Here is a 57,671-nt window from a genome sequence, read left to right on the forward strand (position 1 = left end):
GCGTGAGAGACGTGCGGTGATCCTGTGTGCCCGGTGTGCCGGGAGCGGCCGGAAGCAGGCTCTCCTCGTCGCTGTTACCCTGGTAGCCCGTGGACGGTGGTCGTCAGCGAGAGCAGACGAGGCCCCCGAACCGCAGCGACGGCACCTCCGGATTCTCCGGAAGGGAATGCCGGCACGCACCTCACGATCGCGACCACGGGAGCCCCCTTTGGCTATGCAGCCCACATCCACGACGACCAAGCACATCTTCGTCACCGGGGGTGTCGCCTCTTCCCTCGGCAAGGGTCTGACTGCCTCCAGCCTCGGTGCCCTGCTCAAGGCGCGCGGCCTTCGGGTCACCATGCAGAAGCTCGACCCCTACCTGAACGTCGACCCGGGCACGATGAACCCGTTCCAGCACGGTGAGGTCTTCGTCACCAACGACGGCGCCGAGACCGACCTGGACATCGGCCACTACGAGCGCTTCCTCGACGTCGACCTCGACGGTTCCGCCAACGTCACCACCGGCCAGGTCTACTCGACGGTCATCGCCAAGGAGCGGCGCGGCGAGTACCTCGGTGACACCGTGCAGGTCATCCCGCACATCACCAACGAGATCAAGCACCGCATCCGCCGCATGGCCACCGACGACGTAGACGTCGTCATCACCGAGGTCGGCGGCACGGTCGGCGACATCGAGTCGCTGCCGTTCCTGGAGACCGTCCGCCAGGTCCGCCACGAGGTGGGCCGGGACAACGTCTTCGTCGTGCACATCTCGCTGCTGCCCTACATCGGCCCGTCCGGCGAGCTCAAGACCAAGCCCACCCAGCACTCGGTCGCGGCCCTGCGCAACATCGGTATCCAGCCGGACGCCATCGTGCTCCGCGCCGACCGTGACGTCCCGACCGCCATCAAGCGCAAGATCTCGCTGATGTGCGACGTCGACGAGGCCGCCGTGGTGGCCTGCCCCGACGCCAAGTCGATCTACGACATCCCGAAGGTGCTGCACTCCGAGGGCCTGGACGCCTACGTCGTGCGCAAGCTCGACCTGCCGTTCCGTGACGTCGACTGGACCACCTGGGGCGATCTGCTGGACCGCGTCCACAACCCCGACCACGAGGTCACCGTCGCCCTGGTCGGCAAGTACATCGACCTGCCCGACGCCTATCTCTCGGTCACCGAGGCCATCCGGGCCGGCGGCTTCGCCAACAAGGCCCGCGTCAAGGTCAAGTGGGTCGCCTCCGACGACTGCAAGACCCCGGCCGGCGCCAAGAAGCAGCTCGGCGACGTCGACGCCATCTGCATCCCCGGCGGCTTCGGTGAGCGCGGCGTCATCGGCAAGGTCGGCGCCATCCAGTACGCCCGCGAGAACAAGGTGCCCCTCCTCGGCCTCTGCCTGGGTCTGCAGTGCATCGTGATCGAGGCGGCGCGCAACCTCGCCGAGATCCCCGACGCCAACTCCACCGAGTTCGACGCCGCCACCGCCCACCCCGTCATCTCGACGATGGAGGAGCAGCTGGCGTACGTCGAGGGCGCGGGGGACCTGGGCGGCACGATGCGCCTCGGCCTGTACCCGGCGAAGCTCGCCGAGGGCTCGCTGGTCCGTGAGGCCTACGACGACCAGCCGTACGTGGACGAGCGCCACCGTCACCGCTACGAGGTCAACAACTCCTACCGCGCCGAGCTGGAGAAGAAGGCCGGTCTGGTCTTCTCCGGCACCTCCCCGGACAACAAGCTCGTCGAGTACGTCGAGTACCCGCGCGAGGTCCACCCCTACCTGGTGGCCACGCAGGCGCACCCGGAGCTGCGCTCCCGCCCGACCCGCCCGCACCCGCTCTTCGCGGGCCTGGTGAAGGCGGCCGTGGCACGCAAGACGGGCGCCGAGCCGCGCAAGTAGCCTCATCCCCGCAGGCATTACGGTTGACCGGGGTACGCATCCTTCGAGGACGCGTACCCCGGTCACTGTTTTTCGTGGGAGGACGTAGATGGGTTTCCAGGACACGCCCGAGGAATGGCCGGTCACCGCGACCGAAACTCCGTTCCGGGGCAACAAGACCAGCGTCCGCACCGACGACGTGGAGATGCCCGACGGCACCGTCGCACGCCGCGACTACCAGGTCCACCCCGGTTCGGTCGCCGTGCTGGCGCTCGACGACGAGGACCGCGTCCTCGTGCTGCGCCAGTACCGCCACCCGGTGCGCCAGAAGCTGTGGGAGATTCCGGCGGGGCTCCTCGACGTCCCCGGCGAGAACCCGCTGCACGCCGCGCAGCGCGAGCTCTACGAGGAGGCGTACGTCAAGGCCGAGGACTGGCGGGTGCTGACCGACGTCTACACGTCGCCCGGCGGTTGTGACGAAGCCGTACGGATCTTCCTCGCCCGGGGCATCTCCGAAGCGGACGGGGAGCGCTTCGAGGTCTCCGAGGAGGAGGCCGACATGGAGCTGGCCCGGGTGCCGCTCCAGGAACTCGTGCGGGGTGTCCTCGCGGGCGACCTGCACAACAACTGCCTGGCGGTGGCGGTTCTCTCACTCGCTGCCGTGCTCGCCGGCGACGGGACCGACTCGCTGCGGCCGGCGGAAGCACCCTGGCCCGCCCGGCCGTTCGAGGCCTGACCGCCCGTCGGACGTTCTGGGACGTCGTCCGTACGGGCCCCGTCCGGACACTCCCTTGCATCCCCCGGTCGGAAAAGATGCTGATCCGATCGGGGGACCTCTCCGCCGCGCTCCACCCGGTTCGCCCACCCGCCTGAACTACGCTCTGAATGCCCTGACCGGAGTTCCGGCGGGCGACGCGTGCAGCGAAGTGGAGCGTGGCCCGTGACGGATCAGGCGGTGGACACCAGCGACCCGGCCGAGGCAGCGGGGACCGAGGCGCCGGCCGTCGTCGAACCACCCCGATTCTTCGGGCGCGAGCGCGAGTTGAAGGAACTGCGGGCCGATATCGAGCGGGCCGGACTGGACACCATGGCTGGCCGTAAGAGCGGCCGGGCCCGGGTCCTGCTGATCGCCGGACGCCCCGGCTCCGGCCGTACCGCACTCGCCGCCGAACTCACCCGCCGGCTGCTCGCCACCGGCGACTACCCCGACGGACTGATCCGCGTCCGGCTCACCGAACCCGGCGGCACCCCCGTGCCTGCCGAACGTGCCGCGCGCGAGCTCCTGCGCGGGCTGGACGTGACCGGACCGCCCGGCGCGGACGAGGACGAACTGTCCGAGATGGTCCGCGAGGCGCTCGCCGTACGCCGTGTCCTGCTCCTGCTCGACGACGCGTCGGACGCCGAGCAGGTCGATCCGCTGCTGCCGGACAACCCGGACTGCCTCGTGGTCGCCACCGCGCAGGGCCCGCTGACCGGCATCCCCGGTGTCCGGCCCTGCACCATCGGCGGCCTCGACGCGGCCTCCGCCGTCGAGCTGCTCTCCCGTGCGATCGGCGAGGTCAGGATCACCGTCGACCCGCTGACGGCCGAGACCCTGGCGGAGGTGTGCGGTGGTCTGCCCGCCGCCCTGATCATGATCGGGGGCTGGCTGGCCACCCGCCCGACGGCCTCGGTCGCCGATGTCACCAAGCAACTGCGGGAACTGCCGGACGACACCGAGCAGCCCACCGGCGCCCGTCCGCTGGCCCGCGCCTTCCGGCTGGTCCACGACTCCCTGCCGTCGACCGCCGCCCGGATACTGCGTCTGCTCTCCCTCGCCCCGGCCGGGCTCGCCGACGCCCACACCGCGTCGGCGCTCGCCGGCTGCTCCGTCTCGGCCGCCCGGACCACCCTCGACGACTTCGTGCGGCTTGGCCTGCTGCGCAGCGACGGGGCCGAGGACCCGCAGTACGAGGTGCCCGGGTGCCTCGCGGCGCTGCTGCGGGCGCTGCTGGAGGACCGGGACCGGCCGGCCGAGATCCAGCTCGCCCGGGCCCGGATGCTGGAACGCACCGTGCGCCTGCTCCAGTCCTGCCGCGCGGTCACCGAACCGGAGGGCTCGCCGGCCAGGCGCAAGCTGGCCGGACTGCCACGGTCCTTGCGCTTCCCCGGACCCGATGCGGCCGCCGCCTGGCTGCGGATCCGCAGGCCCGCACTGGTCGCCTCCGCCCGGATCGCCGTCGAGGACGGCGAACTCGACACCCTGGCACGCCGGTTGGTGGCAGCTCTGGTGCGGGCTCTGGCCGTGCACGAGGGCACCGAGGCGGCCGCCCCCGAGCTCTACGGACTGCATGGTCTGGTGCTGGCCGTCGCGGAGCGGCGCGATCTGCCCCGGGAGCGGGCCGCCGCCCTGCTCAATCTCGCCGACCTGGACGCCGGGACGGGCCGCACCCGGGAGGCGCTGGCCCGCTACCGGGCCGCGCTGGACGCCGGACGTGCTGCGAAGGATCCGTACGCCACCGGCCGCGCCATGGAATCCGTGGGCGGCGCCTATGCGGAGCTCGGCGACTTCAATCGGGCCTCCGACTGGTACGGACGGGCGCTGGCCCAGCGGCTCACCCAGGGCGAGCGGGCCGACGAGGCGCGCCTCTACGGGCGGCTCGGCACCGTCCACACCTACGCCGGCCGGTACGGCGAGGCGCTGCGGAACTGGCGGGCGGCGGCGGCCGGCTACCGCAGGCTCGGCGATGTGCCCGCCCAGGCGCGGGCGCTCAGCGAGGTCGCCCGGGTCCAGGAGTACGCGGGCCGTCCGCAGGAGTCGCTGCAGACGTGCCGGGAGGCCGTGGAGTGGGCGCGCCAGGCCAAGGATCTGCGGTTGCAGGCCGCGCTGGAGCTCCGGCTGGCCGACACCCTCGACCGCCTCGGCGACCCCGCGGCTGCGGGCCTGCACAGGGGTACGGCCGAGAGATTGCTGGGCGAGGAGAGCGCAGCCTACGAAATCCGTAGTGCGACGACAGAAAATTAATGCTTTGTAAGGCTGGACAGCGGGAAGCCCTTCATTAGACTGGCTCTGCCGCGGGTGTTCGCGGTGTCTCCATTTACGCTGTGTCTATCCGGGTATGTATAGCTATGTCCGGGTAACCCTCTGAGCCAAGGACCGTGATCGACGTGAAGGTCGGCATCCCCCGCGAAGTCAAGAACAACGAGTTCCGCGTGGCGATCACGCCTGCCGGTGTGCACGAGCTCGTCCGCCACGGCCACCAGGTCGTCGTCGAGGAGAACGCCGGGGCCGGCTCGTCCATCACGGACGAGGAGTACGTGGCCGCCGGGGCGCAGATCCTGCCCTCCGCCGACGAGGTCTGGGCCACCGCGGACCTGCTGCTGAAGGTCAAGGAGCCGGTTGCCGAGGAGTACCACCGCCTCCGCAAGGACCAGACCCTCTTCACGTACCTGCACCTCGCCGCCTCCCGTGCCTGCACGGACGCGCTCCTGGAGTCCGGCACCACCGCCATCGCCTACGAGACCGTCGAGACCGCGAACCGCGCGCTGCCGCTGCTCGCTCCGATGTCCGAGGTCGCGGGGCGCCTGGCTCCGCAGGTCGGCGCCTACCACCTGATGCGTTCTGTCGGCGGCCGCGGTGTGCTGCCCGGCGGTGTCCCCGGCACGGCGGCAGGCAAGGCCGTCGTCATCGGCGGTGGCGTCTCCGGCTGGAACGCCACGCAGATCGCCGTCGGTCTCGGTTTCCACGTCACGCTGCTCGACAGGGACATCAACAAGCTCCGCGAAGCCGACAAGATCTTCGGCACCAAGGTGCAGACCGTCGTCTCCAACGCCTTCGAGCTGGAGAAGGCCGTCGTCGAGGCCGACCTCGTCGTGGGCGCCGTGCTGATCCCCGGCGCGAAGGCCCCGAAGCTGGTCACCAACGAGCTCGTCGCCAAGATGAAGCCCGGAAGTGTACTTGTCGACATTGCAATTGATCAGGGTGGTTGCTTCGAGGACTCGCACCCCACGACGCACGCCGAGCCGACCTTCATGGTTCACGACTCGGTCTTCTACTGTGTCGCGAACATGCCGGGTGCGGTCCCGAACACCTCCACCTACGCCCTCACCAACGCGACGCTGCCCTACATCGTGGAGCTGGCGAACCGTGGCTGGGCGGAGGCGCTGCGCCGGGACGCCGCGCTTGCCAAGGGGCTCAACACCCATGACGGGCAGGTTGTTTACCGCGAGGTGGCCGAGGCGCACGGCCTCGATCACGTCGAACTGAGCACGCTCCTCGGCTGACGGGTCAGCGCCTCCCGTCAACCTCGTGCGTCCGGCCGGACCTTGCCGAGCAAGGTCCGGCCGGACGTGTGCCGGGCCTCCCGGAGGCCCCGCGCAACTCGCCTCGAACGTAACCCTTTAACCGATTCGTGCACCCGCGAAAAGTGCGCCCGGAGGACTGTGTGCCCTTGACAGAGGGGTGTTCGATTGCCGACACATCGGGCCGGGTCCGGCGGATTGTGTTGCTGCGGACCGGTGACACGCCATAGAGTCGCCAATCGTCGGCATGGTGCCACGCTGACCTATCGATAAGTTTCCTGGTCACGTCCAAGGAGGTAAGACGACTTGTGAATGAGTCGACATTTACTCCCGGGGGTGTTCATCCAGGGATGCCTGCACGGGGCCAGAGCCCGAACGGGCTGGAGGCTGTCGGCTCCGTCGCTGTCCGCACCTTCGCCACCCACCAGCACATGACGACAGCCCCCCAGATGATGGACGGCCTACACGTGAACGCCACGGCCGGCAACGAGAGTGGCCGGGACACCGCCCACTTCGCCGACTTCGAGGAAGCGCCCCAGGGGCACTTCTACGACCCAGATGCCGAGTACGAGCCCGATCCGGAGTACGCGGCCACCCTCGCGCCCGACGCCGCCCGGCAGCGCCGTGAGCGGATCGGCCCGACCGGACGGCCCCTGCCCTACTTCCCGATTCCGGGCCCGCTGACCGATCACGGTCCCGCGAAGATCATCGCGATGTGCAACCAGAAGGGCGGCGTCGGCAAGACCACGTCGACCATCAACCTGGGTGCCGCGCTCGCGGAGTACGGCCGGCGCGTCCTGCTCGTCGACTTCGACCCGCAGGGAGCCCTGTCGGTCGGCCTCGGCGTCAATCCGATGGAGCTCGACCTCACCGTTTACAACTTGCTCATGGAGCGGGGCATGGCGGCCGACGAGGTCCTCCTGAAGACCGCCGTACCCAACATGGACCTGCTGCCGAGCAACATCGACCTGTCGGCCGCCGAGGTCCAGCTGGTCAGCGAGGTGGCCCGCGAGTCCACGCTGCAGCGCGCCCTGAAGCCGTTGATGGCCGACTACGACTACATCGTGATCGACTGTCAGCCTTCGCTCGGCCTGCTCACGGTGAACGCGCTGACCGCCGCGCACAAGGTGATAGTGCCGCTCGAGTGCGAGTTCTTCGCGCTGCGCGGTGTGGCGCTGCTCACCGAGACCATCGAGAAGGTCCAGGAGCGGCTCAACCCGGAGCTGGAGCTCGACGGCATCCTCGCCACCATGTACGACTCCCGTACGGTGCACAGCCGCGAGGTCCTCGCGCGCGTCGTCGAGGCCTTCGACGACCACGTCTACCACACGGTCATCGGGCGCACGGTCCGCTTCCCGGAGACCACGGTCGCCGGTGAGCCCATCACCACGTACGCCTCCAACTCGGTCGGTGCCGCCGCCTATCGCCAGCTCGCCAGGGAGGTGCTCGCCCGGTGTCACGCCGAGTGAGTCTGCCCGGGGCCGACGAACTGTTCCGTACCACCGGGGGGATGGGGCTGCAGTCCTCATCACCTGCGGAGCGGCGGCGCAAGGCGAACGGCGAGACCCGGGTACCGGCTCCGGCCGGCGAGGCGGATTCCGGGGACGGCACGCGGGCAGAGGACTCCGAGGCCTCCGCGGCCCCGTCCTCGCAGGAGGAGCACTCCGCTGCGGACGCCGACGCGAACACCGGTGGCTCGCGCACCCGCGCCGGTGAGAGCGATCGCGTCGCGGTGGCCGCACAGGCCGGACGTAGGCCCCAGCCGCCGTCCTCGCAGGAACCCGTTCCCGCCCCCGTCGTCCAGCAGCAGCGCAGACGGGGCGGCGGACGCGGGGCGAACCGGCGGCCCAGCGGCCGGGAGCGTCACGACGAGAAGATCACGGTCTACGTCTCCGCCGAGGAGCTGATGGACCTCGAACACGCACGGCTCGTGCTGCGCGGTGAGCACGGCCTGGCCGTCGACCGCGGGCGGATCGTCCGTGAAGCCGTCGCCGTGGTCCTCGCGGACCTGGAGTCGCGGGGCGACGCGAGCATCCTCGTACGGCGTCTGCGCGGCCGCTGAGGGGTGCGGCGCCGGTAGCCTGCCCGGAGGGCGGCCGTCCGTCGAGCGGCGCGGCCCGTCCGTACGGGCCGCCGCCCGCCGCCCGTGTCCCGTCCCACCCTGGATCTCCATGCCGACACCCGACCAGCCCGCCCGCACCTCCCGCCGTCCCCTGGGCCGCGGGCCGGGCGGCGGACCCCTCCCCGGGGAGCGGCCGGACGCGGAGGGGGCGCCGGCTCAGGTGGCGGACGTGGCCCCCGTGGACGAGGTCCCCGCGGCCGGTGGTGTCCTCGCGGTGCACACGGCCCCGGCGGACGAGGTCCCCGCAGTGCACATGGCCCCCGTGGACGAAGCCCCCGCGGACCGGGTTCCCAGGGGGGAGGCGCCGGCGGACGAGGTCCCCGCGGCCGGTGGTGTCCCCGCGGTGCTCACGGCCCCCGCAGTCGAAGCAGACGCCCCGGGTCCCGTCCCCGCCACGGCCCCCGGCTCCGCCGGCACCCCCGGCGACGGGCGTTTCACTGTTCGGCTGGCGAATTTCGAGGGTCCCTTCGATCTGCTGCTCCAGCTGATCTCCAAGCACAAGCTGGATGTGACCGAGGTCGCCCTGTCCAAGGTCACCGACGAGTTCATGGCGCACATCCGGGCCATGGGGCCGGACTGGGACCTCGACCAGACCACCGAGTTCCTCGTTGTCGCCGCCACCCTCCTCGACCTGAAGGCCGCCCGGCTGCTGCCCACGGCCGAGGTGGAGGACGAGGGCGACCTGGCGCTCCTGGAGGCCAGGGACCTGCTGTTCGCGCGGCTGCTGCAGTACCGCGCGTACAAGCGCATCGCCGAGATCTTCAGCGCCCGCCTCGAAGCCGAGGGCCGGCGCTTCCCCCGTACCGTCGGACTGGAACCGCACCACGCCGCGCTGCTGCCGGACGTCATCATCAGTATCGGGGCCGAGGGCTTCGCGCGGCTCGCGGTGAAGGCGATGCAGCCGAAGCCCAGACCGCAGGTCTACATCGACCACATCCACGCCCCCCTGGTCAGCGTGCGCGAGCAGGCGGGGATCGTGGTGGCGCGGGTGCGCGAAGCGGGGGAGATCAGCTTCCGGGTACTCACCGAGGACGCCCCGGACACCCTCACCGTCGTGGCACGGTTCCTGGCCCTGCTGGAGCTCTACCGGGAGAAGGCCGTCGCCCTGGACCAGGACGAGGCGCTCGGCGAACTCACGGTGCGCTGGGCCGGGGGGACGGACGCGGAGCCCACAGTGACGGACGAGTTCGACCAGGAGACACAGAGCGTGCACGACGAGCGGCAGGACGTGAAGGCATGAGCGAGCAGGACGTCACCGGCTCCGCCGTCGCGGACCTCGATCTCAAGCCGGCGCTGGAGGCCGTCCTCATGGTCGTCGACGAGCCCGCGACCGAGGAGCACCTGGCCAAGGTGCTGGAGCGCCCCCGGCGGGCCGTCGCCGCCGCGCTGCGGGAGCTGGCCGACGAGTACTCCGTCCAGCGCCGTGGTTTCGACCTCCGTCCGGTGGCGGGCGGCTGGCGCTTCTACACGCGCCCGGAGTACGCGCCGGCGGTCGAGGGCTTCGTCCTGGACGGCCAGCATGCCCGCCTGACGCAGGCGGCGCTGGAGACCCTCGCGGTCGTCGCGTACCGCCAGCCGGTGAGCCGGTCGAGGGTCTCCGCGGTGCGCGGCGTGAACTGTGACGGGGTCATGCGGACCCTGCTCCAGAGGGGTCTGGTCGAGGAAGCGGGCGCGGAACCCGAAACAGGTGCGATCCTGTACAGGACGACGAACTACTTTCTGGAGCGGATGGGCCTGCGTGGCCTGGATGAGCTCCCGGAGCTCGCGCCCTTCCTCCCCGAGGCGGACGCGATCGAGGCTGAGACGCTAGAGGGTGTGCCGTCGTTCGATCCGGACGCACCGGACACCCCGGATACTCACGCAGACGACAAGACGGACTTTTGATGCGAAGCAGTGGCAGGAACAGCGGCAGCAGCGGCGCCGGCGGCAGGAGCGGCGGCAACAGCGGCGGCGCCAGGAGCGGCGGCAGCGGCGGCAGGAGCAGCAGGAACAACGCCGGCACCGGCAGGAACACCAACCCGAACGCCCGGACGCCCGGCTCCGGGCGTGACGACAATCAGGAGCAGCGCCCCCGCCGTCCCCGTCCCGAGGAGCGGCGCTACGACGTGGGCAACGACAAGCCCGGCGGCGACGGCGGCACCCGCAAGGGCCGCGGCGCGGCGGCGCGCGGCGGAGCCAAGGGCGGCCCCAAGGCCGCGACGAGCGGTTCCAGGAGCAGCGGCCGGCGGGCCCCGTACGGCGCCCCCGCCCGTCCGCGGGAGCTCGATGCCAAGATCGAGCAGCGCAACCGTGACAGGTACGCGGACAAGCCCGAGATCAAGACGCCCAAGACCCACCCGGGCGCCGAGCAGGAGGGTGAGCGCCTGCAGAAGGTGCTCGCCAGGGCCGGCATGGGCTCGCGCCGCGCGTGCGAGGAGCTCATCGAGCAGTCCCGCGTGGAGGTGAACGGCGAGATCGTCGTCGAGCAGGGCAAGCGCGTCGACGTGAACAAGGACGAGATCAAGGTCGACGGCCTGACCGTGGCGACCCAGTCCTACCTGTTCTTCGCGCTGAACAAGCCCGCAGGCGTCGTCTCCTCCATGGAGGACCCGGACGGCCGCCAGTGCCTCGGCGACTACGTCACCAACCGTGAGACGCGTCTCTTCCACGTCGGCCGGCTGGACACCGAGACCGAGGGCATCATCATGCTCACCAACCACGGCGAGCTGGCCCACCGTCTCACCCACCCGAAGTACGGCGTGAAGAAGACCTATCTCGCGGCCATCCAGGGCCCGCTCCCGCGCGACCTGGGCAAGCGGCTCAAGGACGGCATCCAGCTGGAGGACGGGTACGCCCGCGCCGACCACTTCCGCGTCGTCGAGAACACCGGCAAGAACTACCTCGTCGAGGTGACCCTCCACGAGGGCCGCAAGCACATCGTCCGCCGGATGCTGGCCGAGGCGGGCTTCCCCGTCGAGCGGCTCGTGCGCACCTCGTTCGGACCGATCCCGCTGGGCGACCAGAAGTCGGGCTGGCTGCGCCGGCTCACCAACACCGAAGTGGGCATGCTGATGCGCGAGGTCGGCCTGTAGACCCCCCCCGCAGGGTCGGAGGACCCCGCACACCGCTCACGGCCCGCGGCCGGCTCCTGGATTTCGATTTTCGAACAGGAACCGGCCGCGGGTCTTTTGCTGCCCCCGTTCCCGCTTTATAGTCAGAGTGACTATTAAGGAGGCGGGCGTGAGTCTCGCGGATGTGCTCGATCCCCTGCAGCAACCCCTGGTGACGGTTCTGGACACCCCGGTCAGCTGGACCGAGGTGCTGGGCTTCGGCAGCGGTGCGCTGTGCGTCTGGCTCGTGGCCCGCCAGCACCTCGCCAACTGGCCGATCGGCATCGCCAACAACGTCTTCTTCATCCTGCTGTTCGCCCAGTCAGGTCTGTACGCGGACGCGGGCCTCCAGATCGTCTTCATCGCCCTTGCCGCGTACGGCTGGTGGACCTGGACCCACGGGGGTGGACCAGGGACGGCCGGCCTGCCGGTGCGGCGCACCGCCCGCGCCGAGTGGGCCGGGCTGCTCGCGGCAGGGGCGGTGGGGACCCTCGCGCTGACCGTCCTGCTCGACCGGGCCACCGATTCGACGGTTCCGTTCTGGGACGCCCTGACGACCGCCCTGTCCCTGGCGGCGACGTACGGGCAGTGCAGGAAGCTCGTCGAGTCGTGGTGGCTGTGGATCGCCGCCGACGTGGTCTACATCCCGCTGTACGCGTACAAGGAGCTCTATCTGACCTCGCTGCTGTACGTGGGCTTCCTGACGCTGTGTCTGGTCGGCCTGCGCAACTGGCGGCGGGACCTCACCGTCCGCCACCCCGAGCCCGTGGAGGCCGTGGCATGAAGCGTTTCGCACACGGGCTGGTGCTCGGGAAGTTCTATCCGCCGCACGCCGGCCACCACCACCTCGTCCGCACCGCCAGGGACCGTTGCGAGCGGCTGACGGTGCTGGTCTGCGCCGCCTCGGTGGAATCCGTGCCGCTGGCGGACCGGGTCGCGTGGATGCGTGAGGTGCACCCGGACGTGACCGTGGTGGGCGCCGTCGACGACACCAGGATGGATCTCCACGACCCGGCGATCTGGGACGCCCACATGGCCGTCTTCACCGGGGCCGTGCCCGATCCGGTGGACGCGGTCTTCACCTCGGAGTCGTACGGGGACGAACTGGCCCGCCGCTTCGGCGCCGAGTCCGTCTGCGTGGACCCCGGCCGCACGGTCTTCCCGGTCTCCGGCACCGCTGTCCGCGCGGACCCGGCCGGCTGCTGGGACTTCCTCGAACCGCCGGTCAGGGCGGCGCTCGCCCGCCGGGTCGTCGTCCTCGGCGCCGAGTCCACCGGAACCACCACCCTGGCCCGCGACCTTGCCGCGCACTACCGGCGGCGAGGCGGCATCTGGGCGCACACCGGCTACGTCGCCGAGTACGGGCGCGAGTTCAGCGAGCAGAAGCTCGCCGCGCTGCGCACCCGGTGGCCGGACGCCCAGTGGGAGGACGTCTCCTTCACCACCCACGACTTCCCCCTCATCGCCGAGACCCAGAACGCCCGTGAGGAGGCAGCCGCCCGCACCGGCTCCCCGCTGCTCGTCTGCGACACCGACTCCTTCGCCACGACCGTGTGGCACGAGCGGTACGTCGGCGGCCGCAACCCCCTGGTCGAGCGCACCGCCGACCGGGTCACCCACCACCTGTGGCTGCTCACCGACCACGAGGGCGTCGCGTTCGAGGACGACGGGCTTCGCGACGGCGAGGAGCTGCGGCCCTGGATGACCGATCGCTTCCGGGCCGAACTCACCCGCACCGGAAGGGCGTTCACCGAGGTCACCGGAAGTCGGGAGGAACGGCTGGCCGCTGCGGTGGCGGCCGTCGACGCCCTGCTCGCTGACGGCTGGGACTTCGCCGCACCCCTCCCGGAGCGCCGGTGAACGCCGCCGCACCCGAGGGCTACGACCCGCACGCCTTCGAGCCGTTCGCCGTCACCGTCGACCTCGCCGTCTTCACCGTCCGCGAGTCCCGGCTGCACGTCCTGCTCGTCGAACGCGGCGAGGACCCGTACAAGGGCCACTGGGCGCTGCCCGGCGGCTTCGTGCTGCCGCGGGAGTCCGCCGGGACCGCGGCCCGCAGGGAGCTGGCCGAGGAGACCGGGCTGACCGAGGACACCGTCTCGGCCCTCCACCTGGAGCAGTTGCGCACCTACAGCGACCCGGACCGGGACCCCAGGATGCGGGTCGTCTCCGTCGCCTACACCGCACTCGTCCCCGACCTGCCCGAACCGCGCGGCGGCGGCGACGCGGCCCGTGCCCAGTGGTGGGACGCCGGACGGCTCGGCACCCTCGCCTTCGACCATGACCGCATCCTCGGCGACGCCCGCGCCAGGATCGGCGCCAAGCTCGAGTACACCTGCCTGGCCACCGCGTTCTGCCCGCCCGAATTCACCCTGGGGGAGCTCCAGCAGGTGTACGAGACGGTGTGGGGCGTCGAGCTGGACCGGCCCAACTTCCGGCGCAAGGTCCTCGCCACACCCGGCTTCGTCCAGGCCGTGGAGGGACCACCGCGCCGCACCGGAGGGCGGGGAAAGCCCGCAGCCCTCCACCGGGCGGGCGCCGCCACCGCGCTGCACCCACCACTGCTGCGACCGGAAGGAAGAAGCACGTGATCGTGACCAGGACCCTCACCAAACAGGCCGCCACCGGCGCGCTGACCGGGCTCGCGCTCGGCGACGCACTGGGCTTCCCCACCGAGTTCAACAACGTGCCGTCGATCCTCGCCAAATGCGGGCCGTGGCGCCAGATGCGGCTGCCGAAGCCGGCGTTCGTCACCGACGACACCCAGATGACGCTGGCCCTCGGGCGCGGAATCCGCACCGCCATGGACCGCGGACTGCTCACCCCGCTGCGGCTGGTACGGCCGGTGCGCGACGAGTTCGTCGACTGGTACCACTCACCCGACAACAACCGCGCCCCCGGCCGCACCTGCATGACCGCCTGCCGACTGCTCGACAGCGACCGTCTCTGGCAGGAGGCGAGTCGCACCGGATCCAAGGGCTGCGGCGCCAACATGCGCGTCGCACCCGTCGGACTCGTTCCCGGACTGAGCGAGGAACAGCGCGCCGGCGCCGCCCAGCTCCAGGCAGCCCTCACCCACGGACACCCGACGGCACTCGCCGCGTCCGACCTGACGGCCCGTGCGGTGTACCTGCTGGCGCAGGGCGCGGAACCGATGGGCCTGATCGGGCAGCTGCGCAGCTACGCGTACGAGAACAGCAACCGCTACCTCACCCGCTGGCTCGGCGACCTCTGGCGCCACGCGGGCGACTCCTCCCCGGAGCTGTACATCCAGCGCGGCTGGGACGAGTGCCTCGCCGCGCTGGCCCGCGTCCAGGACGCCCTGCGCCGCCCCTCCCCGGAGACCGACCCCTGCGAGAGCACCGGTGACGGCTGGATCGCCGAGGAGGCCCTCGCCACGGCCCTGCACTGCTTCCTGCTCTTCCCCGACGAACCCGTCACCGCCCTGCGCCGCGCCGCCTGCACCCGGGGCGACTCGGACTCGCTCGGCTGCCTGACCGGCGCTCTGGCCGGGGCGCACCTGGGGTCGGCGGCCTGGCCCAAGGAATGGTCGGAGCGCATCGAGTACCGGAGCGACCTCCTGTCGCTGGGGGCGCTCTGGGACGCTTGAGCCATGCGTACGGACACCACACTCCTCCAGGAGGCCGGACTGCCGGTCACCGACCTCGGCCCGGTCATCGCCGGGGAGCGCCACCCGCTGCTGTTCGCCACGGTCTCCGGGGCGCATCTGTACGGGTTCCCCTCCCGGGACTCGGACGTGGACCTGCGGGGGGTCCACGTCCTGCCCGCCGAGGACCTGGTAGGACTCAGGGAGCCCGAGGGGACCCGCTCGCGGATGTGGGACAGCGACGGGGTGGAGATGGACCTGGTCACCCATGATCTGCGCAAGTTCGTCCAGCTGATGCTGAAGCCGAACGGCTACGTCCTGGAGCAGCTGCTCTCCCCGCTGGTCGTGTACACGACTGCTCTGCACGCGGAGCTGGTCGCTCTGGCCCCGGCCGTCCTCACCCGCAACCACGCCCACCACTACCGCGGATTCGCCACCACCCAGTGGCGGCTCTTCGAGAAGACCGGCGGGCTGAAACCGCTCCTCTACACCTTTCGGGCGCTCCTCACCGGCATCCACCTGATGCGCAGCGGCGAGGTGACGGCGCACCTGCCGACGCTGCTCACCCGGGTGCCGGCGCCCTCCTACGTACCGGCGCTGATCACGGCGAAGGCGGAGGCCGAACACGGGGGAGCGGAGGGAGTGGACCGGGCGACGGTGGTCCAGGACATCGAGTCGCTGCACCGGACACTCGACGGGGCGCAGGCGGACTCGGGGCTTCCGGACGCGCCGAGCGGGTTCGACGCACTGCACGAACTGGTGGTGCGGGCGCGTCTCGCCCCCGCCGACTGAACCGCGCCCCTCTGCCCGGCGTCAGCCGGCCGAACCGTCCCCGGCCGACAGCGCCGCCAGGGCCGACGCCTGCCGGGCGCGGATCAGGAAGTCCTCGACGCGCGCCCGGTCCGGCTGTTCCGGCAGCGGGGAGACGGTGGCCGCCTCGTCGCTCTCCGCAGCCAGACGCGTCATCCGCCGCTCCACCTCCGACCAGGCGACCTCACCCCGCTTGACCGCCAGCAACTCCTCCCGGGCGGCGCCCACGTCGATCGTGAGCTCTCCCGTACGCAGCAGATCCCGGCTGCTCGCGAGCAGCCGCAGCAGATGCATCGCGTGCTTCCAGCGCGGCTCCCCGTACTGCCGTACGTCCGCCTCCAGCTTCCTGCGCTGACCGAGCGCGTAACGGACGAAGGTTCCATGGGCCCGGCGGGACAGGAACGCTCCACGCAGCGAGAGGAGTTCACGCCCGGTCGCGTCGAGTCGCTCCACCAGCGGCGAGTGCAGGCACTCCAGCACATTGGGGTTGGCCCGCAGTGCCAGTTCGCAGAACCGCTCCAGCTCCCAGGAGAACTGCTCCTCGGCCGGGCCGTCGACATGGGTCGGCGGCTTGTCGAACCGCCAGAACAGCGGGGTCGGGGCGAGGAACACCCCGCGCCGGTCGGTGTCGCTGCCGTCCGTGGCGAGCCCGAAGGCACGCGAGCCCATCACGCAGGAGTAGACCGTGTGGTCGCGGACCAGGTCCTCGTCGCCGGGGGAGATCATGCGGGGGAGGCTACGCGAGGGCGGTGCACCCCGCCCGGGTGGCAGCGGATTCCGGTGCGGGCCGCGGTTACGCCCCCGCCGTGTCTCACGGACAGGGCGCCCCGGCGGGGGACGGCACCACCCCTCTAGGCTGAAACGCAAGCGCAGATGCGGCAGGCAGGCACAGGCAAGGAGCACGACGTGGCGGTACGAGCGGTCCGTGGAGCCGTCCAGCTGGAGCGGGACGAAGCCGGGCACATGGACGAGCAGGTCAGCGCCCTGCTCACCACCGTCCTGGAGCGCAACAGCCTGGTCGCGGACGATCTCATCAGCATCTGGTTCACGGCCACACCCGATCTGCACTGCGACTTCCCGGCCGCCGCGGCGCGCGGGATCGGTATCGTCGACGTACCGCTGATCTGCGCCCAGGAGCTGGACATCGAAGGGGCCATGCCCCGGGTGGTCCGGATCCTCGCCCACGTCGAGACGTATCTCGCCAAGTCCGAGATCGCCCACGTCTACCTCGGCGCCACCGCCTCCCTTCGCAAGGACATCGCCCAGTGAGAACCGCCGTCGTCATCGGAACGGGCCTCGTCGGCACCTCCGCCGCCCTCGCCCTCGCCGGGCGGGGCATCAAGGTCCACCTCGTCGACCACGACCCGGAGTCGGCCCGCACCGCGGCCGCACTCGGCGCCGGTACGGACGAGCCGGCCGAGGGCCGCGTCGACCTGGCGGTCGTCGCCGTCCCGCCCGCCCACACCGCGACCGTGCTCGCCACCGCCATGAACAGCGGCGTCGCCCGCGGCTACCTCGACGTCGCGAGCGTCAAGGGCGGTCCGCGCCGCGAACTGGAGGCGCTGGGGATCGACCTCACGCCGTACATCGGTACGCACCCCATGGCCGGCAAGGAGCGCTCCGGCCCCCTCGCCGCCACCGCCGATCTGTTCGAGGGCCGCCCCTGGGTCCTCACACCCACCCGGGACACCGACACCGAGGTCCTCAACCTCGCGCTGGAGCTGGTCGCCCTCTGCCGTGCGGTTCCGGTCGTCATGGACGCCGACGCCCACGACCGGGCCGTCGCCCTCGTCTCCCACACTCCGCAACTGATCTCGTCGATGGTCGCCGCCCGCCTGGAGGAGGCCGACGAGACCGCGGTGCGCCTGTGCGGCCAGGGCATCAGGGACGTCACCAGGATCGCCGCCTCCGACCCCCGGATGTGGGTGGAGATCCTGTCCGCCAACCCCGGCCCCGTCGCCGACGTCCTCGCCGGGGTCGCCACCGACCTGGAGGAGACCGTACGGGCGCTGCGCGGCCTGCAGTCCGCCGACGAGGACAAGCGGCGCGAGGGCACCGAAGGCATCCAGGACGTCCTGCGCCGCGGCAACGCCGGCCGGGTCAGGGTGCCCGGCAAGCACGGCGCCGCCCCCGCCTCGTACGAGGTCGTGGCCGTCCTGATCAGCGACCGCCCCGGCGAGCTGGCCGGGATCTTCGCGGACGCGGGCCGGGCCGGGGTCAACGTCGAGGACGTACGGATCGAGCACGCGACCGGTCAGCAGGCGGGCCTCGTCCAGCTGATGGTCGAACCGAGCGCCGCCCCGGCCCTGAGCGCGGCGCTGCGCGAGCGGGGCTGGTCGATCCGGCAATAGCCCTTGGGGCGCCGGGCCGGGAGGCACTTTTCCACAGGGGTGGTCGGGCCCGCCCCGGCACTCGGTAACCTTGTGTGGGGCGGGTTCGCGCGTCCCGTCCCGCCCACCCCGCGTACCAGGAAGGTGTCCACCACCGTGGAAACCGTAAGCGCCGCCGCCCGGACCGCCCCGGCCGCAGTGATCGTCGCCATCGACGGCCCCTCCGGAACCGGCAAGTCCAGCACGTCCAAGGCCGTCGCCGCCCAGCTCGGCCTGAGTTACCTGGACACCGGTGCGCAGTACCGCGCGATCACCTGGTGGATGCTGAGCAACGGCATCGACGTGCAGAACGCGGCGGAGGTGGCGACCGCGGCCGACAAGCCCGTCATCGTCTCCGGCACCGACCCCACCGGCCCGACGATCACCGTCGACGGCGAGGACGCCTCCGGCCCGATCCGTACGCAGGAGGTCACCTCCAAGGTCAGCGCCGTCAGCGCCGTCCCTGAGGTGCGCACCCGGATCACCGAGCTGCAGCGCACCATCGCGGCCGGAGCGGAGAAGGGCATCGTGGTCGAGGGCCGCGACATCGGCACCACCGTGCTGCCCGACGCCGACATCAAGATCTTCCTGACCGCGTCCCCGGAGGCCCGCGCGGCCCGCCGCAGCGGCGAGGTCAAGGGTTCCGATCTGGCCGCCACCAAGGAGGCGCTGATCAAGCGGGACGCCGCCGACTCCGGCCGCAAGACCTCGCCGCTCGCCAAGGCGGACGACGCGGTCGAGGTGGACACCACCGAGCTGACCCTCCAGCAGGTCATCGAGTGCGTCGTCACCCTCGTCGGGGAGAAGCAGGCCGCGAAGTGACACCTGCCACGGGCGCGCCCACGCTGCGCGGAGCGGCGGTCGGGCGCGGCATCGGGATCGGGCTGATGTACGGGCTCTTCAAGCCCCGTGTCCTCGGTGCGTGGCGGGTCCCCGCCGCCGGACCCGTCATACTCGCGGTGAACCACTCGCACAACATCGACGGTCCGATGCTGATGGGCACCGCGCCCCGGCCCGTCCACTTCCTGATCAAGAAAGAGGCGTTCGTCGGCCCCCTGGACCCGTTCCTGCGCGGAATCGGTCAGCTGAAGGTGGACCGCTCGATCGCCGACCGGACCGCCATCACCCACGCCCTCGGCGTGCTGGAGGACGGCGGGGTGCTCGGGATCTTCCCCGAGGGCACCAGGGGCGAAGGAGACTTCGCCTCACTGCGCGCCGGACTCGCGTATTTCGCGGTACGCAGCGGGGCGCCGATCGTGCCCGTGGCCGTACTGGGAAGCACCGAGCGCCGCGGGCGGTTGATATCAGCACTGCCGCCGTTGCGCAGCCGTGTCGATGTCGTCTTCGGCGAAGCGTTCGACGCGGGCGACGGCAGCGGGCGGCGGACGCGCACGGCGCTGGACGAGGCGACGCTGCGGATCCAGGGACGGCTGACCGGCCACCTGGAGCAGGCCGGGCGCCTCACCGGGCGCACCGGGTAAGACGTGAGTAGTGGACCGCGTGCTGCGTGGTCCATCGATGATGATGCAAAGAGGAACGGACTTCATGAACGACCAGATTCACTCCGGCGGCTCGGACCACGAGCACGGAGCGCTTGGCGATGCCGAGTACGCGGAGTTCATGGAGCTCGCCGCGCAGGAGGGGTTCGACCCCGAGGACGTCGAGGGCGCCATTGGTGAGGCCGGTCACGGACCGCTTCCCATCCTCGCCGTCGTTGGCCGTCCCAACGTCGGGAAGTCGACGCTGGTGAACCGGATCATCGGCCGTCGCGAGGCCGTCGTCCAGGACAAGCCCGGCGTCACCCGTGACCGTGTCAGCTACGAGGCCGAATGGGCGGGCCGCCGCTTCAAGGTCGTCGACACCGGCGGCTGGGAGCAGGACGTCCTCGGTCTGGACGCCTCCGTCGCCGCCCAGGCCGAGTACGCGATCGAGACGGCCGACGCGGTCGTCTTCGTGGTCGACTCCACCGTCGGTGCCACCGACACCGACGAGGCCGTCGTCAAGCTGCTGCGCCGGGCCGGCAAGCCCGTCGTGCTCTGCGCCAACAAGGTCGACGGACAGAGCGGCGAGGCGGACGCCACCGCCCTCTGGTCGCTCGGCCTCGGCCAGCCGCACCCCGTCTCCTCGCTGCACGGCCGCGGCACCGGCGACATGCTGGACGCCGTGCTGGAGGCGCTTCCAGAGGCGCCGGCCCAGTCCTTCGGCACGGCGGTCGGCGGCCCGCGCCGCATCGCTCTGATCGGCCGTCCGAACGTCGGCAAGTCCTCGCTGCTCAACAAGGTGGCCAACGAGGACCGGGTCGTCGTCAACGAGCTGGCCGGTACCACCCGAGACCCGGTCGACGAGCTGATCACCCTCGGTGGCATCACCTGGAAGTTCATCGACACGGCCGGTATCCGGCGCCGGGTCCACCTCCAGGAGGGCGCGGACTACTACGCCTCGCTGCGTACCGCGGCCGCTGTGGAGAAGGCGGAGGTCGCCGTGATCCTGATCGACTCCAGCGAGTCGATCAGCGTCCAGGACCAGCGCATCGTCACCATGGCGGTCGAGGCCGGGCGTGCGATCGTCGTCGCCTTCAACAAGTGGGACACCCTCGACGAGGAGCGCCGCTACTACCTGGAGCGCGAGATCGAGACGGAGCTCGCGCAGGTCGCGTGGGCCCCGCGGGTCAACGTCTCGGCCCTCACCGGCCGCCACATGGAGAAGCTGGTCCCGGCGATCGAGACCGCGCTGGACGGCTGGGAGACCCGTGTCCCGACGGGTCGGCTGAATGCCTTCCTCGGCGAGATCGTGGCCTCCCACCCGCACCCGATCCGGGGCGGCAAGCAGCCCCGCATCCTCTTCGGCACCCAGGCGGGTACCAAGCCGCCGCGCTTCGTGCTCTTCGCCTCCGGCTTCCTGGAGCACGGTTACCGTCGCTTCGTCGAGCGTCGGCTGCGCGAGGAGTTCGGCTTCGAGGGCACGCCGATCCACATCTCGGTGCGCGTCCGCGAGAAGCGCGGCCGCAACAAGTAGGCGACCGATGGCGCCGTCCTGTGCGGAAGGCGCCAGGACGGCGATCAACGGGCGCACCGGACGCCCTCGGGCCAACGGGCACCCAACCCCCGGAGACGCCGGAGTCCGACGGCCGTGCACAGCCCCGGACGCACCGGAGCCCCGGACCGCTCGCTCAGCGAGCGGTCCGGGGCTCCGTCGTGCAGTCAGGCTTCCCGTGAACCCGGCGGCAGCGCCGCGGGCTGCTGGACCCGTCCCGCGTGGCGTCCCACCCGCTGCCACGAGCCGAGGCCGCCGGTGTGGCTGCTCGGGCCGCTCCCGTGGCCGCCCGTCCCGCCGGCGGTGCTCCCTGCCCCACCCTGCGCGGAGTGCGCGGCATGGACACTCAGCGGGGTGCGCGAGCCGAACAGCCCGGCACCGAAGCCCGGCAGACCCAGACTCTCCTCGCCGCTCCGATCACCCGGCAGCGCCCTGAACGACCTGCGGTACTCGGAGTACAGCGCGTCGTAGATCGGGGTGTGGGACGGGCCGCCCGATGGGTCCTGCGCGGGACGCATGGCAGGGATCGGGCTCGGACGCTGGTGGGAGGGGTCGTATGAGTGCACGTATGTGCCAACGACCCCGCCGTCCGTGGGATGCGGGCCCGCGGGAGAAATCGCGCTCCGTCGCGGGCGCGCGGGGGGCCCGGACATGATCAGGTGCCGGCCAGCGGCATGGCCGCCGCGACCAGCAACCCGCGGGCCGCGGCCTTCTCCAGGGCATCGCGCAGCAGGTCCTCGCGGGGCTGCTGACCGATCGAGCCGGCCGGCGCCGCGTAGACCAGCACGGTCTGCGACTTGTTGGCCGCGGTCCGCCAGCCCTCCGTGACCTGAAGGGGCGCGTGGGCCTGCCACCAGGCCACCGGAGCGCCGCCGCCCGTGCCCGGCTGGAGCACCGCGTGCAGCTGCCCCATGGCGAGCAGGATGGACCAGCCGTGCAGCACCTCCGGGACCTGGTCCATCCGGTGCACCGGCCGGAAGCTCTGCTCCAGCAGCAACTGGAGGAACTCGTCGCCGCCGCTGCCGTCGGTGCCGGGGCGGGCGATCGCCCCGGTCGGCTCGACGACCAGGGCCGGGTGGAGTTCGTCGTCGATCAGGACGAGGCCGCTGGTGATGCCGAGCACCGCCTGCTCGGGGGCCTGTCGGCCCTGGTCCTCCTGCTCGCTTCCGGTGATGCTGCGCACGGCCCCCTGGAGCTGCTCCTCGGCCACCTGGACCACCTGTGAGGGAATGCAGGTCGCGTGGGCGAAGGCGAGGACGGCGGTCTCGTCGCCGACGAACAGCACCGTGCTGGTGCGCTCCTGCTCGGAGTCGCCGGGGGTGCGGCAGGAGGTGCAGTCGTAACTGCCGGGGGCGTTGTCGCCGACGAGCAGCCGGTCGGCTTCGGCGTCGCCGATCTCGGCGCGTACGTCCTCGCTGACGTCGAGCATGCGCGGCACGGGTGGCTCCTCGAACTCGGTACGTGCGCCGGGCGGTTCCCGGCTCATGAAGAAGACAACGGGTGAGCCGCTGTCGGGGTCACGCGGGAAGGGGAACGGAATCGAACCGCGACGGGCGCCTGCTCGGTGATACCCGGACAAATGCCGAAGGCCGAAACATGCCGTGCGCGTCCTGGGCATCCGGCCGGGGCGGTGGCGGCGGAGGGCCCTGCCGAGCCCCCGAGGCGCGGCTCCCCTCGGTGCTGTGTCGCCCGGTGGGCCGGAAATGCGCATGCTCCCGGTGTCCGCTATACGGGCAGAAGGGGGGTGGGGGTGGGGCCCGGTGGTGGGATGGTGTGGATATCGTCACCTCCGGATAAGGGTGCGATAAGTAAGGGTGAATTCCCGGTGGTGTGTTCATTTGGGCGCGGTCATTACGCAGCGAAATGGACGTCACCCGGTAGTGGCTATTCCGCTTGTTTTCCGGGTCATTCCGGCCCGCTTCTGTGATCATTTTCGGCGCTGTGTGATTACTGTGCGTCCGGTGCCGAATCATGCGTCCGAACGAATGACTTCGGGGGGAACACGTGTGGTGATCCTGTGACACAAGCGTGACCGGCGAGGTACGTGAGGATGCGGTGTGACCGGGCGGCGCCCCGGCTTCCACCGCTGCCCGGGTCCGCCTACGGTGGAGGGCATGGCACCTGTACCGAACGCCTCCGCCCAGCCGGACGACACCCCCGGCGCCTACGTCGGCCTTGCCGCCGAGACCGCCGAGCGGCGGGCCCGGGAGCGCGGCTGGGACACCGTCAGAGCCCTGCCGCCGGGCATGGTCATCACCATGGAGTTCCAGAGCGGCCGCATCAACTTCGAGGTCGATGCCGGCGTCGTCCGGCGCTGCTGGACCGGCTGACGGCTCCGTCCCGACGCGGCCGTCGCCCCCGTGCATGACTGAAGGCCCCGACTCCGGTCGGGGCCTTCAGCCATGCACGGGGGCGGACGACGCGCACAGGGCCCGCCCGTTCCGCTGGGTCAGCCGCCGGCCACCGGCCTGGCCGGCGAGGCGCCGCCGCGTGGTGCGCGGTCCGCGTGCGGCGGGCGACGGCTGCCGGCCGGGGTGACCGGGCTCCGCTCGGAGCGTGCGGGGTGGGCCGGGTGCGCGGGCGGTGCGGTGTGCGCCCGGGGACGGCCGCCGTTGGCCGCGACCACGGTGGTCTGGTGGCCCCCCACCCCGGACGTCGCCGAGGAAGCGGTCCCGGACGCCTCGCGGGCTGTGCTCCGGGCTGACTCGCCCGTGGCCTGCAGACCTGCCGGCGCGGGCCGGGGAGCACCCGCCGTGACAGGTGCCGGTACCGACGTCCTGCCGCGCGCGCTCAGCCACTCGCGGGCCGCGAAGATCCAGTTCTCGGCCCGGGTGATCAGGGGCTCGACCCAGGGCAGCCCCAGGAGGATCAGCAGCCCCGCCGCCCACCCGAGGACCACGTCGCTGAGCCAGTGCGTACCGAGGTAGACCGTGGTCAGGCCGACTCCGAGGGAGACGAGCGCGGACATGGCCGACAGGTAGCGCCTGGCGCGTGGCGTGGCAGCCAGGTAGGCAAGGATTCCCCAGGTCACCACGGCATTGGCCGTGTGCCCGGACGGAAATATATCGCCGCCGGCGAAGAGTTCCGCCGATCCGATCTGGGTCGCGTAGTGCGGGCCGAGCCGGCCGAGGCCGATCTTGACCGCGCCCACCGTCACATTGAGCAGCAGCAGCGAGGCGCCCAGCGTCAGCAGCGGCCGCAGGGTGTGCTGCCGCCAGGAGCGCCAGCCCAGCCAGCAGGCGACCATGACGGCGGTCGGCCCGCGCTGGCCGAGCACGACGTAGTAGTCGAGGAAGGCGTGGATGCCGGGCCACTGCTGGTACGGCCGGAAGAGCATGACCTTCCAGTCCAGGGCCACCAGCCAGGACGACATGAGCACGGCAATGACGATGGCCAGATAGAACGCCAACGTCCCGCCGAAGAGAGCGATGCGGTGACGGCTCATCCGCGGTGTCTCTATCTTCGGCGGCTCCGGCTCCCGGTCCAGACGGGCAAAGATGTCGGTACGCACCCAATCGACGTTACAGCGAGTGAGTGGGTGACCCGGTCGATCCGGCCGCTTTGTGATGACGATGTGATGTGGACTATGTCTCAGTGCGGCTCATTTTTCCGGGAGTCCGGTGAGTCGGGGCTCGCCCTGTTCCATTTATTCGGCAGGTATTCCGTAAGTGCATTCGGCTATTGACGGAAAAGCGCACCGGATGGCGAAGTGATTTTCTCGCGGGCACCCGCGGAGCCGAACGGACGGTGTCGGTCCGGTTACTGGACGCCTTCGGCGGGCGAGCTCGGGCGGTTGTGTGGCCACTCCCGTCCGTCGTGCGTACGGCAGGACAGCCGGTTGTCGCGGGTCGGGGTAGTGCCTCGGGGGGACCCGGTGCGGGCGGTCGCAGTGGCGTACGACACACTCGGCGGCGTCGGCAGGTATGAGATGGGCCACGTGCGGCCCCGTCGAACTCGCGTACGCTGACGGATCACTCGCCCGTCGATGCCGGGCCCGGAGGGACAGCGGACGCTGAAGCCCCGGGGGGCCTGCCGAGCGCGAGGGACCTTTTGGGAGGTAGATGCATGTCCGGGACGACCACAGCCCGAATCCGTCTGCGCGAAGCCGCCGACGGTGCCAATCGATGGGTCGTCCTGGTCGTTCTCTGCCTCAGCCTGCTGCTCGTGGCACTCGACGCGACCGTGCTGCACGTCGCCGTCCCCGCCGTCACCGAGGATCTGCGGCCCAGCGCCGTCGGTCTGCTGTGGATCGTGGACGTCTACCCGCTGGTCTGCGCGTCCCTGCTGATCCTCTTCGGCACGCTCGGTGACCGGGTCGGCCGCCGGCGCATCCTGTTGCTCGGCTACGCGCTGTTCGGGATCGCCTCCGCCGTCGCGGCCCTGGCCGACAGTGCGGGCGTGCTGATAGCGGCGCGCGCCCTGCTCGGCGTCGGCGGCGCGATGATCATGCCGGCGACCCTGTCGATCCTCCGGCAGGTCTTTCCCGACCGCCGCGAACGCGCCGTGGCCATCGGCGTGTGGTCCGCCGTCGCCGCCGTGGGCGCCGCCACCGGCCCGGTCATCGGCGGCTTCCTCGTCGAACACTTCTGGTGGGGTTCGGTCTTCCTGATCAACATCCCGCTGATGGCTCTGATCCTGCCGGTCGGCCGGCTGCTGCTTCCGGAGTCACGCGGCAGCAATGACGGGCCCTGGGACGTGTTCGGCGCCCTGATGGCGGCCGCCGGTGTCCTCGGCGTCGTCCTCGGTGTGAAGCGCGCCGGGACCGGCGAGGGGCTGCTGGTCCCCGGCACGCTCGTCCCGCTGCTGGCCGGGGCCGCGCTGCTGGTCGCGTTCGTCCGCCGTCAGAAGCGCCGGGCGCATCCGCTGATCGACATCGGGATGTTCGCCAGGCCCGCCTTCTCCACCGCGGTGGGCTGCATCGTCCTCGCCATGCTGGCCCTGGTCGGCCTGGAGCTGATCGCCGTCCAGTACCTCCAGCTGGTCCTGGACCTCAGTCCGCTGGAGACCGGTCTGCGACTGCTGCCGCTCACCTTCGCCGCCATGGCCGCGGGGGCCACCGGCTCGTACACCCTGCGCAGGGTGGGTCCGCGCCGGATGGTCGGGTGGGGCTTCGTCCTGACGGCGGCCGCGGTGCTGATGCTGACGGCGATGGGCCAGCACGACCGGCCCGGCCTGCTGACCGTGTCCTTCGTCGTGCTGGGCTTCGGCCTGCAGTCCACGCTCTTCGGCGCGTACGAGTCCATGCTCAGTGAGGCGCCCGCCGACCGGGCCGGCGGGGCGGCCGCGATAGGCGAGACCTCCTACCAGCTGGGCGCCGGCATGGGCATCGCGCTGCTCGGCAGCGTGATGAACGCCGCGTACGCCCCCGGTCTGGCCAAGCTCCCCGCGGAAGGGGTTCCCGCCTCCGCGGGCGCCGCCGCCTCGCACTCGCTCGGCGAGGCCTACCAGGTCGCCGACCAGCTGGGCGGTCCGCTCGGAGCCGTGCTGCGCGCCACCGCCCGGGACGCGTTCGTCGGCGGGCTGCACCTCACCCTGGTGGTCAGTGCCGGTCTGCTGCTGCTCGGGGCGCTCGCCGCGCTGAGGCTGCCGCGCGTGATGGAGTGCGCGCCGCTGCTCTGTGAACCCCGCACGCCCGCGGACGACCGAGAGGTGCCCGGCGCCCGGGACGGGCAGGAGCCGCTGGGTCCCGGCGAGCCCCGGGGCCCGCACGAGCTGCCGGTCCAGGACCGCCCCGAGGTGCTCCTTCGGCTGCCCGCGCGCCGCACGCCTGCCGAGGCGACGGGCTCTGGACGCGCGGCACACTGAGTCGTAACGTCGGCACGGCGCCGTAACTAACACTGCTAGTTTTCGGCGTCCCCACCGACATCGTTACCGTGCGAGCCGCCGGAGGCACCCCCTCATGTCCACCGCTCCGTCCTCGAAACTCCCGCCCTTCGACCCCCGCGACCCGATCGGCATCGACGATCTCCTGGGCGCCGAGGATCTCGCGATCCGCGACACCGTCCGGGTCTGGGCCGCCGACCGGGTCCTGCCGCACATCGCCGAGTGGTACGAGAACGGCGAGCTGCCCGGCATCCGCGAACTGGCCCGCGAACTCGGTACGCTCGGGGCGCTGGGCATGTCCCTTCAGGGGTATGGCTGCGCGGGGGCCACCGCGGTCCAGTACGGGCTGGCCTGCCTGGAGCTGGAGGCCGCCGACTCGGGGATCCGCTCGCTCGTCTCGGTGCAGGGTTCCCTCGCGATGTACGCCATCCACCGCTTCGGATCCGAGGAGCAGAAGCAGCAGTGGCTGCCCGGCATGGCGGCCGGAGAGATCATCGGCTGCTTCGGCCTCACCGAACCGGACCACGGCTCCGACCCCGCCGGCATGCGGACGTACGCCAAGCGCGACGGCGAGGACTGGGTCCTCAGCGGCCGCAAGATGTGGATCACCAACGGCTCGGTCGCCGGGGTCGCCGTGGTCTGGGCGCAGACCGACGAGGGCTCTGCGGGCAGTGGCATCCGCGGATTCGTGGTGCCCACCGATACCCCCGGCTTCTCCGCACCGGAGATCAGGCACAAGTGGTCGCTGCGCGCCTCGGTCACCAGCGAGCTGATCCTCGACGAGGTACGGCTGCCGGCCGGCGCAGTGCTGCCGGACGTCACCGGACTGCGCGGTCCGCTGAGCTGCCTCAGTCATGCCCGCTACGGCATCGTCTGGGGAGCGATGGGTGCCGCCCGGTCCAGCTTCGAGGCAGCCGTCGACTACGCGAGGACGCGTGAGCAGTTCGGGAAGCCGATCGGCGGTTTCCAGCTCACCCAGGCCAAGCTCGCCGACATGGCCGTCGAACTGCACAAGGGCATCCTGCTCGCCCACCACCTCGGCCGCCGGATGGATGTGGGCAGGCTCCGTCCGGAGCAGGTCAGTTTCGGAAAGCTCAACAATGTGCGGGAGGCCATCGAGATCTGCCGCACCTCGCGCACGATCCTCGGCGCCAACGGGATCTCGCTGGAGTATCCGGTGATGCGCCACGCGACGAATCTGGAGTCGGTGCTCACCTACGAAGGAACCGTGGAGATGCACCAGCTGGTGCTGGGCAAGGCGCTCACCGGTCTGGACGCGTTCCGGTAGAGCCGGGACGGCGGCCGGACCGATCCGGTGAGCGCCCCGCTCAGCTCTGGTTGAAGAAGCCGTCGGCCGGCCGGCCGGCGGCTTCGCCGTTGACGACCTGGGTGTCGGCGGGGGTCAGCAGGAAGACCCGGGTGGCCACGCGGTCGATCGACCCGCGCAGCCCGAAGATCAGTCCTGCGGCGAAGTCCACGACGCGCTTGGCGTCGGCGGAGTCCATGGACGTGAGATTCATGATCACCGGGACGCCGTCCCGGAAGAGCTCTCCGATGCTCCGGGCGTCCCGGAAGCTGTCCGGGGTCACGGTGGCGATCCGGCGGCCGGTCTCCTCGGCCGTCTCCGTGGCCACCCGCACCCGCGGATCGGTCACCCAGGCCTGACCGGTCCCGGTTCGCGCACCTTCGGCGTACTCGTCGTCGTCGTAGTACCGCTCGTCGTTGTCCTCTACGAGGCCCAGCCAGGCACTCGCCTTGCGCACCGATCCCATGGACGCCTCCTCTCACCGCGGTTCCTTGGCGTTCCGCATGTCTTTCGTATCCCTATGGTCGTCCATCATGCGGATCGTGCGCCAAGGGGATACGCGGCGCGCAGGGCATTCGTGACGGTACTGGTGCAGAAGATGTGGCGATTCGTCAAGGTTCCTCCTGCATAAGGGGCCTGGAGATAAGAAAATATGGTCCTCCGGTCCGTATGGGTGACATGGGGGACGTACGGGTGAACGGGTCACTCGATACGATGCACGTCGCGCAGGCGCCCGAGCGCCCCGCACAGCTGAACGACTACCGGGGGATAGCCGTGTTCGGAATCGTCAGGCCCTGCACTCACCGCTTGTCCGAGGGGCTCAAGGCCGAGTGGATGGCCCATCTCTGCGGACTCTGTCTGGCACTTCGCTCCGATCACGGGCAGTTCGCCAGAATCGTTACGAACTATGACGGTCTGATCGTCTCGGTCCTGACGGAGGCTCAGACCGCGCGCACCCCCGGGCAGCGGCGGACGGCCGGGCCCTGCCCGCTGCGCGCCATGCGCACCGCCCCGGTCGCGCGCGGTGAGGGGGCCAGGCTCGCGGCGGCCGTCTCGCTGGTGCTGGCCTCAGCCAAGGTCCGCGACCACGTGGCGGACCGGGACGGCCTGTTGGCGCGCCGTCCGGTGGCCGCGGCCGCGCGCAGGGTCGCCGCGGGCTGGGACAGGGCCGGGGCGCGCACCGGCGCACAGCTCGGCTTCGACACCGCGCTGCTCGTCGACGCCGTCGACCGGCAGACCGGCATCGAACTGCTCGCCGGGCCGGGCACCCCGCTGCTGACGGTCACCGAGCCCACCGAGACCGCCACCGCGGCTGCCTTCGCACACACCGCCGTCCTCGCGGGCAAGCCGCAGAACGCCGAGCCGCTCGCGGAGGCGGGGCGGCTCTTCGGACGCCTCGCGCATCTGCTGGATGCCGTGGAGGACCAGGAAGCTGACGCCGCGTCGGGTGCCTGGAACCCGCTCACGGCGACCGGCACCTCACGCGCCGAGGCCCGGCGGCTGTGCGACGACGCGCTGCGCGGGGTACGGCTGGCGCTGCGCGACGCGGAATTCGCCGACGACAAGCTCGCGCATGTGCTCCTGGCGCACGAACTGCGGCGCTCGGTGGACCGGGCATTCGCCACGGACGTCTGCTCCCACCGGGGCGGCGGGCTCCTGACGGAAGCCGGCCATCCGTCAGGAGGACGGCCCGCGGGGTCGTTCGGACCGCCCCCGGGCAATCCGTACGCACCCACGGGCCCCGCCGGTCCCTTCGGGCCGCCGCAGCCGCCGGAGCCCCCGCGCGACCGGCGGGGGCTCGTCATGGGGTGCCTCGTGTGGGCGGGGCTCGCCTGCACCTGTCAGATGTGCTGCGGCACCTTCGACGACCCATGGAGCCGGCAGCGTCGCGAGGGGCTGTGCAGTCAGTGCGACTGCGGGGACTGCTCTGACGCCTGTAACTGCTGCAGCAACTGTGGAGATTGCTGCGACGGCTGCGACTGCTGTGACTGCGGGTGTGACTGCAGCTGCTGACCTCGCGTCACTTGATCTCGGGCGGCGAGATCTGTGAGGTCTCGACGGCCGAGGCGGAGATTCCCCACTTCTTCAGGATGCGGCCGTAGGTGCCGTCCGCCTTGAGATGGTTGACCGCGGCCTGGAAGGCGGGCGCCAGCGGTGTGCCCTTCTTGAAGGCGAAGCCGACGTCGAGACGCTTGAACTCGTTGAGGAATCGCACCCCCTCCTGTTGCCGCACGGCGTAGCGCAGTCCGTTGATGGTCGACATCACCACGTCCGTGCGTCCCTGCTGCAGTGAGGTCCAGACCGCCGACGCGTCGGAGTACGTCTTCACGTCGTACGCCTCCTTGCCGGCCTCGGAGCACAGGTGCCGGTTCTTCTCCAGCGTCACCTCGAACGTGGTGCCCGCCGCGGTGCCGACGGTCAGGCCGCAGAGCTGGGCGAGATCGGTGACCTCGGCCAGTTCGCTGTCGTCGCGGACCGCGAAGCCCTGGCCGTCGTTGAGGTAGGTGACGAAGTCGATCGTCCGGCTGCGTTCGTCGGTCACACCGAAGTTGCCGGTGCCCACCTCGTACTTGCCGCTGCCGAGCGCGGGCAGGATCGCCTCGAACGCGGCGACTTCCCTCTCCGGCTTCAGCCCGAGGACCTTGGCCACGGCGTCCCCGAAGTCGATGTCGGCGCCGGCCAGGGTCGTACCGTCCGCCAGATAGGTCGCGCCGGGCGGGGAGCCGACGCTGGAGGCGATGCTCAGGGTGCCGGAGGAACGGACGCCCGCGGGCAGCAGGGCGGCCGCGGCCGCGTCCTTCTTCACCCCCGACACGACATCGGTGGTCGGGACGGCGTCCCTGGCGGCGGGACCGGCCGCGCCCGCCGGGGCGGTCGCCGGACCTCCGGAGCCGCACGCGGTCAGCGTCAGCGTGGCGGCGGTGATCAGCACGAAGGCAGCGGTGTGCCGGGTACGGGGCATCAGGAGTGGTTCTCCAGTTTCATCGGCCGTGGCCGGGCGCCGGGCAGCGCACAACGGCCCACGGGCGGGGCGGAGGAAAGGCGGAACACGACGGGAGGACCGGTGCGAGGGGAGGGGTGCGGCGTTGTGTACGCGAGGGCACGCAGGGAGAAGAGCTCAGACGCCGGTCACGGCGCGAGCGGGAATGCGGGGCGGAGCAGGGCGAAGGCTCAACAGGAACAGGACCACACGCGACCGAAGTCGATGTGGGAGCGCTTGACCAGCCACTGCTGCGAATGCATGGCCCAAGTGGAACAGGCATCCGGTGGTCCGTCAACTGACCTGAGACGTACGGCTCACAGTATGGACAGGGTTGACAAGCCGCCGTGTGCAGCGCTTACCTCGGGAGGCGGATCGGGCTGAGGGGCCCGCCCCGTCGTGTTCCACCGTTGTGTTCCGTGCCGAGGGCGCGCCCGTGTTCGATCGCCGCATCCACGGAGCCCTCGCATGTCCGCACAGACAGACACCCTCCCGCCGGCCTTCCCCGCCGAGCCGCTCAAGGACAACGATGCCGACCGGCTGCGGATCGTCCCCGCACGGCGGACCGGCCAGTGGACGGCTGCCGTCGCCGTAATCATCCTGCTGGCCCTCGCACTGAACTCCGTCATCCGCAACGACGCCTTCCAGTGGGACGTCGTGGGCGACTACTTCACCACCACGGCGGTGCTGCGCGGCCTCGGGCTCACGCTCTGGCTCACCGCGCTCGTGATGGTGCTCGGCTTCGCGCTGGGGACGCTCCTCGCCGTCCTCAGGCTCTCCGCCAACCGCGTTCTCCAGGCGGTCGGCTGGGGATACGTGTGGCTCTTCAGGTCGACCCCGATCCTGGTCCAGCTGCTGTTCTGGTTCAACATCGGGGCGCTCTACCCGGAGATCCTCGGTGTCCGCACGGTGAATCTCCTCGGCCCCGTCACGGTCGCCGTCATCGGACTCACGCTCCATGAGGCCGCGTACGCGGCGGAGGTGGTGCGCGGCGGCATCCTCTCCGTGGAACGCGGACAGCTGGAGGCCGCGCAGTCGCTCGGTCTCGGCCCGTGGCGGCGGCTGTACCGGATCGTGCTGCCGCAGGCGATGCGCTCCATTGTGCCGCCCGCCGGAAACATGCTGATCGGGACCCTCAAGGGCACCTCGATCGTCAGCATCATCGCCGTACAGGACCTGCTGTACTCGGTGCAACTCGTCTACCACCGCACCTACCAGGTCATCCCGCTGCTGCTGGTCGCCACTCTCTGGTACGTCGTCGTGACCTCGCTGCTCAGCATCGGCCAGCACTACGTCGAGCGGTACTACGCGCGCGGCACCGGGGACGCGCGGTGAGCGCCGTACCGACGCTGGCCGTCATCGGAGCAGGACCCCGTGGTACCGGCCTCGTCGAGCGCATCGCCGCCAACGCCCCCTCGCTGTACGGCGGCCGCCCCCTGGACATCCATCTCGTCGACCCGTACCCGCCCGGCGGCGGCCGGATCTGGCGGCACGAGCAGTCGCCGCTGCTGTGGATGAACTCCATGGCCGAGGACGTCACCATGTTCACCGACGACACCGTCCGCCTGGAGGGCCCCGTGAGACCGGGGCCCGCGCTCCACGCCTGGGCGGCCGACGTGCGCGAGGGACGGACCGAGCCCGGCCCGGATGTCGCCGCCGAACACGGACTCCGCGCCGAGATCGACGCGTTGACCGGGGAGGACTTCCCGAGCCGGCGGCTGCAGGGCGCCTACCTGCGCTGGGTGTACGAGCAGTCGGTGGCCGCGCTCCCGCCCACCGTCACCGTCCACGAACACCGCGCGCGGGCCCTGCGCGTCACCGGCTCCCGCGGCGGCCCCCAGTCCGTCCACCTGGAGGGCCGCGCCGAACCGCTCACCGCCGACCTCGTGGTCCTCACCCTCGGACACCTCGACGCCGAGCCGGACGACGAACAGCGGCGGCTGGCCCGCTTCGCGGACCGGCACGGCCTCGTCCACCTGCCGCCCGACTTCACCGCCGACAGCGACCTGAGCGCCCTCCCGGCGGGCGAACCCGCCATCGTCCGGGGCTTCGGACTCGCCTTCATCGACCTGATGGTGCTGCTCACCGAGGGCCGCGGCGGACGGTACGAGAACGGCACCTACCTGCCCTCCGGGAGGGAACCCGTCCTGTACGTGGGATCGCGGCGCGGCGTCCCGTACCACTCCAAGATCGGATACGTCAGGCCCGGTGAACGGCCACCGCTGCCGCGCTTCTTCGGTCCCGACCGGGCCGATGAGCTCCTGAGCCGAGCCGAGCCGCCCGACTTCCGCCGCGACGTATGGCCGCATGTCGACAAAGAGCTCGGCTACGCCCACTACCACCGGCTTTTCGCCGCCCACCCCGAGCGCACCGCGGCCGACTGGACCGCCTTCGAGGAGAAGTACGCGGCCGCCGACCCGGGCAGCGCCGAACTGAGGGCGGTGGTCGCCGCGGCAGTCCCCGACCCCGCGGACCGGCTCGACCTGGCGGCGCTCGACCACCCGCTGGAGGGGGTCCGCCACGCCTCGTCCGACTCCTTCCAGGAAGCGACGCGCGCCTACATCACCGCGGACCTGGCACGCCGGCACGACCCGGGCCACAGCGAGGACCTCGCCGTCTTCCTCGGGCTGCTGTCCGTATACGGCCAGTTGAGCCGGTTCCCCGACGTCGGGGACTGGTGGCACGGCTTCTTCAGCTACCTCGCCTCCGGGCCGCCCGGCCCCCGGCTGCGACAACTGCTCGCGCTCTCCCGGGCCGGTGTCGTCCGGTTCCTCGGCGCCGGAACGACGGTCGAGACCGACGAGGAGCAGGGCCTGTTCCGGGCGGCCGGCGCCACGGTGCCGGGGGAGCGGATCGAAGCCCGCGCCCTCGTCGAGGCCCGGCTGCCCGACCCCTCGCCGCGACGCACCCGCAGCACCCTGCTCCGGACGCTGTACGCCGACGGGGCCGGCGCCACCGCCGGCGGGCTGCTCGCCGTCGATCCCGACGACGGCCGGGTCCTGGACCGCGACGGCGTCCCGCACCCCCGCCGCTTCGCGCTCGGCCCGCACACCGCCGCCCGCACGAGCGGCGCCTTCACCCGGCCACGCACCGGCGGCCCGGCCTTCAGGCAGAACGACGCCACCGCACGCGCCGCCCTGACCTTCCTGCGCGAGCTCGGCCACGCCGATGGCTGACCGGCGCGCACCCCGATCCGAACGGCCCGAGGACACCACCATGAAGACGACCCGCCGTCCCCCGCACAGCGAACGGGCCGCCGCACCCCGTGAACCGGCCGCACCCATGGTCGACATCCGCGGCGTCCACAAGAGCTTCGGCTCGCTCGACGTCCTGCGCGGCATCGACCTGTCCGTACGCCCCGGCGAGGTGACCGTGATCCTCGGCCCCTCCGGGTCCGGGAAGTCCACGCTGCTGCGCACCGTCAACCACCTGGAGAAGGCCGACCGGGGCTCGATCACGGTGGACGGGGACTTCGTCGGCTACCGCAGGAAGGGCGACAAGCTCTACGAACTCCCCGAACGCGAGGTCCTGCGCCGACGCACCCGGATCGGCTTCGTCTTCCAGAACTTTCACCTCTTCCCCCACCTCACCGTCCTGGAGAACGTCACCGAGGCCCCGGTGGCCGCGCTCGGCCGTACGAAGCAGCAGGCCGCCGCCACCGCGCACCGGCTCCTGGCCCGCGTCGGACTCGACGGCAAGGCGACGGAGTACCCGCGCCGGCTCTCCGGCGGCCAGCAGCAGCGCGTCGCCATCGCCCGGGCCCTCGCCCTCGAACCGAAACTGCTGCTCTTCGACGAGCCCACCTCCGCGCTCGACCCCGAACTGGTCGGCGAGGTGCTGGACGTCATCAAGGACCTCGCGGAACAGGGCACCACGATGATCGTGGTCACGCACGAGATCGGCTTCGCCCGCGAGGTCGCCGACACCGTCGTCTTCATGGACGAGGGACGGATCGTGGAGCAGGGCCCGCCCGCCGACGTACTCGACCGGCCGCGCCACCGACGCACCCGTGCCTTCCTCTCCAAGGTGCTGTGAGACCACCGCACTGCGGCCCCGCCCCGGACCTCGCGAGCCGGGCGCTCCGACGCCACTTCCGCATCCCTTCGAAAGAGCCCGCCATGTCTCACCTCCGCCCCCTCCACCTGGCCGCCGAGATCGGCGGCCCGCCCCGGTACGACCCCGCTCACTACACCGGTCTCGCCCGTCTCGCCGAGCGCGGGGCACTCGACTTCGTCACCCTCCGCGACTCCTTCGCGCGGCCGGGGCCGGACGCGCTCGCCGTGCTCTCCCGGGTCGCGCCGGACACCCGCCGGATCGGACTCGTCCCGACCGTCACCACCACCCACACCGAGCCCTTCCACGTGTCGTCCGCCGTGGCCACGCTGGACTGGATCAGCGGCGGCCGGGCCGGCTGGGGCGTGGACGTGTCGACGACGGCCGCCGAGGCCCGGCTGTTCGGACGCCGCCCGGCCGCGCCCGCCGCCGCACTGTGGCGGGAAGCCGGCGAGGCCGCCGAGGTGGCAGCGCTTCTCTGCGACAGCTGGGAGGACGACGCCGAGATCCGGGATGCCGCCACCGGCCGCTTCCTCGACCGCGACAAGCTGCACTACGCCTCCTTCGAGGGCGCCGCCTTCAGTGTCCGCGGACCAGCCGTCGTGCCCCGCCCCCCGCAGGGCCGCCCGGTCACGGTCGTCGACGGTACGACGGACCCGGCGCGGGAGACCGCCACCCGCCACGCCGACGTGGTGCTCGTACGGGCGGGCACCCCCGAACGGGCCGCCGCCATCCGCGACGACGTCCACCGCCGTGCGGCGGCCCACGGTCGCGACCCCGGGACGCTGCGGGTGCTCGCCGCGCTCAGCGTCGACCTCGGCGACGCCGAGTCGGCCCCGGAACCCGGGCTGGAGAGCGGACCGCCGCTCGCCGGGCACGGCACGTACTACCGCGGCGGTCCGGTCGACCTCGCCGACCTGATCACCCAGTGGCACCGGGCCGGCGCCGTCGACGGCTTCCACCTCACGCCGATCAGCCCCGGGCGTGACCTCGAACGGATCGTCAACGGCACGGTGGCCCTGCTCCAGCACCGCAGCCTGTTCCGCACCTTCTGTCCCGGCGGCACCCTCCGCGAGCACCTGGGTCTGGCACGCCCGGCCAACCGGTACGCCCGCCAAGGAGAACGGGTATGACGGCCGCCCCGAAACAACTGCATCTCGCCGCGCACTTCCCGGGTGTGAACAACACGACCGTCTGGAACGACCCGCGCGCGGGAAGCCAGATCGCGTTCTCCTCCTTCGAACACCTCGCACGAACGGCCGAGCAAGGGCTGTTCGACTTCTTCTTCCTCGCCGAGGGGTTGCGGCTGCGTGAGCGCCACGGCCTCATCCACGACCTGGACGTCGCCGGCCGGCCCGAGTCCCTGACCGTGCTCGCCGCGCTGGCCGCCGTCACCGACCGGCTCGGCCTCGCCGCCACCGTCAGTGCCACCTTCAACGAGCCCTACGAGCTGGCCCGCCGGTTCGCCACCCTCGACCACCTCAGTGCCGGCCGGGCCGCCTGGCACGTCGTCACCTCGTCCGACACCCTCACCGGTGAGAACTTCCGGCGCGGCGGCGGCCTCGATGGGGCCGGCCGGTACGCGCGCGCCGCCGAGTTCGTCGCCACCGCCCGAGAGCTGTGGGACTCCTGGAGCCCCGACGGCACTCCGCGACCCTTCGCCCACCACGGCCGGCACTTCTGCGTGGAGGGCGAGTTCACCGTCCCGCGCTCCCCGCAGGGGCACCCCGTCGTCATCCAGGCGGGGGACTCCCCGGAGGGCCGCGAGTTCGCCGCGTCCGCCGCCGACGTCGTCTTCACCCGGCACGCCACCGCGGAGGCGGGCCGCGCCTTCTGCGCCGATGTCAAGGGGAGGCTCGCGAAGTACGGCAGGGAGCCCGACGACCTGAAGATCATGCTCAGCGTCGGTGTGGTGCTGGGCGACAGCGACGCGGAGGCGCGGGAGCGGGCGGCCGGAATCCGCCTCCAGCAGGTCTCGCCGCAGCACGCGATCCTGGCCCTGGAACAGGTCTGGGGCCGCGACCTCTCCGCGTACGATCCCGACGGGCCGCTGCCCGAGTGCGACCCGGATCCCGGCCCGGCGTCCAGCGGGCGCCGGGCCAGGTACGGCGACCCCCTCGCGGTTGCTGCGCACTGGCGCGAGCTGTCCCGGGAGAGGGGCCTGTCCATCCGGCAGACGGTCATCGCGACGACGGGCCGTCAGCCGTTCGTCGGCAGCCCGCGGACCGTGGCGGCGGAGATGGCCGAACGCGTCGCCACGGGAGCCGCCGACGGGTTCGTCCTCGTTCCCCACCTCACCCCCGGCGGCCTCGACGACTTCGTCGACCGGGTCGTCCCGCTCCTCCAGGAACGGGGGGTGTTCCGCACCGCGTACACCGGCTCCACGCTGCGGTCGCACCTCGGGCTCGCCGAGCCGGTATGGAAAGGTTGACCACATGAGCACGGACGCACAGCAGCAGGCAGCGCGGGACTGGAACGACTGGCACCAGGAGCGGACCGCCGCGGTCGCCGCTCCGTACGGGCCGCTCTCCCTCACCGGAACCCACTGGCTCTCCGACTACCCGGAAGGCCGAATTCCAGCCGTCCCGGGGCACTGGCGGGAGGACGGCGAGGAGGTGGTGCTCACCGCCGGTCCCGAGGACGGCCTGAGCGTCGACGGGAAGCCGTTCACCGGCCAGGTCCGGCTCGGCGCCGACCGCGGCCCGATCGACGGCTCCCGGGTGGCACACGGTGGGCGCAGGCTCGTGGTGCTGAGCCGCGAAGGACTGTGGGCCGTACGGGACTTCGATCCGGACTCCGCGGCTCGCCGAGCCTTCCGCGCCATCGAGGCCACGCCGTACGACCCGCGCTGGGCCGTTCCGGGCCGCTTCCGTCCGTACGAGACCTCGCGCACCGTCCGGGTCGAGAACGCCGACGGTGTCGAGCGCGGGCTGGGGCTGGCCGGGGAGATCGCCTTCGCGCTCGACGGTGTGGAGCACACCCTCCAGGTCGCCGTGGAGAGCGACGGCTCGCTCTGGGCGGTCTTCGCCGACGCCACCAGCGGGGACACCAGTTACCGCTTCCGCTTCCTGCGGCCCGCCGCCCCGGCGGGGGACGGCTCGGTGACCGTCGACCTCAACCGTGCGCTGCTGCCGCCCTGCGCCTTCGCGGACCACTTCATCTGCCCCTTCCCGCCGCCGGGCAACACCCTCCCCGTCGCCGTCGAGGCCGGGGAGCGCAACCGCACCGACGGCTGAATCCGCGCTTCCGCCCCACGCGTCCGGCTCCGGCAGAGCGTCACCCGCCGGGGCCGGACGCCGCACCGCGGAAGCGTGAAGTCCCGCAAGCTCAGGCCAAAAGGCGCTCTTGCGCCAGAAGTTGACGCCTTGAATACTCCCGAGCAGCGCTTGTCAGGGGCACGGCATATCCGGAATACGGACGGCCGCGCCCATGACTGCGCCTCACGGGTCCGACCACCCCACGGGCGGACCCCCGACTCCCCTCGGGAGGAAACAAGTGAGGATCAAGCGCACCACCCCCCTCGGCGGTACCGCGAGACGCACCAGGGCCGTCGCCATCGCCGCAGGTCTCATCGCGGTCGCCGCACTCGCCGTCCCCAGCGCACAGGCCAGCTCCACCGGAACGTACAGCGCGAACCAGCTCTCCGCCGCGAGTGACGCCGTCCTCGGCGCCGACGTGGCCGGTACTGCCTGGAACATCGACCCCGTGACGAAGAAGCTCGTGGTCACGGCCGACAGCACGGTCTCCGCCTCGGAGATCCAGCAGATCAAGGACTCCGCGGGCGTCAACGCGGGCGCCCTGCGCATCGAGCGCACATCGGGGAAGTTCAGCAAGCTGCTCTCCGGCGGTGACGCGATCTACGCGCCCGGCTGGCGCTGCTCCCTCGGATTCAACGTCCGCAGCGGCAGCACGTACTACTTCCTGACCGCCGGTCACTGCACCGACGGCAACCCTCCCTGGTACACCAACTCCTCGAACACCACCTACATAGGCCCGACGGTGGGGTCCAGCTTCCCGACCAATGACTACGGTCTGGTCCGGTACGACAACGCATCCGTCGCCCACGCCGGCACTGTCGGCAGCGTCGACATCACCAGCGCGGCCAACGCCACGGTCGGGATGTCCGTCACCCGCCGCGGCTCCACCACCGGCATCCACAGCGGCACCGTCTCCGCGCTCAACGCCACGGTCAACTACGGCAACGGGGACATCGTCTACGGCATGATCAAGACGAACGTGTGTGCGGAGCCCGGCGACTCCGGCGGTCCGCTCTACTCCGGCTCCAAGGCGATAGGGCTCACCTCGGGCGGCAGTGGCAACTGCAGCTCCGGTGGGACGACGTTCTTCCAGCCGGTCACCGAAGCACTCAGCGCGTACGGCGTCAGCGTCTTCTGACGCGCAGGGTGGCCGGTTCTGTCCCCCGGAACCGGCCCTTCCCTCGAAAGCGCCTGTCGAACACGTCGAGCCCTCGCCCGAATTGCGGGCGGGGGCTCCCGCTGACACCGCGGCTTTTGAGAGGATGTGGCACAGGACGGTCACGCAGGAGCAACGGGGGCGGACGCTGTGCCTCCCGGAGGGACGCCCTCCGGGGACCCCCCCCGGCAGACACCCCAGGGGGTTCCAGGTCCGTGAAACGCATCGGAGTGACCGGTCACCGCAGCATTCCGCAGGAAGCACACGACCATGTACTGGCGTCGATGCGAGCCGCGTTCCGCGGATGTGACGGCTCGGTGGAGGCACTGTCCAGCCTGGCCGTCGGGGCCGACCAGCTCTTCGCCGACCTCGCCCTCGCCCACGGCGCCCAGCTGACCGCGGTCATCCCCAGCGGCGACTACGAGGCGTGTTTCGCCGACGGAGCCGAACTGGCCCGCTACCGGGCACTCAAGGCGCGCGCCGTGCGGGAGGTCAGGCTGGACTACCCGCACTCCACCGACGAGGCGTACTACGCGGCCGGCGCCTACATCGCCGATCACTGCGACCGGTTGCTCGCCGTGTGGGACGGCCTCCCCGCCCGCGGGCTCGGCGGCACGGGGGACATCGTGACGTACGCCCGGGGGCTCGGCCGCCCGGTCACGGTGATCTGGCGCGAGGGCGTCGAGCGGAGCTGACCGCCGTCATGTCGCCGACGGGCGGCGCATGCGCGGCCCGTCCTCACCTGCCCGGCTGCGGGGCAGCGGCAGTCACATCTGGTGCCGGGCGAGCCAGTCGGTGTGCTGGGGCGAGACGATGCGCTCGGTCTCGAACACCGCCCGTGGCCACTGGCGCTCGTTCAGCGTCGTCTCCATCGCTATCTGCATCGACTCCAGATCCTTCTCCACCAGGGAGTGCGCCGAGATCAGCGGATGGTGGCGGCGCATCTCGCACCAGGCGAGACAGGCGGCGGCCGCGGCGGAGAGCACTCCGCTCAGTGCGAAGGACTGGCCGACCGAGAAAGCCCTGAAGAGGGCGAGGAGCAGAGCGAGCGCCGTCAGCGTGGCGATGGCCGTCGACCAGAACAGGGTGGCCCGCCGGGACACCTCCTGGCGCCTGCGGTACCAGCTCCGCTGCTCGATCAGCCGGTCACGCACATAGGTTTCCTTGCGCACGGTGAATGCCTTGTCCCGTAATGCGCGCATGGAATCGGTGATGATTCCGCCGGAATCGGCCGTCCGGTCCCGGGGGTCGGACCAGCCCACCTTGCGGAGCTCCTGCAGCCCCTCTTCGAGCCGGTTGGCGAACACCGCTTCGGGATGCTGTGTGCCGGTATCGAAAGGTGAGCCATGCACGGAGTAACGCCAGCACATCGATTTGATGAACTCTGCCGCGGAGCGATTGAGCTGCCAATGCGACTTGGCTTTCCGTCGCGAGGTGAGGTAGGTGGCGACCAGGACGCCGAGGTAGGCCAACGCTGCCGCGCAGTCCGTGAGTTGGAGTGTGCCCGCCACCTCCGCGTGCCAGGGCAGTGCGGCCGGAACCGTGCCCGCGACGAGCAGGACGAGCTGCCACCGTGTGGTATTCACGGCCTCCCGCTGGCGGGCGATCGCAATGGCGTCCGTGTGGTGAAAGAGCTCCGGCAGATCAGCGTTCCTGAAGACCATGCTCTGCAGTGGTCCGGGAATCGCCGTCATGTTCACTCCCGTCTGCGGTTATGTCGTCACCCCGATGGTGGAACCTATAGTTCCGCTTGATCGCGGCCGATCCCGTTCGACGCTCTTCTTCACGTGGTCTTCGAAGTGGGCGTCCTCGGTTGCATGAGAGTAGAGTCGTGCCGCCGGACACTGCAATGGTGCAGGTGCCAACGCTGGTTTCCTGTCCGGAACCATTCCATCGGAACGAATCCCCTCAAGGACGGCCGTGAAGACCACTGAATCCTCCCTCTCCTTCGCCGTCGCGAAGAAGAGCCGTGTGCCGCTTGCCGCGATCGACGCGCGTGGTGGCGAAGCAGCCAGGAAGCTCGGTCGGGTGCATGTTGCCTCCGCCGGTCGCCCCAGCCAGTCATCCACCTTCAACTCCTCCCTCTGATCCCGCATTACGGATCACTCCTCCGGGACGGCCGGTCTGCCGGATCACCCTTCCGGGCTGGCTAGACTGGTGGAATGACAGGACCCCTGGTCCCTTTCCGCGAAGTAGTCCTCAAGGTTCACAGCAGGTGTGATCTTGCCTGTGACCATTGCTATGTCTACGAACATGCCGATCAGAGCTGGCGAACCCGTCCGAAAACAATCTCTGACGACGTCATTTTCCGGACTGCTCAGCGCTTGGCTGAGCATGCCAAGACACACGCACTGCCCTCCGTGTCAGTAATCCTGCACGGAGGGGAGCCTCTGCTGGCCGGCCCCGCCCGGCTGCGGCGCATCTGCGAAGAGCTGACCTCCGCCTTCGACGGCATCGCCGCACTCGACCTCCGTATCCACACGAACGGTCTGCAGCTCAGCCCGCGCTATCTCGACCTCTTCAGCGAGTACGACGTCAAGGTGGGGATCTCCCTCGACGGCGACCGCGCGGCCAACGACCGGCACCGCCGCTTCGCCGACGGGCGCAGCAGCCACCCCCTGGTGCTCAAAGCCGTCGAGCTGCTCCAGCAGGAGCGTTACCGCCATCTCAACCTCGGCCTCCTGTGCACCATCGACATCGAGAACGACCCGGTCGCCGTACTCGACGCGCTCACGGAGCTCGAACCGCCGCTCATCGACTTCCTGCTGCCCCACGCCACCTGGGACGACCCGCCGCCGCGGCCGGACGGTTCGCCCACCGCCTACGCCGACTGGCTCCTCGCGGTCTTCGACCGCTGGCAGGAGCAGGGGCGCCCGGTGCCCGTGCGGATCTTCTCCTCGGTCGCCTCCACGCTCAACGGCGGCCCCAGCCTGACCGAGTCGCTCGGCCTCGCACCGACCGACCTCGTCGTCGTCGAGACCGACGGCCGGCTGGAGCAGGTCGATTCGCTGAAGAGTGCGTACGAGGGCGCTGCCGCCACCGGATTCGACGTCTTCGCGCACACCTTCGACGAGGTCGCGGCCCACCCCGGGGTACGGGCCAGGCAGCTCGGCCTGGAGGGCGTCAGCGAGACCTGCCGCCGTTGCCCGGTCGTACGTTCGTGCGGGGGAGGCCTGTACACGCACCGCTACGACTCCGCCTCCGCCGGCGAAGGATTCGACAACCCCTCCGTGTACTGCCACGACCTCACCGCCCTGGTGCGCGGCATCGAGGCCCGTACGCCCGCGGACACCGTGGCGCCCGAGGTGGCGGATCCGGCCGAACTGCTCGTGGCCCAGGAGGACCTCACCCGAACCCTGCTGGCACGGCTGCACGCCGACCTGGACGGCATGGGCGGCGAGCGGTGGGCGCGGGCGTGGGAGCTGGCATCCGTGCTGGAGAGCTCGGAGGAGGGGGCCCGGGGGCTGGACGGCGTACTCGCCCATCCGTACACGCGTACCTGGCTGCTCGACGCGCTGGACGCCCTGCACGAGCACCGGCCGGAGGCGGCCTCCGGCGCCGCGGACGGACTGCAGACCCTTCTTGCCGCGGCTGCCGTGCGGGCCGGCCTCGACCTGCGTGTGCCGGCGCCCTACCGGGACGGCGGGCTCGTCCTGCCCACCCTGGGCCGGCTGACGGTCGCCGGCCCGGGGGAGCGTGGCACCGTGCTGCTGCGCGCGGCGGGGGACGGGTTCCTGGCCGGGACCGCCACCGGACCGGCCGAGCGGCGGATCCGGCGAAGGTCCGAACCGGAGCCCGGCTGGCTGCCGGTGCGCGGGTTCGCCCTGCCCGGCGGCCCGTCCCCCGGCCACAGTTTCGTGATCGACGATCTCGACCCGTACCGGGACTGCTTCGGCGCACCCGCCGCGGCCACGCTCGACGCGGTGGCGGCAGGCCGGCTGGGCGCCGCACTCTCCGAGGCCTGGGCGCTGATCGAGGAGCGGGCCCCCGCCCACGGTGCGGGGTCGCTCGACGGTCCGCTCACGTTCACCCCGCTCACCGGCGTGGCACCGGGCGAGCCCTCGGTGGGGCGGCATGGATACGGAGCGCTCGGCATCGGGGCGGACGAGGACGCCGGCACGCTGGCGCCGGCGCTCCTGCGGGGAGTGCGGCGGGCAAAATTCCGGGCACTTGTGGACGTCACGGATCTTTACGCGGCGGACGGCTCCTGGGAACATCGAATGCCCTGGCGGGAAGAATTGGTTCCGTTTTCCCGTCTGCTGGCCGACGTCCATGAACGGCTGGCGCTTGCGGCATTCGATCCCCGATACCGGGACGGTGTGCCGCAGGCGCTCGACACGCTCGAAGGGGCGGCCGAACTCACCGTCGGGGGGAAACGGCTGGTGGCTCTGATGCGAAAGGAATTCTGAATCCAGAATTCCGGTTCGACGGGGAAGTCGGTTGCGGGCTCGGGACAACCGGGAGGAAGGTCGCAGACCGCATGCGCACAGGAGTGTGATCGACGGGACCCGGGAACAGATGACTGAAAAGTGGCGTTGATTGACCGAACGTCATGGGGGTGGAGCAAGGTCCGCTCCGGAATGATGAATTCGCTCGCATTCTCTTCACTCCTCGGGTGCGGGTGCTCACACAGGACGGGGGTCGTGTGCACGCGACGACGCAGCAGCGAGCGGCGGACCATCGGCCGTACTTCTTCTTGAGTTACGCCCACACACCGGGGTACGGCGGTGGAACGGACCCCGACATGTGGGTCGAACGGCTCTTCCAGGATCTCTGCGGCCATGTGATGGCCATGACCGATCTGCCCGCGGGCGCCCCCGCGGGCTTCATCGACCGGGACATACTCTCCGGCGAGGGCTGGTCGGAACGGCTCGGCGAGGTGCTTGCCACCTGCCGGGTGTTCGTACCGCTGTTCTCGCCGCGTTACTTCGCCAGTGAGATGTGCGGCAAGGAGTGGTACGCCTTCGCCCAGCGCGCCATCCATCACCGGGCCCGCTCCAACCAGCCCTCCGAGGCGATCGTCCCGGCGCTCTGGGTGCCGGTGCCGCCCAGCCAGCTGCCCGGTCCGGCCGAGCGATTACAGTTCAACCACCGTGATTTCGGAGACCGTTACGTAAGCGACGGACTGTACGGGCTGATCAAGCTCAAACTCTTCAACGAGGAGTACGAGCGTGCGGTGTACGAGCTCGCCAAACGCATCGTCAGCGTCGCCGACACCGTACGGATCGGCACCGGCCGGCCCGTCGACTACCGGCTGGCCCCCAGTGCCTTCGGCTCGACGGGCGGCGGCGCGGGCGGCCCCCGCCCCATGCAGGTGACCATCGCCGCCGCCACCCGCCACGACCTGCCGGAGGGGCGCAACGCCGACTACTACGGCGACAACCCGCAGGACTGGAACCCCTACCACCCGGACGCCGCACGGCCCCTGGCCTATGTCGCCGAGGACCTGGTGCGCTCCCTCAACTACCAGGCCACCATCGCCTCCTTCGACGAGGAGGCGGGCCTTCCGGTCGGAAAGCAGCCCACCACACCGGAGATCCTCCTCGTCGACCGATGGGCGCTCCAGGACGAGGACCGGTGCAGACGGCTCGCCGCCTTCGACGCGGAGAACCGCCCCTGGGTGACGATGGTCGTGCCGTGGAACCGCGACGACCACGAGAGCAGAGCCGCGGAGGCCGAACTGACCGCCAAGCTCGAACGGACCATGCCGACCAAGATGCGCCAGGGCCGGGCCTACTGCCGTGCCGCCGCCAAGGGCGTACCGAGCATCGAGGCCTTCGGCCAGATCCTGCCGCAGGTGGTCGAGGTGGCCGCCCAGCAGTACCTGAGACACGCGGCCGTCTATCTGCCCGCCACCGGCGGCGGAGGACCCACCGAACGGACTCGCTTGATGGGACCGATGGCGCAGACCCAGTACATCCCCGAGACACATGACGCTGCGACGGATGCGGAGGACACGGATGACGGCCAGTCGTGACGGACGCATCGTCACCTTCTACTCGTACAAGGGCGGTACCGGGCGCACCATGGCCCTGGCCAACACCGCCTGGATTCTCGCCGCCAACGGCAAGCGGGTACTGGCCGTCGACTGGGATCTGGAAGCTCCCGGACTCCACCGGTTCTTCCATCCGTTCCTCGACCCCTCGACCCTCGGCGCCACCACCGGTGTCATCGATCTGATCACCGAGTACGCCTGGGCCGCGACCAGCCCGGTGCAGCGGGCCGACGACTGGCACCGGGAGTACGCGCGGATCCAGCCGCACGCGGTCTCGCTCACCCCCGAGGCACTCGGCTGGGAGTTCCCGCACGGCGGAACGCTCGACTTCGTCTCCGCCGGACGGCAGAACCGCGAGTACTCCGCGACCGTCTCCACGTTCGACTGGGACAACTTCTACGACCGGCTCGGCGGCGGCCACTTCTTCGACGCCCTGCGCGACGACATGAAGGCCAACTACGACTACGTCCTCATCGACAGCCGTACCGGCCTCAGCGACATCGCCGACATCTGCACCGTCCACCTGCCCGACGTACTCGTCGACTGCTTCACCCTCAGCGACCAGTCCATCGACGGCGCCGCCTCGGTCGCCCGCCAGATCTCCGAGCGCTACACCGGCCGTCCCATCTCCATCTTCCCCGTCCCGATGCGGATCGACGAGGGCGAGAAGGAGAAGGCGGACGCCGGACGGGCGCTGGCCCGGCTGAAGTTCGACCGGTTGCCGCGCGACCTGTCGGGGGACGAACTCACCGCCTACTGGGGCGCGGTGGAGATTCCGTACCGCCCCTACTACGCGTACGAGGAGACACTGGCCACCTTCGGGGACGAGGCGGGGCTCACCAACTCCCTCCTCTCCGCCTTCGAACGGCTCACCTCCGTCATCACGGCCCAGCAGATCACCTCGATGCCCCCGGTCGGCGAAGAGGTGCGGCTGCGCATCCGGGACGCCTTCACCCGGCGCAGGCCCGCACTGCCGGCCGATCTCTTCCTCAGCTATGTGGCGGAGAACCGGATGTGGGCCGACTGGATCGAGTCCGTCCTGACGCGGGCCGGCTTCCGCGTCGTGCCCCGCGACGTGTCCGCCGAGCGGGGTCCCCAGGACGCGAAGACCGTCACCACGGAGAACGCGGTCCGCACCGTGGTCCTGCTCTCCAGCGCCTACCTCAAGTCGCAGCGCGCGGTGAGTCTCTGGGACCGGGCTGTCGCCGAGGACCCGGGCGGCGGGCGGCGTCATCTGCTGCCGCTCAGGGTCGGCGACGTACGGCTGTCCGCGCCCTACATCGACCGCAATCCCGTCGATCTGTTCCGGCTCGACGAAGTGCACGCCACCGCCGCCCTGTTACGCGCCCTGGACCGGCCCGTTCAGCTCACCGACGCGGTCTCGCCCGGCCCCCGCTTCCCCGGCACCGTCCCCCGGATCTGGAACGCACCGCCGCGCAACCCCGGCTTCACGGGCCGCTCCCTGGTCCTGGAGCGGATGCGCGACCAGCTCGGCGGCGGGATGGCCGTCGTGCTGCCGCAGCCGCAGACCCTGTACGGGCTCGGCGGCGTCGGGAAGACGCAGGTCGCCCTGGAGTACGTGCACCGGTTCATGGCCGACTACGACCTGGTCTGGTGGATATCGTCCGAGCAGACCGACGACGTGGTCGCCGGGCTCGCCGAACTCGCCGTACGGCTGGGCGCCCAGGGCGGCGACGACATGGCCGCCGCCTCCCAGGAGGCCGTCGATCTGCTGCGCCGCGGCGTGCCGTCGGACCGCTGGCTGCTGGTGTTCGACAACGCCGACGACCCGGAGCGGCTCCGCCGCTACTTCCCGCAGGGCGGCTCCGGCCACATCCTGGTCACCTCCCGCAACCAGGCCTGGTCCCAGCACGGCGACGCGCTGCCCGTCGACGTCTTCCTGCGCGAGGAGTCCATCGAGCACCTCCAGCGCCGGGCGCCGGGGCTGAGCGACGAGGACGCCGCCCAGGTGGCCACCGCGGTGGGCGACCTGCCGCTCGCCGTCGAACAGGCGGCGGCGTGGATCGCGGAGACCGCCACTCCGATCGACACGTACCTGGAACAGCTGGCCCAGCAGGCCCCGGAGGTCCTGGCGCTCAACCAGCCGGCCGGATACCCCGAGCCGGTGGCAGCGACCTGGAACATCTCCATCCAACGTCTCAAGGAGCGCTCGCCCGCCGCGGTGCGGCTGCTCCAGCTCTGCGCCTTCTTCGCCCCCGAGCCGATCTCGGGGAACCTGCTGTACAGCAAGGAGATGATCGAGGCGCTCAAGCCGTACGACGCCTCCCTCCAGGAGAAGCTGGTGCTCGGCCGGGTCATCCGGGAGATCGGCCGGTTCGCCCTCGCCAAGGTCGACCAGGTCTCCAACTCCATTCAGGTGCACCGGCTCGTCCAGGCCGTCATCCGGGCGCAGCTCACCGAGGAGGAGCAGCGGGATGCCCGGCACGCCGTCCACCGCATCCTGGCGGGTGCTCGCCCCGATGACGACGAGCCGATCGACAACCCGGCCAACTGGCCTCAGTTCGCCTCGATATGGCCGCACCTGGGCCCGTCCGACGCCCGCAACTGCAAGGAGCCCGAGGCCCGCAGGCTCCTGATCGACCGGGTGCGCTACCTGTGGAAGCGCGGTGACTTCAGGACGGCCACCACGCTCTGCGAGGAGCTGCGCGAGATCTGGCGCGAGACGCTGGGCGAGCGGGACATCCAGTACCTCTACCTCTGCTTCCACCTGTCCAACATCTACCGCTCGCGCGGCCGTTACGTGGAGGCGAAGGAGCTCGACGAGATCACGCTGGCGACCCAGCGGGAGGTGCTGGGCCCGGAGCATCCGCACACGTACATGAGCACCAGCAGCCTGGCCACGGACCTCGGCACCCTCGGTGAGTACACCAGGGCGATCGAGCTGGCGACCGAGGCGACGGACGGGTTCAACCAGATCTTCCACGACTCGCATCCCAGGGCTCTGGCCGCGGCCAACAACCTGGCGTTCACCCTGCGGTCCATCGGCCAGTACGCCAAGGCCCGCGAGATCGACCAGGACGTCTTCGACCGGCGCCGGGAGGTGCTCGGCGAGGAGCACCCGTACAGCCTCTCCTCGGCCATGAACCTGGCCCGCGACCTGCGGGACGTCGGCCGGTACGAGGACTCGGTCGGCATCCTCAGCCGTACGTACGACAGCTACAAGGCCACACTCGGCCGGTCCTTCCCCGGCACGCTCAGCGCGGCCAAGAGCCTGGCGGTCTCGCTCCGGCGGGCGGGCAGGCTGGAGGACGCCCGCCGGCTCACGGTGGCGACCCGGGCCCGGTACCGGGCCAAGTACACCTCCGCCAACCCGGAGTCGCTGGCCTGTGACCTCAATCTGGCGGCCGACCTGTTCGCGGCCGGCGAGGCGACCGAGGCCCGGGACGCCGCCCAGGAGGTCGTCGACCAGTACATGAAGGTGCCGGGCGAGAAGCACCCGTACACCCTGGCGGCGCTGAACAACCTGGGCGTCTACCTCTGGGGGACCGGTGCGGCCGAGGAGGCGGAAGCGGTGCTGACCCGGGTGGTCGCCTCGATGCGCGAGGTGTACGGGCGGGAGCACCCCAACACGCTGTTCAGCGTGATGAACCTGGCCAACGCCACCGCGCAGCGGGGCGATCTCGACCTGGTGCTCAAGACGGAGCGGTCGCTGACGGTGCAGTTCCGGGACGTGCTGGGCGCGCACCATCCGGAGACGCTGGCCATGAAGTCGAACATGGCGGTCACTCTCGACGCGATCGGGCGCAACGACGAGGCACTCCACGTCAGGGCGGAGACGGTCGAGGAGCTGGCCCGGCAGCTCGGTGACGACCATCCGCTCACCCGGATCGCCCGGGACGACCGCCGGTTCCAGCGTGAACTGGAGCCGCAGGCGGTGTGAGTCACGGGGCGGGGAGCTTCCGGCACCGGCCGGAGGCTCCCCGCCCCGCTGTTCAGCCCTCGGAGGTGTCCAGCAGCCAGTTGAGGATGCGGGGGAGTGCGTGCAGCGCGTCGAAGTGTGCGGCCGCCGGTTCCACCACGACGGTGGCGCCCGGGATGCGGCTCGCCAGCCAGCGAGTGTGCCCGACCGGTGAGAAGACGTCCTTCTCGCCGTGCCACAGCAGCACCGGACCGGTGATGTCGGCCGGGTCGAATCCCCACGGGTGACTGAACGCGAGCGCGTCGTCGATCCACCCGTACGCCGAGGTGCGCAGCCCCTCACGGTAGTTGCGCAGCAGCATGGTGCGCACGCCGGCGTCGTTGACCACCATCCGGTCGGAGTCGGTCAGCTCCCGGCGCAGATCGTCGATCAGCCGCACCGGATTCTTCCGGATCACCGCGGACCGCGAGATGAACGACTCCGCGAGCCCGTCGGGGTCGGACCGTGCCGTGGTGTACGCCAGGACATTGGAGGGGGCCATCCCCTCGAACCAGTCGAGGCCCTCGGCGTCCCGGGGAGCCAGCCCGACCAGCGCCGCGGTACGCGTCACCCGCTCGGGCATCAGCGCGGCGCACGCCAGGGCGTGTGACGCGCCACCGGACCGGCCCACCACGGCGAACCGGTCGAGCCCGATGTGGTCCGCGATGGCCCGTACGTCCTGGACGGCGTCGGCGACGCATCTGCCCGGTAGCCGGTCGGAGTCGCCGTATCCCGGCCTGTCGTAGGTGATCAGCTGTGTCTTGCGCTGGTACAGCACCATGCCGCGCGGCGCCGGACCGAGCCTGCTGCCGGGCATCCCGTGCAACAGGAAGACCGGTCTCCCGCGAGGATCCCCCAGACGCTCCACCACCAGTTGCCGCCCGTCGGCCGCGCGCACCCGACTGCGCACTCCGTGCCTCCTCGCGATTCCTGCGGACACGACGTGTCCGGCTTTCCCCGCACCCTCCGATGATGACCCATCAGAGGCGATCCCGGGATGGCGCGTGGGGAGAATCTGGGCGGCCGGCGAAGCACGGCTGCGGTGCGGTTGCTCCGACGTGCGCCGGGGGTCGGATCCACAGGGGCGAATACCGGACAGGACTAGTCCTCACCCGCTGCAGACATCGCGGTTGCTCGGGGTGTTCGCACCCGGAATCGACGAGCTCCGACCTCGGGTAAGTGAACGTGCCGGGAGTGAACGGGTGACGTCGTGTGTGAGTCCGGAAGTCGACCTTGTGTGCTATCTGCCCGGTCGGAATAGTGGGCGCCCCATCCTCCGTGTACGGGCGACCCCACATCATCCGTGCGCGGCCCCACAGGAGGTCGAAGTTGAAGCATCGACGCATGTCCAGGAAGCGCGCAGTGCTGGCCGGGTCGGCCGTGGTCGCCGTGGTCGCGGCAGGAGTGACGTTCCAGAGTGCGAATGCCAGTGACGATGTGCCGCAGTTCACCGCGCGGACGCTCGACGCGGTGACGGCCGGAAAGCTAGCTACCGGTCTGGGCAAGGACCTGGGTGCCGACGCTGCGGGCGCGTACTACGACGCCGGGCGCAAGAACCTCGTGATGAACGTGGTCGACGAGGCCGCCGCCGAGCAGGTGCGGCAGGCGGGCGGCAGGGCCAGAATCGTGCAGAACTCGCTCGCCGAGCTGAAGTCGGCCCGGCAGACCCTGACCGGCAAGGCCACGATCCCGGGCACCTCGTGGGCCGTCGACCCGGTCAGCAACAAGGTGGTCGTCACCGCGGACCGCACGGTCAGGGGCGATGCCTGGCAGAGGCTCAGCTCGGTGGTCGAGGGGCTGGGCGGCAAGGCCGAGCTCAAGAGGTCCGCCGGGGAGTTCACACCGTTCATCGCGGGCGGCGACGCGATCTGGGGCAACGGGGGGCGCTGCTCACTGGGCTTCAACGTGGTCAAGGACGGCGCGCCGTACTTCCTGACGGCCGGTCACTGCACCGAGGCGATCTCCAGCTGGTCGGACTCCCAGGGCGGCGCGGAGATCGGTACGAACGCGGGCTCGTCGTTCCCCGACAACGACTACGGCCTGGTGAAGTACACCTCCGACACCGCGCACCCCAGCGAGGTCGACCTCTACAACGGCTCCGCCCAGCCGATCACCAAGGCGGGCGAGGCGACCGTCGGGATGACGGTGACGCGCAGCGGCTCCACCACCCAGGTGCACGACGGCGAGGTGACCGGGCTGGACGCCACGGTCAACTACGGGAACGGCGACATCGTCAACGGCCTCATCCAGACGACGGTCTGCGCCGAGCCCGGTGACAGCGGCGGTTCGCTCTTCGCCGGCGACACGGCGATCGGCCTGACCTCGGGAGGCAGCGGCGACTGCTCCTCGGGCGGCGAGACGTTCTTCCAGCCGGTGCCGGAGGCACTGGCGGCGTTCGGGGCGGAGATCGGCTGACGCGGGCTCCTGCTCCGGCCGTGACGACAGCGGGCCCGCTCCTTCTCGTGAAGGGGCGGGCCCGCTGCCCGGACCGCTCCTGGTGAGGGAGCGGGCTCGTCCGTGGAGGGCGAGGGGGCCCGGGCCGCCGCCCCGGCGGAAACCCCGTCCCTCCCGGGGGCGGTCCGGTCAGGCGGTGGGGGACACTCTGGCGGTGCCCGCCTTCGCCGGTGCGACGCCGAAGATGTCGACCGCGTGGTAGTACGTCCAGGCCGTGGCGTTGCACGAGGTCAGCGTCGCGCCGGAGTAGGCGGTGCAGACGCGCTTGAGGTCCGCGTAGAGGGCGGAGTCGAGGCGGGCCTTGTTGGCGGAGAACGTACCCGCGGCCTTGTAGTTGCGGTAGCCGAAGTCATGGCGGGCGCAGGCGGTCTGGAACGGGAAGCCGAAGGGGTTGTCGGGCGAGGTGCTGCAGTAGTCCGTCGACCAGTCGAAGCCGTACGCGGACCATGCGCCCTTGTTGTTGCGGGCGGCGTTCCAGGAGTTGTAGCTGGAAGCACTCGTCTGGGTCCAGGAGCTGAGCACCTGGGGCTTGTCCGCGGGAGCCGCCGAGGCGGAGACGGTGGGCAACAGGGCCAGCGGGAGCGACAGGCCGACAGTGGCGAGCAGGGTGGCGACGCGGCGACGCATGAGCAACCTCCATGGGGTGGGGGGAAGTTGGGGCGGCCGTTGACCGGCCGGCCTGCCTTCGCCTCGCGGGGTGGCACGAGGTCGCTCCAGCATGCAGTCATGTACCTGCCATGCCTAGAGGGGTGATCCCCCTACTCTCCGGAAGATCGCCGTAGGGGTCAGCCGCCGCGCCGCTGCCCCAGCAGGCGGGTCTGCTCCCTCTTCAGCTCGGTGAAACCCTTGCGTGCGTACGCGGCTGTCTCCTGGCTGGGGAACGGCACGACCGAGAGGTGCTCGTCGTAGTTGCTCCGCGACCAGCGGGCGGCCGTGATCTCGTAACCCGACACATGGGCGCACAGCTCGAGCAGGAGCGGCGGCATCACCGGCTCGCTCAGGAGGTCGGCGTGGGTGAGGACGAGGTCGCGCATGGCCCGGATGTTCGGGAGGAAGACGGTCGTGACCCACAGCCGCCACTCCGCGAGTTCCTCCTCGGTGGGCGGTGTCCGGTGGGCGAAGGGGGACCTCCCGTCGGGGCGGGCGTTGCGCTCCATGAACGCGGCGAAGATACGGCTGTTGGCCTCCGTGAGGGCGAACAGGGGACCGTAGAAGTCGCTGAGCTGGCGGTTCACGCGGGCGAGGCGTTCTTGGCGCTGCGCGAGGCGCAAACCGTTGAGATAGGTGACGACGTAGCCGACGAACGCGAGCCCGATGGTGACGACCAGTGTGATCATGGGGGTCGATGCTAACGCCGTGGCCCCTGGCCGGGATGGTGCTCGCTACGCCAGGGTCGACCCGGCGCCGCCCGTCCCCGGCCGCGTGGCCGCCGCCGTCTCCGCCTGCTCCGCCTCGTCCGGCTTCCTCCGCATCGCCATCAGCAGGGTGATGACCGTGCCCACCACCGCCCAGGCGGAGAGCACCAGCAGCGGTCCGGTCACCGCGTTGCCCCTGAAGTACGCGATCGAGCGTGCCGTCCAGGTGGAGGCCCCCGGCGGCAGGGCGGGGCCGATGGCCCGCCAGAAGTCCGGGAGCATCGGGAGCGGGAAGGCGCCGCCCGCGCTCGGGTTGCCGGCGATCACCACGATCAGGACGGCCAGGCCGATGCCGACGATGCCGGTGAGCGCCTGAAGGGCGAGCGTGATCATGCCGACCGCGAAGACGGTCAGGGCGCCCAGGCCCGACATGCCCCAGAAGCTTCCGGGCAGGGCTCCGAGGATCGGGCCGATGATGATCGCGCCGCCGATTCCACCCGCGATCGAGTACAGCGCCATGACGCCGGTCCGGATCGCCGCGCGCTGACGGTTGGCGGGACGGCTGCCCGCGCTGATCGCCAGGATCGAGGCGCAGAGATAGCCGCCCACGCACCAGCCCACGGCCAGGTAGAACGAGGAGAGTCCGTCGAAGTCCTGGTTCGAGGCCGGGGCCACGTCCAAGGCTCGTGCCGTGCGGTGCTGGGTGAACTCGACCTTCTTGATGATCTTCGTCAGGGTGGTGGCCAGGACGGTACCCCCGCCGGAGGCGACCAGCACGGTGTCGGTCGTGCCCTTGGGGTTGACGAGCAGGGCGCCGTCGATCTTGCGGTCGAGGATCTGCCGGCGGGCGGTGATCGAGTCGGTGACCGCCCGGGGGTCCAGGGGCCCGCCGGGGAGGTTCTTCAGTTCGGTGACGAGCTGGGCGGACACTCGCTGAGGTGCGACGACGCCGAAGGGGACATCCGTGGGCTTCGGGTTGTGGAGTGCTCCGACATAGGACGCGATGAACAGCAGTTGCAGCGCCAGTACGCCGATGACGAGCAGCGCGGCCCGTGGAGTGACGGCGTTCTTCACCTCGTCAGCGAAAGTCATGCCCCCACGGTCCGGGGTGTCCGGCGTTCACGCAGTCGGGGCCGGGCCGAATGGTTGAAGGGCGGGGGTGGCCCGCGCCCCGGGTATCGTACGAATGTTCGAAACTTGGTCTATGGTGGAGAGCGAGGGGGGTGGCGAGTACGGATTGGTTCAGGAGGTGCAGGTGCCCGGGTTCACGCATCTGCATACCGTTTCCGGGTTCTCCCTGCGGTACGGGGCCTCGCACCCGGAGCGGCTGGCGGAGCGCGCCGCCGAGCGGGGGATGGACGCCCTCGCGCTGACCGACGTCGACACCCTGGCGGGTACGGTCCGGTTCGCCAAGGCCTGCGAGCGGGCGGGGGTGCGACCGCTCTTCGGGGTGGAACTCGCCGTGGTCCCCGCCGGGCGAGCGGAGGGGGACGGGCGTACCTGCCGGCTGCGGACCCCGGTCCGCGGGGGTGCCTTTGTCGATGAATCCGCACCCCGGGTCACCTTCCTCGCCCGCGACGGCGCGCAGGGCTGGGCCGAACTGTGCCGCCTCGTCACCGCCGCCCATGCGGCCGTGCCCGACGGCGGCCGGCCCCTGCTCGACCGGTCCGCACTGCCCGCCGAAGGGCTCACCGTGCTGCTCGGCCCCGCCTCCGAGGTGGGCAGGGCGCTGACGGCCGGCCGTCCCGACCGGGCCGCCGCCCTGCTCGCCCCCTGGCGGGAGGTGTACGGCGACGACCTGCGGCTCGAAGCCGTCCACCACGGCCGGGACGGCACCGGCCCCGGTTCGCTGCGGCTCGCCGCCCGTACCGTCGGCTTCGCTGCCGAGCAGGGGGTGCGGGCCGTGCTGACCAACGCCGTCCGGTACGCCGACCCGGGTCAGGGTCCGGTCGCCGATGTGCTCGACTCCGCCCGCAGGCTCGTCCCCGTCGACCCGCGCCGCGCCCCGCTCGACAGCGGCGAGCGCTGGCTCAAGGACTCCCGCGTGATGGCGGAGACCGCCGAGCGGATCGCCTCCGCCGCCGGACTCGGCCCCGGCGCCGGGGCGCTGCTGCTCGCGGAGACCCGGCGCACCGCCGACGCCTGCGTGGTCGATCCCCAGAGTGACATCGGCCTCGGCTCCGTCCATTTCCCCGAGCCGCACCTCGTCGGCGCGGACCGGCGCACCGCCCAGCGGGTGCTGGCCTCGCGTGCCGCGGCGGGCATGGTGCTGCGCGGCTACGACGGCAGGCGCGAGTACTGGGACCGGATGCACCACGAGCTGGACATCATCGCCCATCACGGCTTCGCCTCGTACTTCCTCACTGTCGCCCAAGTGGTCGACGACGTAAGGGAGATGAAGGTCCGGGTGGCCGCGCGCGGCTCCGGGGCGGGCTCCCTGGTCAACCACCTGCTCGGCATCGCCCACGCCGACCCGGTCGAGCACGGGCTGCTGATGGAGCGCTTTCTGTCCAAGCGCCGCTTCGTGCTGCCCGACATCGACATAGACGTCGAGTCGGCCCGCCGCCTCGACGTCTACCGCGCGATCATCGGCCGCTTCGGCGCCGAAAGGGTCGCCACCGTCTCCATGCCCGAGACCTACCGGGTGCGCCACGCCATCCGGGACGTCGGCGCCGCGCTCTCCATGAACCCGGCCGAGACCGACCGGCTCGCCAAGGCCTTCCCGCACATCCGGGCCCGTGATGCCCGCACGGCCATGGAGGAACTGCCCGAACTGCGCGAGGTGGCGCGTCAGAAGGAGAAGTACGGGCGGCTGTGGGAGCTGGTGGAAGCGCTGGACGCGCTGCCGCGCGGCATCGCCATGCACCCGTGCGGGGTCCTCCTCTCGGATGCCTCCCTGCTGCGGCGTACCCCCGTCGTACCCACCAGCGGCGAGGGCTTTCCCATGGCGCAGTTCGACAAGGAGGACGTGGAGGATCTCGGGCTGCTCAAGCTCGACGTGCTCGGTGTACGGATGCAGTCGGCGATGGCGCACGCGGTCACGGAGGTGAAGCGGGCCTCGGGGCAGGAGGTGGACCTGGACGCCGTGGAGCCGGGTGACCCGGAGACGTACCGGCTGATCAGGACCGCCGAGACGCTGGGCTGTTTCCAGATCGAGTCGCCCGGCCAGCGCGATCTGGTCGGCAGGCTTCAGCCCGCCACCTTCCACGACCTGGTGGTCGACATCTCGCTGTTCCGGCCCGGCCCGGTCGCCGCCGACATGGTCCGCCCCTTCATCGAGGCCCGGCACGGCCGGGCGCCGGTCCGCTATCCGCACCCCGACCTGGAGGGACCGCTGCGCGAGACGTACGGAGTGGTGGTCTTCCACGAACAGATCATCGAGATGGTCGACATCATGACCGGCTGCGGCCGGGACGAGGCCGACCGGGTCCGGCGCGGGCTCTCCGACCCCGAGTCGCAGGGCCGGATCAGGCTCTGGTTCGCCCAGCACGCGGCGGCGCGCAAGTACGACGCGGAGGTGATCGCCCGTGCCTGGGAGATCATCGAGGCGTTCGGCAGCTACGGCTTCTGCAAGGCGCACGCGGTGGCCTTCGCCGTACCGACGTACCAGTCGGCCTGGCTGAAGGCGCACCACCCGGCGGCCTTCTACGCCGGGCTGCTCACCCATGACCCCGGGATGTACCCGAAACGGCTGCTGCTCGCGGACGCGCGGCGGCGCGGGGTGCCGGTGCTTCCGCTGGATGTGAACCGGTCGGCGGCCACCCATCGAATCGAACTGGTGTCTGACGAAGAAGAGAGGGGAGGCACCTGGGGGCTGCGGCTGGCGCTCTCGGACGTCCACGGGATCAGTGCGGCCGAGGTCGCCCGGATCGAGGCCGGGCAGCCCTACACCTCGCTGCTGGACTTCTGGCAGCGGGCCCGGCCGGGGAAGCCGGCCGCTGAACGGCTGGCCCAGGTCGGCGCACTGGACGCGTTCGGCGCCAACCGCCGCGATCTGCTGCTGCACCTCTCCGAACTCCACCGCGCCCAGCGCGGCGCGGGCTCCGGCGGCTCCGGCGCGCAGCTCCCCCTCGGCGGCGGGCACCGCACCCGCTCCATCGGCCTGCCCGACCTCAATGAGGCGGAACGGCTCAGTGCCGAACTGGGCGTGCTGAGCATGGACGTCTCGCGCCATCTGATGGGCGATCACCACGCCTTCCTGAAGGAG

The 57,671-nt window shown here is 71.1% G+C and carries 48 protein-coding genes (1 of these 48 only partly in view); 37 read left to right on the forward strand and 11 right to left on the reverse strand.

Annotated features, from left to right (window positions below; all coding sequences use genetic code 11):
* Nucleotides 1-214: 214 nt before the first annotated feature.
* The 14 genes from OG538_RS28755 to OG538_RS28820 all read left to right on the forward strand — a co-directional run bounded on the left by OG538_RS28755 (nucleotide 215) and on the right by OG538_RS28820 (nucleotide 15,746).
* Entirely contained in the window at nucleotides 215-1,876 is a 1,662-nt protein-coding gene (locus tag OG538_RS28755) for a CTP synthase (protein ID WP_406098355.1), read from the forward strand.
* Nucleotides 1,877-1,964: 88 nt separating this feature from the next.
* The gene (locus OG538_RS28760) at nucleotides 1,965-2,591 is read left to right on the forward strand and encodes an NUDIX domain-containing protein (protein ID WP_406098356.1); all 627 of its coding nucleotides are present in this window, start codon (nucleotides 1,965-1,967) and stop codon (nucleotides 2,589-2,591) included.
* Between the two features lie 204 nt (nucleotides 2,592-2,795).
* The gene (locus OG538_RS28765; RefSeq protein ID WP_406098357.1) at nucleotides 2,796-4,859 is read left to right on the forward strand and encodes a tetratricopeptide repeat protein; all 2,064 of its coding nucleotides are present in this window, start codon (nucleotides 2,796-2,798) and stop codon (nucleotides 4,857-4,859) included.
* Nucleotides 4,860-5,002: 143 nt separating this feature from the next.
* Entirely contained in the window at nucleotides 5,003-6,118 is a 1,116-nt protein-coding gene (gene ald / locus OG538_RS28770) for an alanine dehydrogenase (RefSeq protein ID WP_406100355.1), read from the forward strand.
* 368 nt (nucleotides 6,119-6,486) lie between these two features.
* Nucleotides 6,487-7,605, forward strand: coding sequence for a ParA family protein (locus OG538_RS28775; protein ID WP_406098358.1), 1,119 nt, complete (start codon nucleotides 6,487-6,489; stop codon nucleotides 7,603-7,605).
* The gene (locus tag OG538_RS28780; RefSeq protein WP_406100356.1) at nucleotides 7,602-8,198 is read left to right on the forward strand and encodes a hypothetical protein; all 597 of its coding nucleotides are present in this window, start codon (nucleotides 7,602-7,604) and stop codon (nucleotides 8,196-8,198) included. Before OG538_RS28775 ends, OG538_RS28780 begins: the two co-directional genes overlap by 4 nt.
* Nucleotides 8,199-8,307: 109 nt before the next feature.
* Nucleotides 8,308-9,498 carry a segregation/condensation protein A gene (locus tag OG538_RS28785; protein WP_406098359.1) on the forward strand — a complete coding sequence of 397 codons (1,191 nt, stop codon included), beginning with the start codon at nucleotides 8,308-8,310 and terminating at the stop codon, nucleotides 9,496-9,498.
* On the forward strand, nucleotides 9,495-10,142 hold the full coding sequence (gene scpB / locus OG538_RS28790; RefSeq protein WP_406098360.1) for an SMC-Scp complex subunit ScpB: 648 nt from the start codon (nucleotides 9,495-9,497) through the stop codon (nucleotides 10,140-10,142). Before OG538_RS28785 ends, scpB begins: the two co-directional genes overlap by 4 nt.
* Nucleotides 10,142-11,329 (forward strand): pseudouridine synthase, encoded by a 1,188-nt coding sequence (locus tag OG538_RS28795; protein ID WP_406098361.1) that lies wholly within the window; start codon nucleotides 10,142-10,144, stop codon nucleotides 11,327-11,329. Before scpB ends, OG538_RS28795 begins: the two co-directional genes overlap by 1 nt.
* 148 nt (nucleotides 11,330-11,477) lie before the next feature.
* Nucleotides 11,478-12,131: a nicotinamide riboside transporter PnuC gene (gene pnuC, locus OG538_RS28800; RefSeq protein WP_406098362.1), complete on the forward strand. Its 654-nt coding sequence runs from the start codon at nucleotides 11,478-11,480 to the stop codon at nucleotides 12,129-12,131.
* A complete protein-coding gene (locus tag OG538_RS28805) occupies nucleotides 12,128-13,207 on the forward strand; it encodes an AAA family ATPase (RefSeq protein WP_406098363.1) in 1,080 nt (359 codons plus the stop codon). The genes pnuC and OG538_RS28805 overlap by 4 nt, the downstream gene beginning before the upstream one ends.
* On the forward strand, nucleotides 13,204-13,938 hold the full coding sequence (locus tag OG538_RS28810; protein ID WP_406098364.1) for an NUDIX hydrolase: 735 nt from the start codon (nucleotides 13,204-13,206) through the stop codon (nucleotides 13,936-13,938). Before OG538_RS28805 ends, OG538_RS28810 begins: the two co-directional genes overlap by 4 nt.
* The gene (locus OG538_RS28815) at nucleotides 13,935-14,957 is read left to right on the forward strand and encodes an ADP-ribosylglycohydrolase family protein (protein WP_406098365.1); all 1,023 of its coding nucleotides are present in this window, start codon (nucleotides 13,935-13,937) and stop codon (nucleotides 14,955-14,957) included. The genes OG538_RS28810 and OG538_RS28815 overlap by 4 nt, the downstream gene beginning before the upstream one ends.
* Before the next feature lie 3 nt (nucleotides 14,958-14,960).
* Nucleotides 14,961-15,746, forward strand: a complete 786-nt coding sequence (locus OG538_RS28820; RefSeq protein ID WP_406098366.1) for a DNA polymerase beta superfamily protein — start codon at nucleotides 14,961-14,963, stop codon at nucleotides 15,744-15,746.
* 21 nt (nucleotides 15,747-15,767) lie between these two features.
* Here the strand turns inward: OG538_RS28820 and OG538_RS28825 are convergent, their stop codons facing one another.
* Nucleotides 15,768-16,490 (reverse strand): DNA polymerase beta superfamily protein, encoded by a 723-nt coding sequence (locus OG538_RS28825; protein WP_406098367.1) that lies wholly within the window; start codon nucleotides 16,488-16,490, stop codon nucleotides 15,768-15,770.
* Between the two features lie 180 nt (nucleotides 16,491-16,670).
* On the opposite strand from OG538_RS28825, the gene aroH reads away from it, so the two are divergent.
* The 5 genes from aroH to der all read left to right on the forward strand — a co-directional run bounded on the left by aroH (nucleotide 16,671) and on the right by der (nucleotide 21,148).
* Nucleotides 16,671-17,033, forward strand: coding sequence for a chorismate mutase (gene aroH, locus OG538_RS28830; RefSeq protein ID WP_148016041.1), 363 nt, complete (start codon nucleotides 16,671-16,673; stop codon nucleotides 17,031-17,033).
* A complete protein-coding gene (locus OG538_RS28835; RefSeq protein WP_406098368.1) occupies nucleotides 17,030-18,115 on the forward strand; it encodes a prephenate dehydrogenase in 1,086 nt (361 codons plus the stop codon). The genes aroH and OG538_RS28835 overlap by 4 nt, the downstream gene beginning before the upstream one ends.
* A gap of 123 nt (nucleotides 18,116-18,238) precedes the next feature.
* The gene (cmk, locus tag OG538_RS28840) at nucleotides 18,239-18,955 is read left to right on the forward strand and encodes a (d)CMP kinase (RefSeq protein ID WP_406098369.1); all 717 of its coding nucleotides are present in this window, start codon (nucleotides 18,239-18,241) and stop codon (nucleotides 18,953-18,955) included.
* Nucleotides 18,952-19,614, forward strand: coding sequence for a lysophospholipid acyltransferase family protein (locus tag OG538_RS28845; RefSeq protein ID WP_406098370.1), 663 nt, complete (start codon nucleotides 18,952-18,954; stop codon nucleotides 19,612-19,614). The genes cmk and OG538_RS28845 overlap by 4 nt, the downstream gene beginning before the upstream one ends.
* A gap of 64 nt (nucleotides 19,615-19,678) precedes the next feature.
* The gene (der, locus tag OG538_RS28850) at nucleotides 19,679-21,148 is read left to right on the forward strand and encodes a ribosome biogenesis GTPase Der (protein ID WP_406098371.1); all 1,470 of its coding nucleotides are present in this window, start codon (nucleotides 19,679-19,681) and stop codon (nucleotides 21,146-21,148) included.
* A gap of 185 nt (nucleotides 21,149-21,333) precedes the next feature.
* Here der and OG538_RS28855 read toward each other — a convergent pair whose 3' ends face one another.
* On the reverse strand, nucleotides 21,334-21,684 hold the full coding sequence (locus tag OG538_RS28855) for a hypothetical protein (RefSeq protein ID WP_406098372.1): 351 nt from the start codon (nucleotides 21,682-21,684) through the stop codon (nucleotides 21,334-21,336).
* 137 nt (nucleotides 21,685-21,821) lie between these two features.
* Nucleotides 21,822-22,604: a hypothetical protein gene (locus tag OG538_RS28860; protein WP_406098373.1), complete on the reverse strand. Its 783-nt coding sequence runs from the start codon at nucleotides 22,602-22,604 to the stop codon at nucleotides 21,822-21,824.
* Between the two features lie 676 nt (nucleotides 22,605-23,280).
* On the opposite strand from OG538_RS28860, the gene OG538_RS28865 reads away from it, so the two are divergent.
* Nucleotides 23,281-23,496 carry an I78 family peptidase inhibitor gene (locus OG538_RS28865; RefSeq protein WP_406098374.1) on the forward strand — a complete coding sequence of 72 codons (216 nt, stop codon included), beginning with the start codon at nucleotides 23,281-23,283 and terminating at the stop codon, nucleotides 23,494-23,496.
* 119 nt (nucleotides 23,497-23,615) lie between these two features.
* Here OG538_RS28865 and OG538_RS28870 read toward each other — a convergent pair whose 3' ends face one another.
* Complete coding sequence (locus OG538_RS28870) at nucleotides 23,616-24,677, reverse strand: phosphatase PAP2 family protein (protein ID WP_406098375.1); 1,062 nt, start codon at nucleotides 24,675-24,677, stop codon at nucleotides 23,616-23,618.
* Between the two features lie 554 nt (nucleotides 24,678-25,231).
* Here OG538_RS28870 and OG538_RS28875 point away from each other — a divergent pair.
* Nucleotides 25,232-26,971: an MFS transporter gene (locus tag OG538_RS28875; RefSeq protein ID WP_406098376.1), complete on the forward strand. Its 1,740-nt coding sequence runs from the start codon at nucleotides 25,232-25,234 to the stop codon at nucleotides 26,969-26,971.
* Between the two features lie 94 nt (nucleotides 26,972-27,065).
* Complete coding sequence (locus OG538_RS28880; protein WP_406098377.1) at nucleotides 27,066-28,277, forward strand: acyl-CoA dehydrogenase family protein; 1,212 nt, start codon at nucleotides 27,066-27,068, stop codon at nucleotides 28,275-28,277.
* Between the two features lie 40 nt (nucleotides 28,278-28,317).
* Here the strand turns inward: OG538_RS28880 and OG538_RS28885 are convergent, their stop codons facing one another.
* A complete protein-coding gene (locus tag OG538_RS28885; protein WP_326735374.1) occupies nucleotides 28,318-28,761 on the reverse strand; it encodes a cell division protein SepF in 444 nt (147 codons plus the stop codon).
* A gap of 308 nt (nucleotides 28,762-29,069) precedes the next feature.
* Between OG538_RS28885 and OG538_RS28890 the strand changes: the two genes are divergently transcribed.
* Entirely contained in the window at nucleotides 29,070-30,308 is a 1,239-nt protein-coding gene (locus OG538_RS28890; protein ID WP_406100357.1) for a DUF5685 family protein, read from the forward strand.
* Nucleotides 30,309-30,315: 7 nt separating this feature from the next.
* Here OG538_RS28890 and OG538_RS28895 read toward each other — a convergent pair whose 3' ends face one another.
* Nucleotides 30,316-31,257, reverse strand: a complete 942-nt coding sequence (locus OG538_RS28895; RefSeq protein WP_406098378.1) for an ABC transporter substrate-binding protein — start codon at nucleotides 31,255-31,257, stop codon at nucleotides 30,316-30,318.
* A gap of 486 nt (nucleotides 31,258-31,743) precedes the next feature.
* Between OG538_RS28895 and OG538_RS28900 the strand changes: the two genes are divergently transcribed.
* The 8 genes from OG538_RS28900 to OG538_RS28935 all read left to right on the forward strand — a co-directional run bounded on the left by OG538_RS28900 (nucleotide 31,744) and on the right by OG538_RS28935 (nucleotide 40,436).
* The gene (locus tag OG538_RS28900; RefSeq protein WP_406098379.1) at nucleotides 31,744-32,610 is read left to right on the forward strand and encodes an amino acid ABC transporter permease; all 867 of its coding nucleotides are present in this window, start codon (nucleotides 31,744-31,746) and stop codon (nucleotides 32,608-32,610) included.
* Complete coding sequence (locus OG538_RS28905) at nucleotides 32,607-34,451, forward strand: FAD/NAD(P)-binding protein (protein WP_406098380.1); 1,845 nt, start codon at nucleotides 32,607-32,609, stop codon at nucleotides 34,449-34,451. The genes OG538_RS28900 and OG538_RS28905 overlap by 4 nt, the downstream gene beginning before the upstream one ends.
* 106 nt (nucleotides 34,452-34,557) lie before the next feature.
* A complete protein-coding gene (locus OG538_RS28910; protein WP_406100358.1) occupies nucleotides 34,558-35,310 on the forward strand; it encodes an amino acid ABC transporter ATP-binding protein in 753 nt (250 codons plus the stop codon).
* A gap of 83 nt (nucleotides 35,311-35,393) precedes the next feature.
* A complete protein-coding gene (locus OG538_RS28915) occupies nucleotides 35,394-36,461 on the forward strand; it encodes an LLM class flavin-dependent oxidoreductase (RefSeq protein WP_406098381.1) in 1,068 nt (355 codons plus the stop codon).
* Nucleotides 36,458-37,759: an NtaA/DmoA family FMN-dependent monooxygenase gene (locus OG538_RS28920; protein ID WP_406098382.1), complete on the forward strand. Its 1,302-nt coding sequence runs from the start codon at nucleotides 36,458-36,460 to the stop codon at nucleotides 37,757-37,759. Before OG538_RS28915 ends, OG538_RS28920 begins: the two co-directional genes overlap by 4 nt.
* Nucleotides 37,760-37,763: 4 nt before the next feature.
* Nucleotides 37,764-38,564, forward strand: a complete 801-nt coding sequence (locus OG538_RS28925; RefSeq protein ID WP_406098383.1) for a DUF1684 domain-containing protein — start codon at nucleotides 37,764-37,766, stop codon at nucleotides 38,562-38,564.
* Nucleotides 38,565-38,823: 259 nt separating this feature from the next.
* Complete coding sequence (locus tag OG538_RS28930; protein ID WP_406098384.1) at nucleotides 38,824-39,723, forward strand: S1 family peptidase; 900 nt, start codon at nucleotides 38,824-38,826, stop codon at nucleotides 39,721-39,723.
* 233 nt (nucleotides 39,724-39,956) lie between these two features.
* Nucleotides 39,957-40,436 carry a hypothetical protein gene (locus OG538_RS28935; RefSeq protein ID WP_406098385.1) on the forward strand — a complete coding sequence of 160 codons (480 nt, stop codon included), beginning with the start codon at nucleotides 39,957-39,959 and terminating at the stop codon, nucleotides 40,434-40,436.
* Nucleotides 40,437-40,508: 72 nt separating this feature from the next.
* Here OG538_RS28935 and OG538_RS28940 read toward each other — a convergent pair whose 3' ends face one another.
* Complete coding sequence (locus OG538_RS28940) at nucleotides 40,509-41,435, reverse strand: DUF4231 domain-containing protein (RefSeq protein WP_406098386.1); 927 nt, start codon at nucleotides 41,433-41,435, stop codon at nucleotides 40,509-40,511.
* 226 nt (nucleotides 41,436-41,661) lie between these two features.
* Between OG538_RS28940 and fxsA the strand changes: the two genes are divergently transcribed.
* The 4 genes from fxsA (at nucleotide 41,662) to fxsT (ending at nucleotide 49,637) form a co-directional block, all read left to right on the forward strand.
* Entirely contained in the window at nucleotides 41,662-41,829 is a 168-nt protein-coding gene (gene fxsA / locus OG538_RS28945; protein WP_406098387.1) for an FxSxx-COOH cyclophane-containing RiPP peptide, read from the forward strand.
* A gap of 74 nt (nucleotides 41,830-41,903) precedes the next feature.
* Nucleotides 41,904-44,150: a radical SAM/SPASM protein FxsBH, inactivated beta-hydroxylase extension form gene (gene fxsBH, locus OG538_RS28950; protein ID WP_406098388.1), complete on the forward strand. Its 2,247-nt coding sequence runs from the start codon at nucleotides 41,904-41,906 to the stop codon at nucleotides 44,148-44,150.
* Nucleotides 44,151-44,362: 212 nt separating this feature from the next.
* Complete coding sequence (gene fsxC / locus OG538_RS28955; RefSeq protein ID WP_406100360.1) at nucleotides 44,363-45,718, forward strand: FxsC protein; 1,356 nt, start codon at nucleotides 44,363-44,365, stop codon at nucleotides 45,716-45,718.
* Nucleotides 45,702-49,637 carry an FxSxx-COOH system tetratricopeptide repeat protein gene (gene fxsT / locus OG538_RS28960; protein WP_406098389.1) on the forward strand — a complete coding sequence of 1,312 codons (3,936 nt, stop codon included), beginning with the start codon at nucleotides 45,702-45,704 and terminating at the stop codon, nucleotides 49,635-49,637. The genes fsxC and fxsT overlap by 17 nt, the downstream gene beginning before the upstream one ends.
* A gap of 52 nt (nucleotides 49,638-49,689) precedes the next feature.
* Here the strand turns inward: fxsT and OG538_RS28965 are convergent, their stop codons facing one another.
* Nucleotides 49,690-50,565, reverse strand: coding sequence for an alpha/beta fold hydrolase (locus tag OG538_RS28965; protein ID WP_406098390.1), 876 nt, complete (start codon nucleotides 50,563-50,565; stop codon nucleotides 49,690-49,692).
* A 419-nt stretch (nucleotides 50,566-50,984) separates the two neighbouring features.
* On the opposite strand from OG538_RS28965, the gene OG538_RS28970 reads away from it, so the two are divergent.
* Nucleotides 50,985-52,070, forward strand: coding sequence for a S1 family peptidase (locus OG538_RS28970; protein WP_406098391.1), 1,086 nt, complete (start codon nucleotides 50,985-50,987; stop codon nucleotides 52,068-52,070).
* A gap of 168 nt (nucleotides 52,071-52,238) precedes the next feature.
* On the opposite strand, the gene OG538_RS28975 is transcribed toward OG538_RS28970, so the two are convergent.
* The 3 genes from OG538_RS28975 to OG538_RS28985 all read right to left on the reverse strand — a co-directional run bounded on the left by OG538_RS28975 (nucleotide 52,239) and on the right by OG538_RS28985 (nucleotide 54,556).
* On the reverse strand, nucleotides 52,239-52,736 hold the full coding sequence (locus OG538_RS28975) for a phospholipase (protein ID WP_406098392.1): 498 nt from the start codon (nucleotides 52,734-52,736) through the stop codon (nucleotides 52,239-52,241).
* 158 nt (nucleotides 52,737-52,894) lie between these two features.
* Nucleotides 52,895-53,446 carry a hypothetical protein gene (locus tag OG538_RS28980; protein WP_406098393.1) on the reverse strand — a complete coding sequence of 184 codons (552 nt, stop codon included), beginning with the start codon at nucleotides 53,444-53,446 and terminating at the stop codon, nucleotides 52,895-52,897.
* A gap of 45 nt (nucleotides 53,447-53,491) precedes the next feature.
* Entirely contained in the window at nucleotides 53,492-54,556 is a 1,065-nt protein-coding gene (locus tag OG538_RS28985) for a DUF3533 domain-containing protein (RefSeq protein WP_406098394.1), read from the reverse strand.
* Nucleotides 54,557-54,668: 112 nt separating this feature from the next.
* On the opposite strand from OG538_RS28985, the gene OG538_RS28990 reads away from it, so the two are divergent.
* Nucleotides 54,669-57,671: the 5' portion of a DNA polymerase III subunit alpha gene (locus OG538_RS28990; protein ID WP_406098395.1), read on the forward strand. Its footprint extends 525 nt past the window's final position; only the first 3,003 of its 3,528 coding nucleotides appear in the window; the start codon lies at nucleotides 54,669-54,671; its stop codon lies beyond the right edge, outside the window.

Origin of the sequence: Streptomyces sp. NBC_01013, assembly GCF_045162765.1 — a bacterium.
Classification (GTDB): domain Bacteria; phylum Actinomycetota; class Actinomycetes; order Streptomycetales; family Streptomycetaceae; genus Streptomyces.

What these genes read in the sequence shown, in the direction of transcription:
- OG538_RS28915 (WP_406098381.1), top strand. Translation starts at nt 35,394, where the DNA reads ATGTCTCACCTCCGCCCCCTCCACCTGGCCGCCGAGATCGGCGGCCCG.
- OG538_RS28900 (WP_406098379.1), top strand. Translation starts at nt 31,744, where the DNA reads ATGTCCGCACAGACAGACACCCTCCCGCCGGCCTTCCCCGCCGAGCCG.
- OG538_RS28880 (WP_406098377.1), top strand. Translation starts at nt 27,066, where the DNA reads ATGTCCACCGCTCCGTCCTCGAAACTCCCGCCCTTCGACCCCCGCGAC.
- fxsBH (WP_406098388.1), top strand. Translation starts at nt 41,904, where the DNA reads ATGACAGGACCCCTGGTCCCTTTCCGCGAAGTAGTCCTCAAGGTTCAC.
- der (WP_406098371.1), top strand. Translation starts at nt 19,679, where the DNA reads ATGAACGACCAGATTCACTCCGGCGGCTCGGACCACGAGCACGGAGCG.
- fxsT (WP_406098389.1), top strand. Translation starts at nt 45,702, where the DNA reads ATGACGGCCAGTCGTGACGGACGCATCGTCACCTTCTACTCGTACAAG.
- OG538_RS28940 (WP_406098386.1), bottom strand. Translation starts at nt 41,435, where the DNA reads ATGACGGCGATTCCCGGACCACTGCAGAGCATGGTCTTCAGGAACGCT.
- OG538_RS28785 (WP_406098359.1), top strand. Translation starts at nt 8,308, where the DNA reads ATGCCGACACCCGACCAGCCCGCCCGCACCTCCCGCCGTCCCCTGGGC.
- OG538_RS28825 (WP_406098367.1), bottom strand. Translation starts at nt 16,490, where the DNA reads ATGATCTCCCCCGGCGACGAGGACCTGGTCCGCGACCACACGGTCTAC.
- OG538_RS28925 (WP_406098383.1), top strand. Translation starts at nt 37,764, where the DNA reads ATGAGCACGGACGCACAGCAGCAGGCAGCGCGGGACTGGAACGACTGG.
- OG538_RS28920 (WP_406098382.1), top strand. Translation starts at nt 36,458, where the DNA reads ATGACGGCCGCCCCGAAACAACTGCATCTCGCCGCGCACTTCCCGGGT.
- OG538_RS28975 (WP_406098392.1), bottom strand. Translation starts at nt 52,736, where the DNA reads ATGCGTCGCCGCGTCGCCACCCTGCTCGCCACTGTCGGCCTGTCGCTC.
- OG538_RS28980 (WP_406098393.1), bottom strand. Translation starts at nt 53,446, where the DNA reads ATGATCACACTGGTCGTCACCATCGGGCTCGCGTTCGTCGGCTACGTC.
- OG538_RS28985 (WP_406098394.1), bottom strand. Translation starts at nt 54,556, where the DNA reads ATGACTTTCGCTGACGAGGTGAAGAACGCCGTCACTCCACGGGCCGCG.
- OG538_RS28895 (WP_406098378.1), bottom strand. Translation starts at nt 31,257, where the DNA reads ATGCCCCGTACCCGGCACACCGCTGCCTTCGTGCTGATCACCGCCGCC.
- OG538_RS28820 (WP_406098366.1), top strand. Translation starts at nt 14,961, where the DNA reads ATGCGTACGGACACCACACTCCTCCAGGAGGCCGGACTGCCGGTCACC.
- OG538_RS28805 (WP_406098363.1), top strand. Translation starts at nt 12,128, where the DNA reads ATGAAGCGTTTCGCACACGGGCTGGTGCTCGGGAAGTTCTATCCGCCG.
- OG538_RS28775 (WP_406098358.1), top strand. Translation starts at nt 6,487, where the DNA reads ATGCCTGCACGGGGCCAGAGCCCGAACGGGCTGGAGGCTGTCGGCTCC.
- scpB (WP_406098360.1), top strand. Translation starts at nt 9,495, where the DNA reads ATGAGCGAGCAGGACGTCACCGGCTCCGCCGTCGCGGACCTCGATCTC.
- OG538_RS28855 (WP_406098372.1), bottom strand. Translation starts at nt 21,684, where the DNA reads ATGCGTCCCGCGCAGGACCCATCGGGCGGCCCGTCCCACACCCCGATC.
- OG538_RS28755 (WP_406098355.1), top strand. Translation starts at nt 215, where the DNA reads ATGCAGCCCACATCCACGACGACCAAGCACATCTTCGTCACCGGGGGT.
- OG538_RS28865 (WP_406098374.1), top strand. Translation starts at nt 23,281, where the DNA reads ATGGCACCTGTACCGAACGCCTCCGCCCAGCCGGACGACACCCCCGGC.
- OG538_RS28760 (WP_406098356.1), top strand. Translation starts at nt 1,965, where the DNA reads ATGGGTTTCCAGGACACGCCCGAGGAATGGCCGGTCACCGCGACCGAA.
- OG538_RS28795 (WP_406098361.1), top strand. Translation starts at nt 10,142, where the DNA reads ATGCGAAGCAGTGGCAGGAACAGCGGCAGCAGCGGCGCCGGCGGCAGG.
- OG538_RS28875 (WP_406098376.1), top strand. Translation starts at nt 25,232, where the DNA reads ATGTCCGGGACGACCACAGCCCGAATCCGTCTGCGCGAAGCCGCCGAC.
- OG538_RS28910 (WP_406100358.1), top strand. Translation starts at nt 34,558, where the DNA reads ATGGTCGACATCCGCGGCGTCCACAAGAGCTTCGGCTCGCTCGACGTC.
- OG538_RS28885 (WP_326735374.1), bottom strand. Translation starts at nt 28,761, where the DNA reads ATGGGATCGGTGCGCAAGGCGAGTGCCTGGCTGGGCCTCGTAGAGGAC.